Consider the following 55,174-nt stretch of genomic DNA (forward strand, 5'->3'; position numbering starts at 1 on the left):
CTTCGCCATCCAGTTTGAAGACCGGGTGCCGCAGGCTTAAACGAAAACCCGTTTACACAGAATACAGTACACCCCCTTATTTCCGACAGAAGAAAGGCCTTTTTCTTCCACGGTACGCTTCCATAGCTGAGAACCACGCCGTCCTCAATTTTTATGAGCGGAGTTCTTCCTTGATAGATTCCAACAACTATGCCGAAAATTCCGACAACACAGAGCAGTGCTACCGCAAAATAATAAAAAAGATCAGGAATTTCTTTCTGGTGGCGCAGCCAAATGCTGAAGAACTGCGGGATAAATATCAAGAGGAAAATAAATCTAACAGAAGCCTGATTGACATTTTTCCAGCGGCGCAGAACTGAGTCCTGGGCGACGTTGGGATCTCGAGCTTTGTATAGCAATTGATCGCCTATCACGTCAACCTGTTCTTTTGATAGCATTCTTGATTCCGATTATATTCAAAGGGGGATAGCTAAACGAGATCGCCATCACGGTCCCATCGATACATATGATTCGCATTGGGTGCCACCTCAATGTCCGTTACTGGCCGAACTCGGCCGGCACGGTTCGGCTGAACAATTGTGCAGCCAATTACTCAAAAGGCCCTTGAGAAAAAACTACCTCACCGGCGCGGTACTCCCTAACCCAAACATCTCGCAGTTCCTCTCCACGGCCTTGCAGGCCAAAAGCAGCGTCAGGTTGCAATCTCGAAGTAAAAAGAAAGATGTCATCAACCATAGATGTGCATAAACGAAACGTTGCCTCACGGTCAATAAATAGTTTTTCCACATCTTTAAGTACATCATGATGAATACCATTTTCATCCAATTCCATTGTCAGTGGCACTCTTATTGATTCAAAGTCCAGCTCAACATCATCTATATACTGTAAATTAACCCAGTTGTAAAAGCTCATAAATTTTCCTTGCAGTACTTTTATAATTAAAATTCAGAGGTCTGATTTTAGCTGTGGATTCACGCGCGCTCACGCATGTAACTGCTGATTGCCTTGCCGTTCAGTTCAGTCTCCATTTCGTAGCTCATTCCCAGGCGCTCGGCAACGCGTCGCGATGCATCATTGCCAGAACTGATAAGAGCCCTGACTTTCAATTCGCGGCGAACCTCGAACACATAATTCAAAACTGCCGCGGCCGCCTCGTTCGCAAATCCTTTTCCCCAGAATGCGCGGTAGGTATTCCATCCCATTTCCATCATGGTTGATTGTTCGCGAAAGAAGGCTCCCACACTGCCGACGAGTTGGCCGGTCTGCTTGTCCTCCATAGCCCACCACCCAGCGCCGTCCACGAGCCACAATCCTGAATGTGACGTGAAGATTCTCCAAGCCGTTTGGCGGTCAGCTGAGCCCAAATGAGCGGAGCTTTCCGGATTCGCCAAATGGTCTGCAAATAAGTCGAAATCGGCGCGCCGATATTCACGGAGCGTCAGTCGTTCCGTCTGAAGGTGTGGTACCGAAATGGTAAACGCGTGATTCATCAGCGGTGTCCCTTTGTGTGTGAATGTTGATTACCAGTCCGGTACTGGCCGAATGCTGGCCTCCCTCAGGAGCTATCGCGCCACCCGGCGTCGCGACCATTCATCAGCCACATCGCCCATGTTCTTCGCAGCTCCGTTGCGCACCCAGGCCATCAGTTCACGGTCGAACTTGAACTCCGGCCCGCACTGACGAATAAGAAAGCGCCGCACGTTTTGCGTGTTCCTGTAGTCGGAATCAACTTCGGTTGCACGCGAAATTTCTCCACCATGCCAATCAAATGTCATATTCCAGAACTCCCTTGACTACTTCTGATCGCGCAGGAACTTCCAGCCGGCGAGTCCGCCGAACACGGCGGCAAAGCCCAGTTGCACCGCGATCGGCGCCAGTACGCCGCCCAGCCCCAGGCCGCGCCAGGTGACGGCGTCGAAACCGTCGACCGCCCAACGCGTCGGCACCACCAGCGTGAGCTGCTGCATCCATTCCGGGAAGATGAAGGACGGCACCCAGGCGCCACCCAGCATCACCATGATCAGCGTGGCGAAGGTGGCGATGCCGCGCGCCGCTTCCGGCGTCTTGCCGAAGGCGGCGATCAGCAGGCCGAAGGCCGCCGTCATCAGCGCAAAGCTGGCCGCCATGCCGAGGAAGCCAGCCACGCTGCTGATCTGCACCTTGAAGATCAGCATGGCGCACACAAACATCGCGCACATCAGTCCCAGGGCGATGATGGCGCCGGAAATGGCGCGCGCCATCAGCACCGTGGCCAGCGACACCGGCGCCGCCAGCAGGCGGTTCCAGATGCCCATGCGGCGCGCCAACAAGATGCCGATGCCCATGTCGATGCCCATGAACAGGATGAACTGCACGCCCATGCCGGCAAACGAGTGCGCATAGCCGTTGTACTTGGGACCGCTGCTAAGCGCCTGGTCCTGCGTGGTGTAAGGCATGCTCATGCCGGCCGGCGCCTCGGCCGGCGCCGGCTTGCCGCTGGCCTTGGCGGCGGCTTCCTTCTCGGCGTCGGCAGCCACGCGCTGGTCCTGGTATTTCTTCAGGCTGGTGAGGAACTCGCTCAGCTGCGCCCTCTCGGGATCCTTGGCGGCCGTGTCGCGCAGCTCGGCCAGCTGCCGTTCCGTGGTCTTGTTGCCCTTGGGGCTCATGGCGGCGGCGCTGGTCACTTGCATCACCTGCTGCGTCAGCAAGCCCTTCACCATGGCCAGCATGGTCGATTGCGAGGGGTCGTAGTAGACCGGCAGTTGCGGCTTGTTGTGGCCGCTGAACAGCGCGTCGGCGGCCTGCTCGCCGAAGCCGGCGGGGATCACCACCGCCACCGACAGCTTGCCGTGGCGCACCCGGTCCTGGGCCTCGGCGTCACTCAGTTCGATGATCTTGAGCGCGCTGTCGGCTTGCAGGCCGGCGGCGATTTTCTTGCCGCTGTCGGACTGGTCCAGCTGTACCAGGCCGACTTCGATCTTGCTGGTCTTGGCTTCCGAGCCGCCGCCAAACAGCGAACCGAAGAAGGCCGCCAGCACCACCGGCATCAGCAGGTGCAGCATCAGCGCGCGCTTGTCGTTGAGATAGAGGATCAGGTCCTTGCGAACCAGGGCGATCAAAGCAATCATGGTGTTCCTATCAGTCGCGCAGGTTGCGGCCGGTCAGGTTGAGGAAGATGTTTTCCAGCGAAGTCTTGGCGGTGGCGAAGTGCAGCAGCGTCACGTCCTGCGCGGCCAGCCAGGCCAGCGTGGCCGCCGCGTGCGCGGCGTCGGCCAGGCCGATGTCGAGCGCGTTGGCCTCCCTGTGCACGCCGGTCACGCCGGGCAGCGCCTGCACGCCGGACAGCAGCGCGGCCGACGGCGCGGCGGCCAGCTCGGCGCGCAAGGCGGCCTGCGCCGGCAGGCGCCGGTACAGCGCGGCCGGGGTTTCGTCGGCCAGCACCTTGCCGTGGTCGATGACGACGATGTGGTCGGCCAGGCGCTCGACTTCCTCCATGTAGTGGCTGGTGTAGATCAGCGAGCGGCCTTGCGCCTTCAGCGCTTCCAGCGTGTCGAAGATGGCGTTGCGGCTTTGCGGATCGACGCCGACGGTGGGCTCGTCGAGGATCAGCAGCTGCGGATCGTGCAGCAGCGCGGCGGCGATGTTGAGGCGGCGCTTCATGCCGCCCGAATAGGTCGATGGCCGGTCGTTGGCGCGGTCGGCCAGGTTGACCAGCGCCAGCGCCTGCTCGCAGCGCTGCTTCAACAGCGCGCCCTTGAGGCCGTACAGCGCGCCGAACAGCTTGAGATTTTCCAGCGACGACAAGTCGTCATACAGCGCCAGGTCCTGCGGCACGAAGCCGATCTTGCGCTTGGCCTCGCTGGAGCCCTGGCCGATGGGCGCGCCGTCCATGACGATGCTGCCGCTGTCGGCGCTGAGCAGGCCGCAGATCATGCCGACGGTGGTGGACTTGCCGGCGCCGTTGGGGCCGATCAAGCCGACCGTCTGGCCCTGCTGCACCTGGAACGACACGCCATCGACCGCCTTGCGCGCGCCGTAGGATTTGGAAACCTGATTCACGCTGAGTAAAACCGATGCCATAAGCCATACCACCATATGTTTTCGATAAGGGGCAAGCATAGCGGCGAGATGCCTGAATGGCAAGGCCGGAGCGGCTGGCGTGAACTTTTGCGTTGTTGCGCGGCCTAAGAATGAACGCCGCCATCCGGCGGCAGGTGTTGACTAGTAACCAGGGAGGCAGATATGGCAAACAATCTGGCAAACAATCCATCACTCAAACGCTGGCAGGATCAGCTGATCCTGCTGCTGGGGCTGTGGTTCTTCATCTCACCGTGGGTGTTCGCTTATCCGATACCGTCGATCCAGGCATGGACCGCGTTCATTTCCGGCGCGGTGGTGGCGCTGCTGGCGGCGTTCGATCTGTACAAGACCTACTTCTGGGCCGTGGTGCTCAATCTGCTGGTGGGGATCTGGGTGGCGGCGTCGCCGTGGGTGCTGAAAATCGCCGACAACCGCGAGCTGATGTGGAACTCGGTGGTGGTCGGCATCGCCGTGGCGGTGCTGGCGCTGTGGGAAATGCGCACCGATCCCGAGCTGCACAAGCACTGGCCGGGCGCCGGCCACGCGACGTGACCTGACGCAAGCCACGTCCGGCGTGGTGCGTTACAGCGCGTAGCGCACCACGTTGTCGCTCCATTCGAAGGCGGCCATTTCCAGCTCCACCAGTTCGTCGGTGGACATGGCGAGGTCGCGCAAGGTCGGCACGATGTGGTCGTCCATTTCTTCGATGCGTTCGATGCATTCGGCCAGCTTGAGCAGGTCGCCGAAGAAGCCGCCCCGGTACAGCAAGGCTTCCGACACGTCCTCGTTGACCGGGATCTGCGACAGGATCTCGGCCATCGGGATGCCGAACAAGGTGTCCATCAGCGACATGATGCCGACCGTGAAGGCGACATCGGCCGCCTGCCGCTGGCTGGGACGCAGCTTGCCGGCCAACAGCTCCAGCAGGCGGCCGCGGGTGGTCGCCAGCATCAGCAGCGGCGTCATGCTGTGGCCGCGCTTGCTCGGCTCGGCGTACAGCATGATTTGCAGCCAGCGTTGCAGCTGGCGGCGGCCCAGGATCGTCACGGCCTGGCTCAGCGAATCGATGCGCTGGCGGGCGCCGACGGCCGGCGTGTTCACCAGGCGCAGCAGGTTCAAGGCCAGCGACACGTCGCGCTTGATGGCGCGCTCGATCTCCAGGTTGTCCGCATCCGAGGTGACCAGCGTCATCAGCTCCATCACCGCCAGTTGCGACGGCGACAGCTTCTTGCCGCTCATGATGACCGGCTTGGCGAAATAATAGCCCTGGAAGAAATCGAAGCCCAGGTCCAGGCAATTCTTGAATTCTTCGCGGGTCTCGACCTTTTCCGCCACCAGCTTTTTCTTGTCCTGACGGAAGCGCGGGGCCAGCTTCATCAGCGTGGACAGCGGAATATTGCGCATGTCCATCTTGACGTATTCGGTCAGCGGCAGCAGCGCGGCCACGTTGGGGCTGTCGCCGGTGACGTCGTCCAGCGCGAAGCTGAAGCCGTGGCCGGCCAGTTCCGTCATGCGCGCCAGCACCTGCGGCGTCAGCGGCATCGACGCGGCCACTTCCAGCACCACTTTTTCGCGCGGCAGGAAGGAGAAGATGTCGGTCATCAGGACGTCGGCATCCACATTGACGAAGCCCAGGGCGTCGCCGATGGTTTTTTCCATGCCCAATTGCGAGGCGTGGGCGATCACGGCCGCCGTGGCCGACAATTCGGTGGTGATGTGTGCCGGGCCGACCGGAGCGTTGCGAAAAAGCAACTCGTAGCCGAACAAGGTCTGGTTGCGGTCCAGGATAGGCTGGCGGCCCAGATAGAATTCGCGCACGCGCAGGCTACGCGGGCCGGTATCGTGTAGGGAGAGGTCGATCATCGCTTCTATCAGTACAAAACATGGGGCTAATATTTCGCCGTACTAATATTTTGACAGCAATACTTGCCCCTGTCTTGGATAATTTGGCTAGGCCTGCGGCACGCCGTCGATGAACAGTTTCAACTCGCCGGCGGCGAACGCCGTCCATTGTTCGTTGGTCGTCAACGGCTGGGTGACGATGATGGCGACGCGATCGTTGGGCGTGGTCACCTGCGAGAAATCCACGGTGACGTCCTCGTCCGACAGCTTGGCGGTGTCGAACGGATGCTGGCGCACCAGGTAGTACAGATGGGTCGAGCAATGGGCAAACAGCTCGCCGCCGGACGACAGCAGCATATTGAAGGTGCCGTAGCCGGCGATCTCGCGCGCCATCTCGGCCAGCGCCGCGCGCAGCTCGGCCAGCGGCGGGCGCTGCTCGCCGAAGCGGGCGCGCAGGTGCTGCAGGATGTAGCAGAACGCCTGTTCGCTGTCGGTCGTGCCGACCGGGCGGTAGGCGCCGTTGAGCACCGGCGCGAACTCCTTCAGGTCGCCGTTGTGGGCGAAGACCCAATACTGGCCCCACAGTTCGCGCACGAAGGGATGGCAATTCTCCAGCGCCACCTGGCCCTGCGTGGCCTTGCGGATGTGGGCGATGACGTTGGTGGACTTGATCGGGTAGCGCTTGATCAGCTCGGCGATCGGCGAGGCGATCGCGGCCTGGTGGTCGACGAAGTGGCGCACGCCGGCGCCTTCGAAAAAGGCGATGCCCCAGCCGTCATGGTGGGTGTCGGTCTGGCCGCCGCGCATGGCGAAGCCGGTAAAGCTGAACACAATGTCGGTCGGGACATTGCAGTTCATTCCTAGAAGTTGGCACATGGTCTGGTTCTCTGTTGTTACAGCAGAACCATACCATGCGCCGCCCGCTTTTTTCAGTGCAGCAGCACCGGATGGCTCATCAGCTCATCATAACTGCCCAAAAATTCATCGATTTCCGCCATCGTCGGTTCGCCGGCGATCAGTTCATTGACGTCGCGGCGAAAATTCTGCGCCAGGATGCCGTTGATAAAGATCTCCCGCTTGCCGCCTTTGTCGACGATTTCGTAGCCGCCGAAGCGCAGCGCGTCGAGGGTACGGTCCGCGCCAAATTCGACAACACTGTATTGCTCGCTGTTATAGATGAGGTTCATGTTGCTTCCTTTCACAAGGGGCGTAACACTTATCGGTTGCGCCTTCAGTACCGAAATGGGGCTGAAAGCGGACGATTCAAGGCCAAATCAAGGCCGATCAGCGGGCGGGGGAAGTGAACCGTTCCGCATAAACCGGGGGCGCCTGCCGCGCAGGCAACGCACATGGCTGCGTTACAAATGCTCGCGATAGCTCGCTATCGCTGCGCTTTGCGCCTTGCCCTGCGCGCCGCCCGCACGTCCTTCGCCCCCAATTTATGCGGCCCGGTCCACTACGCCGCGAGGTCGGATTGCAAATCCAGCAACTCACCGTAGGGCGCCTCGGACAGCCAGGAACGCAGCGGTTCGAGGTGCTCGGCGGATGCCAGGCTGATGTAGAGCCGCGCGGGAGGACGGCGCAACACACGATTCAATGTTACTCGCAAAATGAGATTGCCGCTGCAATGAAGACAGCCTGGGGCAATACGCAACACTTGCGGTACGGAATCTTGTTGTAGGGAATCTACTGCGGGGGGACGGTCGGCGGGGTCGAAGGCCAGTGCCGAACTTCCGTCCGACAGGCCTTCCAGGATAACGACGCTGGGCACACCGGTTGCCAGGTGTGCGGCGATGGCAGCTTCGCGCTCGCGGGCGCGGGAGCCAATGACCAGCCAGGTCGGCACCGGCGCCCGCTGGGGGGCTGCACCGGTGGACATGGGTCCGGTCACGGGCTCAGGCGCCCTTTTTTGCGAGTTTGCCCGGCTCCACACCCAATTGCTTGAGTTTGCGGTACAAGTGCGTGCGTTCCAGGCCGGTCTTCTCGGCCACACGGGTCATGCTGCCGCCTTCGCGGCCCAGGTGGTGTTCGAAGTACATGCGCTCGAAGGCGTCGCGCGCCTCGCGCAGCGGCAGGTCGAACGACAGGTTGAACATGTGGTTGTCGGCGCCGGCCACGGTGGCGCCGCCGCGCACGGAGATCGCCGCCGCCGGGTTGGGCTGGTTGAAGCCGGCGTTTTGCGCCTCCTCGACCTGGGCCGCCGCGATCGGACGCGGCGCCAGCGCCGGCGCGCGCACCGTTTCCTGGGCGCGGGTCAGGCCTTGCTGGACCGCCTTGAGCAGTTTTTGCAGGGCGATCGGCTTTTCCAGGAAGTTCAGCGCGCCGATGCGGGTCGCCTCGACCGCCGTATCGATGGTCGCGTGACCGGACATCATAATCACCGGCATGGTCAGCAAACCGTCGCGCTGCCACTCCTTGAGCAGGGTGACGCCATCGGTATCCGGCATCCAGATATCGAGCAGCACCAGGTCGGGCGCGCCTGCGGCCCGCGCCTCACGCGCCTGCTGGGCGTTTTCCGCCAATTGTATTGCGTGTCCCTCGTCGCTCAAGATTTCCGAGAGCAACTCGCGGATACCCATTTCATCGTCCACTACCAGAATGTTTGCCATCTTCCCTTGCCTTCCTCATTTCGCCAGCTCATGGCCGACAATGATTTTTTTAATCAGTGATACTTAGGTATTTTGCGACGTCGGTGCTAACTTTAACAGCAAAATCAATACCGACGCGCCACTTCTATCGACATGGTTCTGGATATCGATCCGCCCCCCATGTTCATCGATAATTTTTTTCACCATCGCCAGGCCCAGGCCGGTGCCTTTGGCCTTCGAGGTGACATACGGTTCGAACGCCCGCGCCAGGATTTTCGGCGCGAATCCCGGCCCGTTGTCGGCGATCGCCAACCGCACCGCGGTGCGCGTGCTGCCGTCCGCGCCCTGATAATGAATGGCTTCGCTGATCACGTCAATGTGCGCTTGCGGCGCGCCCTCCGGCCGCTCGGCCATCGCGTCCTGGGAATTCTGCAGCAGGTTGTGGATGACCTGGCGCAGTTGGGTCTGGTCGCCCATCACCATCGGCAGGCCGGGCGCCAGTTGCGGGTGGATGATGTCGTCGCCCTCGCCGCGCAGGTACAGGTGCAGGATCTCCTCCACCAGCGCGTTCAGGTCGAGCGGCTCGAGCACCGCCGGCGGCGTGCGCGCGTAATCGCGGAAATCGTCGACCATGCGCTTCATCGCCGCCACCTGGTTGACGATGGTGGCGGTGCCCTTGTTGAGCAGCTCCATGTCGGCCGGCGACAGCTTGCCTTCCAGTTTCATTTGCAGGCGCTCGGCCGACAGCTGGATCGGCGTCAGCGGATTCTTGATCTCGTGCGCCAAACGGCGCGCCACCTCGCCCCAGGCGATCGAGCGCTGCGCCGAGATGACGTCGGAAATATCGTCGAACACCACCAGGTAGCCGCTGCCGCCGCTTTCGACCGGCAGCCGCGAACCGCGCGTGAGCAGGGTCTGGTCGTTGTCGTCCAGGCTGGCGGAACGGCGCGGCACCTCGATCTGGCGCTGCCAGTGCATGCGCTGCAGGTTGCGCCCGGCCGCCGACTGCGCGCTCTGCGCCGCGAACGCCGCCACGATGGCGCCGCCGAATTCCTGCAAGCCTTCGATCTCGTCGAGCTTCTGGCCTATCATCGTCACGCCGGCCTGCTGCAGGATGCGCTCGACCGAGTCGTTGCAGCTGATCAGGTGGAATTCATGGTCCAGCACCATCACCCCGGCCGACATATTGGCCAGCACCGATTCCAGGTGGGCCTTGGCGTTCTGCAGCGCCGAGCGGTTGCGCTCGACGGCGCTGCGGGCGTCCGACAGCTGGCGCGTCATGGTGTTGAACGATTGCGTCAGCGTGCCCAGCTCGTCCGAGGTGGCGACGATCGGTCGCGGCGACAGGTCGCCCTCGGCCACCGCGCGCGTGCCTTCGGCCAGCAGCAGCAGCGGCTGGGCCAGGTCGCTGGCGATCAGGAAGGCGCTGGCGATGGCGCCGAACACCGCCAGCAGCAAGGTCAGCGTCAGGGTGACGATGTACATCTTGCGCAGGCCGACGCGCGCCACGAAGCGTTCCTTGTAGTCCGAATAGGCGCTGCGGATGGTCTCGCCGTCGGCCGCCAGCTGGGCCGGCGCCAGCTGGATCAGCTGCAGGTAGCGCGGCGCCAGGTGGGTGCCGTTGGCCTGCACCCGGTCCGGGATCGCCATCACCACCCGCAGCCGCAGCTGGCTGGTGCTGTCGACGGTGCTGACGGGGGCGTTGATCAGGTTGCTGCGCAGTTCGCTGCCGCCCTCGGGCGCGCCGTAGTTGTCGCTGTCCTTGGCCTTGGCCATCATTTCGCGGGTCGGCAGGTCGGCGCTGAGATTGCCGCTGCGGTTGGCGCGGGCGCTGATGATCAGGCCGCCCTCGGCGTCGACCACGATGGCGTTCTGCATGCCGGCCTGTTCCTTGACCAGCCCGGCCAGCGCGGCGCGCTCGGTGCCGTAGGGCTGCTCGGCCAGCTGCTGCACGGTCTTGCTGGCGGTGGCGGTCAGTTCCTTGAGCGCCGCGTCCAGGCCGGCGCGGCTGAGGTTGATGCCGGACTCCAGCGCCTCCTCGACCGGCACGTTGAACCACGATTCAATCGAATGGGAGACGAACTGCACCGACACCAGGAAGATCACCAGCCCCGGCAGCACGCCGATGGCGGCGAACAGCAGCACCAGCCGCGTCATCAGCTTGGAGCCGAACTTGCCGCTCTTGTAGCGGCCGTACAGGCGGAACAGCGAGACCGCCACCAGCAGCAGCAGCGCGCCGGCCACCGCCGCGTTCAGGCCCAGCAGCCAGGCGTAGTAGCGGTCGAAGAAGCCGGAATTGTCGGACGCGGAAGCGAGCAGGAACAGCAGGATACTGATGATGGCGCCGCCGACGACGGAAAAATACCGCAGGGCAGTGCTCACTTACTCCGCCTTGTACTGGAAGATTTTCTTGTCGGACGCCAGGCGCCATTCCGCGCTGTTGAGGGCCGTGACCTTGAGCGGCTTGGAGACATAGTTCGGGTCCAGCCCCATGCTCAGCTTGACGTTGTAGGTCTTGCCGACCTCCAGCGCGCCGCGCGGCGCCACCACCCAGCGGTTGGGGCTGCGGATCAGGAACAGCGCGTCGTCCAGGGTCGAGAAGGTCTGGCGCACATTGCCGTCGATGGTCACATGGTATTGGCGCGTCAGCACGTTGTAGTACAGGCTGATGGTCTGGCGCTTGACGATGGCTTTCTCGTCGAACCAGTACCAGCGCGGGCGGGTGAATTCGATTTCGGTGGTGAAGTACAGGGTCACGCCGTATTGCAGCGTGTCTTCCATGTCGTGGGTCAGCTCGAAGCTGTACTTGGCGTTGAGGCGGTAGCCCTCGTCGCTGGCCTCGATCTGCCAGCGGCGGATGTCCACGCCGTCGGCGGCGCCGGCCGTCTGCGGCAGCAGGCAGGCCATTATCAGCAGCAGTGGTCCGATCAGGAGGCGAAAAAATCGTGATGTCACGTGGGGGCCGGTGTTCAAAAGGTCCGTCGTTAGCGTATTGGCAAATATGCGGGTAACTAAGCGGGCAAAACGGTTACGCATTTTTCTGGAACAGCGCGTAGAACAAACCATCGTGATCCTGTCCTGCGCCACCGGCGGGGAGCAACTGGCCGGGCGCATCCAGCCGCACAGCCTGGTTGCGCACGGCAAAAGCGGCTGCCTGGGCTTCGGATTCCTGCGGCCACAAGGAACATGTCACGAATAGCAATTTACCACCCGGTGCGAGCATCTGCCAAAGGTTGTCGAGGATTTTGGACGAAAGTGTTGCAAGTTGGAGCGTGTCGCCCTTGCGGCGCAACCAGCGGATATCCGGGTGGCGGCGCACGATGCCGGAGGCCGTGCACGGCACGTCGGCCAGGATGCGGTCGAACGGCGTGCCGTCCCACCACTCGGCGCTCTGGGCGTCGGCGGCGCGCAGCGTGGCCTGCTGGCCGAGCCGCTCCAGGTTCTCGCCGACCCGGGTCAGGCGCTTGGCGTCGGCGTCCAGCGCCGTCACGCTGGCGGCGGCCAGTTCCAGGATGTGGCAAGTCTTGCCGCCGGGGGCGGCGCAGGCGTCCAGCACGCGCATGCCGTCCCGCACGTCGAGCAGCGGCGCGGCCAGCTGGGCGCCGGCGTCCTGCACCGACACCAGGCCGTCGGCAAAGCCGGGGATCAGGGTCACGCCGACCGGCTTGGCCAGGCGCACCGCGTACGGGCCGATCTGGGTGGCCGCCATGCCGGCCGCGTCCAGCGTGGCCAGGTAGTCGGCCATGCTGGTCTTGCGGACATTGACGCGCAAGGTGAGCGGCGGCGCGGTGTTGCCGGTCGCCAGCACGCCCTGCCAGTCCTGCGGCCAGGCGGCCTTGGCGGCGTCGATCCACCACTGCGGGTAGTTCCACTTGGCCACCGGCTGCAGCAGCGCGGTCTCCAGCAGCGTCTTGCGCTCGCGCAGGAAGCGGCGCAGCACGGCGTTGACCATGCCCTTGGCGCGCGCGGTGTCCGGATGGGCGTCGGCCGCCGTCACGGTCTGGTCGACCACGGTGAATTCTTCGTAGGGCTGGACTTCGTCCGGCGCCGTCATCAACGCCAGCGCGCAGGCCAGCAGGGCCGCCACCAGCGGCTCCGGCGCCTTGGGCGCCATCAGGCCGATCAGAATCTCGCTCTGGCCCAGCTGGCGCATGCAGCGGTAGGCGATGTCCTGCATCGCGCCGCGCGCCTGCGGGCTGGCGTCACCCTTGGACCAGACCTGGGCCAGCGCCTGCGGCAGATTGGTGCCGGTGCGGACCTGGGCCACCGCCTGGGCGGCGCCGATCAGGCTGTACGCCAGCGAATCAGGCTTGAGGCCGGTCTGGAAGCTGGTTTGCAGCGCCGGCTTGAGCTCGCGCGCATGGCTGGCGCGCAGCTTGGGCGCTGCCGCCTTGACGGGGGACTTCAGGGAGAGCGTCGGGCGCTTGTTCATATGCTAATTCCAGGTATTGCCGGCGGGCGTGATCGCGCAGTATACAGCAGTGCATATGACAAGGCGATGAAGCAAAGTGTAACGCTACATATTTGCCCCCTCCGCCGCCCCGCTGCCGTCCGCCAACGCCGCCCCGGCCGCGTCGCCGCGGCGGCGGTCCGACACCACGACGCCGCGCTCGAGCGTGATCACGCGGTCGGCGGCGGCGATGGTTTCGCGCCGGTGCGCCACGATCACGCGGGTGATGGTCAGCGCGCGCAGCGCGGCGTTGATTGCCGACTCGCGCTGCATGTCCAGGTGGGAGGTGGCCTCGTCCAGCACCAGCAGGCGCGGCTGCCGGTACAGCGCCCGCGCCAGCAGCACGCGCTGCTTCTGGCCGCCCGACAGCGTGGCGCCCATCTCACCGATGAAGGTTTCCACCCGCATCGGCATGCGCAGGATGTCCTGCTCGATGGCGGCCTGCTCCAGGCAGGTCCAGACCCGCTGGATGTCGATGTGTTCATCGAAGAAGGCGACATTCTCGGCGATCGTTCCGGCCAGCAGCTCGTCGTCCTGCATCACCACGCCCAGCGCCCGCCGCGACGCCTTCGGCCCCCACGACTCCAGCGAACGGCCGTCGAGCAGCACCTGGCCGGCGCTGGCCGGGTACAGGCCGCACAGCACCTTGAGCAGGGTCGACTTGCCGGCGCCCGAGGCGCCGACGATGGCGACGAACTCGCCCGGCTCGATGGCGAACGAGACGTCGCGCAGGATGGGCGGCTCCTGCGGCGCATAGGCAAAGCCGACGTGAACGAATTCCAGCGCGCCGGCGATATGCGGCTGCGCCACGCTGGCCTCGTCGATGCGCGCTTCCTTGGGCGTAAGCACGATGTCGGCCAGCCGGTAGGAATACATATCGGTCAGGCGCCAGTGGATGATCTGGTCGAACAGGGCGCTGGCGCGCGCCGAAAACTGCGCCTGGTAGGACATGAAGGCGTACAGCAGGCCGACCGACATGCTGCCGTCCATCACCGCGCGCGCGCCCAGGTAGATCAGGATCACGGTGACGCCGGTCTCCAGCAGGTTGTGGATGCCGCTGAAGCACAGGTTGGCCACGTTCTGCGCCTGCTCGCGCCGGATGGTGGCGGCGAACTTGTTGGCCCAGTCGCTCTCGCGCGTGCTTTCCGCGCCCATCACCTTCAATGTCTGGATCGCGCGGATGGTTTCGATGCGCTTGCCGTTTTCGGCGATGCGCGCGCCCAGCGCCTCCATGCCGAGGCGGATCGTCACCGGCAGCGCGGCCAGCCGCACCACCAGGTACAGCAGCACCGCCGCCAGCACCACGCCGGCCAGCTGCGGCGCGAACAGATACATCATGACCAGCGTGGCCACGGTCAGCAGGCCGTCCACGGCGGTGGTCACCAGGCTGCCGGAAATGAGGTCGCGCACCGGCGCGATCGAATCAAAGCGCGACAGCACGTCGGCCAGCTTGCGGCGCTGGAACCACGGCAGCGGCAGCCGCACCATGTGGCGGAACAGGCGCAGCGTCATGTCCCAGTTCAGCAGCGCCGACAGGCGCAGCGTGACGATGGCGCGCAGCGCGTCGGCGCCGGCGTTGAACAGGCCGAACAGGCCGAAACCCAGCGCCAGCGACATCAGCAGCCCATGGTCGCCCTTCAGCGCGGCCTGGTCGATCGCCAGCTGCATGTAGAACGGGCTGGCCACCACATACACCTGCAACAGCAGCGACAGCAGCAGGATCTGCAGCAGGCTGGCGTGCATGCCGGGCGCCAGCCGGAACCACGACCACAGGCTCAACGGGCTTTTCTGCTTGCGCCGCTTGAACTCCGGCGCCGGCGCCAGCTCCAGCGCGACGCCGGTGAAGAAGCGCGACACTTCGTCGATGCCCAGCTCGCTGCGGCCGCTGGCCGGATCGCTGATGCGCACGCTCGAGCCGCGCACCCGCTCCAGCACCACGTAATGCTGCAGCCCCCAGTGCAGGATGGCCGGGCAGCGCAGTTCGCCCAGTTCCTTCAGTTCGCAGCGCACCGCGCGCGTCACCAGCGCGTTGGCGGCGGCGATGTCGGCCACCTCCTTGAGCGTCAGCCCGCGCGAGGACACATGGTGCTTGCGCCGCAATTCGGCGATGTCGACCGGCGCGCCATGCGACGCCAGCACCAGCGCGACACAGGCCAGGCCGCATTCGGCCGCTTCGGATTGAAATGCTTGATACATAGTCGTCTGGCTCTCTGGTGGCAGGCGACGCCGCCCCGCCCTGCGGCGGCGTCGCACAGGTCGCTTAGCCTTTACCGGTCAATACCTTGCAATCGAAGCTGGGGCTCTGCTTCCACTCGCCGCCCAGCGAGCCGCCGCGGATCGATTTGAACAGCTCCAGCGAGACCGACACGCTGTAGCCGGGATTCAGGCCGCAGCTATAGGCGGTGGTGCCGTTCTTGTCGGTGGTGGTGACGATGAAATGCTCGGCATTGCCGGACACGCAGACTTTGCTGCCGTTCTCGGTATTGCAGGTGAGCTTGATGTCGCCTTTCGGATTGGCTTCCGCCTTGGCCAGTTCGATATCGTTCTGGGCATTGTCGACCGGCGCATCCGGGTCGCCGATTTCATTGCCGTGGCCGTCGTCGCCGCCGACATCGCCGGAGTCGTCGCCGCCGCTGGCGCCGGTATCGCCGCCACCGCCATCGCCGCCGCCGTCGCCGCCGCCACCATCGCCGCCGCCGCCATCGCCACCACCGCCGTCACCCGGCTCTTCCGGCTCTTCCTCTTCCAGCGTATGCAAACCGCCAAATGGCTGGTGTTTGGTTTTGGCTTTAGGCGCTACGGCGCGCGCCGCCACCGTGTGTCCTTGGCCGCCAGCGACAGCATCCATTTCATCGTCGTTCAGATTTCGCATTTTCACTCCAATTAGTTGGTAAAAAAACAGACGTGGTGCAACAGTCCGCTGAGCGCTCAACGGACAAGGAACCGGCGCCGGCGCGAGAAAACCCGGCCGTCACCAGAAAAAGAACCGGGGGAGGCGTCAGGGGTCGGGCGGTCTCGGCGGCAAACCGGCGGCGCCGGCCAGGTCGGCGGCGCGCTCGGCGCCGACCTGGCGCAACGACGAGACGCAATGCTGTTCAGGGCCCAGCATGCCCTCGCGTTCGAAGCAGACGGACCAGACTTCCTGCGCCTGCGACGGCGCCATGCTGAGCACCCGGTAGCTGGTCGAGTCATCGCTCCAGCCGCAGCCATAACCGTCGCCGTCGCGCTGGCAGCCGCCGGCGAGCCGGCGCGCGGCCGGCGCCGGCGTCGCCTGGACCGCCGCTGCCGGCAGCCGGGCCAGCACCGCGCCCAGCTCGCGCCGGTCGCGCAGCAGCGCGACGCTGTAGCCGGCGGCGCGCAACAGCGTGACCAGGCCCGGCCCGGCCGGACCGTCGGCGAAATGGGCCGCGCCCAGCGCGTAGAACGGCAGCCGCTCGCGCGCCAGCACCGCCGGCAAGCCGGCCACCCATGCCTGGCTGCGCGCGACGATCAGGTAGCGGGTCATCGTCAGTTCGGCCGGCGTCCACGCCCGCGCATAGTTCGCATTGCCCGCCGACGGCGGCGGCGCCGCGACCCGGCCGGCCGGGAACGGTGCGTTCAGGGTGGCGCGCAGGTCGGCCAGCGCGCGCTGATAGCTGCGGTCGGTGTCGCGGTCGGTGGCGGCGCGCAGCTGGTCCGGGGACTGCTCCGCGTCCGCCGGATCGGCCGCCGCCGCGCTCTGCGCGAGGGTGTCGGCGATCAGCGACGCCCGTTGCGCCGGCGCCATCGCGCAGTAGGCCTGCAGCCAGGTCCCGCCATCCTCGACCGAGGCGGCGCGGCGCGGCGCCCCGGCCAGCAGCACGCCGGATTGCGCGTTGCGGATCCGGAAGCTGCGCGCGGGCGCCGCCGCGTCCGGCAATTGGCCATAGGCGCGCTTGTGGGCGTTGACGAACAGCCAGTGGAAGCGGATGAAGCGGCCCAGCGTGTCGAGCCGGTCGAGCGGCGAGACCGCCTGCAAGGCCGGCGGCACGGCCGGCGCGTGCCGGCGCAGCGCCGCGTTGAGCGCCGGGTCGAGCGCCGCCTCGGCCGCTCCCTCGTCCGCGCAGCTGGACTGGTAGTAGCTGCTGTCGAACCACGACACCGTCGAGCGTTCCGCCAACAGCGCGCTGCTGGCGGCAAATGCCGGCCGGATCACGCCGCGGAAGTAGGCGTCGTCCTGCGCCGGCGAACCGACATGGCTCTCCGGCAGGAACAGGGCGGCGCGGCTGTCCTTCTGCACCAGCAGCAGGCGGGGGCCGAGGCCGGTGTCGGCGCCGGCCGCGCCGGCCAGCGCCAGCAGCCCGGCCAGCAGCCAGCCGGCGCGGCGCGCGGCGACGCCTGGGATCAGGTGCTCGCCCATGCTCATAGCCCCTGCCGCTTGGCGCGCAGCGGATCGAGCAGCCATTCGAGCAGCGTGCGCTCCTCCAGCACCAGGTCGGCGCTCAGGCGCATGCCGGGCGTCAGCGGCCAATCGCGGCCATACGCCGTCAGCGCGGTGCGCTCGAGCGCGACGCGGATGCGGAACAGCTGCTCCTTGGTCTCGATCGGCACCGGCAGCTCGTTCGGCATCACCGGCGCGCTGGCGATCTCGCGCACCACGCCGCGCGCGACGCCGAAGGTCTGGTAGGGGAAGGCGTCGTACATCAGGTGCACGCGGGCGCCGGGACGTATCATGCCGATCGCCCGCGACGGCGCCCACAGCTCCACCTCCAGCGCGGGCAGGCGCGGATCGTGGCCCTTGGGGATGATGATGGCCAGCGTCTCGTTGGCGGTGACCGGCGCGCCGGGATGGGCCTGCAGCGCGCTGACCACGCCATCGGCCGGCGCCGTCAGATGGTCGGCGTAGGTCGCCTCCGACACCATTTGCCGCTCGGCCGTCTGCGCCTCGGTGTTGTCGGTTTCCGAACGCACCATGCGCGATTCGGCGTTCAGGCGCGCGGCCTGCGCCGCCAGCTGCACCAGCAGGCTTTGCTGCTGGGCTTTTTCGCGCTCCAGCCCGGCCAGCGTCTGGCGCGCCGCGATCAGCTCGTCGTCGCGGCTGCGGGTCGCCAGCGGCGACAGCATGCCCTGCTCGTTCAACGCGTGCGCCGCCGCCACCGCCTGCTGCTGGATCTCGAGGCGCGACTGCTGCAGGCGCCAGGCGTCCTGCAGCCTGATCACGTCCTCGGCGACGCTGCGGCGGCGTTCGGCCACCTCGTCGAGCTGGCGCAGCAACTGGTCCAGCCGCGCCCGCGCCTGCAGGCGCTGCGCCTGCAGCTGGCTGTCCTGGTTGTGCCGCAGTTGCTCGCTCAGCGTGCCGCCCAGCTGCAGGCGCGGCGCCGACGAGATGCCGATCAGCTCCTGGCCGGCCAGCACGGCCTGCCCCTCTTGCACCAGCACCTGCTGGGCGATGCCGCTGCGTCCGGCGATGATGCGCAGGCTGCCGGCCACCGGGGTCACCTGGCCGAACACGTTTTCCTTGTGCGCATAGCGGGTGGTGCAGGCGAACACCGCGGCCGCCAGCAACAGGGCGACGAAAAACAGCGTCATCGCCCAGCCGGCCACGCCCAGCAGCTTGACCGGCGCGCCCAGCCGCGAGCGGGCCTCGTCGAGCGCCTCCGGCCGGAACAGCGGCGGCGCGGCGTGCTGGGCGCTGTGGGCGGGCAAGGCCAGGTCGGGCTTCATGCGGCGGGGTTCGGCGGGCTCAGGCGGCCAGCGCGCGGCCGGCAAGGGCGACGGCGGCGGCGTGCCGTTCGGCGTGGTAGTCGTCCAGCTCCAGCGCGAAATCATCCAGCGTAAACAGGCTCTGCACCCTGACCCGGCCGATCGACGTCGCGATATACGGCGGCACATGGCTCTCCTGCTTGCGCACCAGCACATAGGCATCGTCGGCCAGCGTCATGCCGTGCAGCGAGATCGCATGGACCGCATGCCAGAAGGCGTTATGCTGGGGCGACGTCAGGTCGTCGATGAACAGCACCGGCAAGTCGCTGGGCTGGCCTTCGATCAGGTTGCGGCGGCCATAGGCCTTGCGGTCCTTGCGGATGGTGAAGGCGTTCAGGGTGATGCCGCGCTCCGCGGCCGAACACACCAGCGCCGTGATGATGGGCACCGCCGCCGACTCCACGCCGGCGATCTGGAACGGCTCGGCCTCGTAGGCGGCGGCGTAACGGCTCCAGAAGTCGGCGCAGATGGTGCGCAGGCTGCGCGCATCGAGCAGCGCGGCGCGCAGGTAGAACTGCCAGGTGTAGTAGCCGGCCCCGTTCATGGCGGGCAACTCCTTCGACTTGGGCGGCAGCCGGTAGATGCAGTGGTCGTTGATCTTGTCGCGCAATACGGCTATCTCGTTCCGGTCCAAATCCGCCATGGTCATTCCCTTCTTCATCAAGTCATTGAAAAGTGTCTTTTTGGAATGTTTTATATTTTTAGATTCTTTTTTTATAACATCGATCCATCTTATTTTTAAAGCGGAGCGGTCGCAACCAGTACGACATTACTGTTTTGTAATGGCACGATTGAATGCGGCGATTGACTCGATGGGGTATTGTTGCTATCGGACGCGCGCGCGCGTGGTCCGTGTTCAGCGATGACCCCGCTGCGGCAAACCAGTATAATTACCGCTGTTTGGCCGGTGCCAGAGTGCCGGCCGTTTTCGCTTTTGGATGTTTTTACACACGCGGTTCGGCCGCCACTTTGCTCATGCTCGCCCAACAAAAACAAGATATCACCGCCCTGTTCCAGGCCGCCCTCGCACCTATCCTGGCCGGTATCGACGGCGCCGCCACGCTTGTTCCTCATGTGGTGCTGGAGCGACCGCGCGACCCGTCGCACGGTGACGTGGCCTGCAACATCGCCATGCAACTGGCCAAGCAGCTGAAAATGAACCCGCGCGAACTGGCCACCAAAGTAGTCGATGCGCTGCTGGCCAACCCGGCCGGCAAAGGCCTGGTCGAATCGGCGGACATCGCCGGCCCCGGCTTCATCAACCTGCGCGTGAGCGACGCCGCCAAGCAGGCCGTGGTCAAGGCCGTGCTGGCCCAGGGCGCGGCCTTCGGCAGCGCCGCCGCCGGCGCCGGCAAGAAAGTCATCATCGAATTCGTCTCCGCCAACCCGACCGGCCCGCTGCACGTGGGCCACGGCCGCCAGGCGGCGCTGGGCGACGCGCTGTCGTCGCTGTTCGGCTCCCAGGGCTACGACGTCACCCGCGAGTTCTACTACAACGACGCCGGCGTGCAGATCCAGACCCTGGCCAACTCGGTGCAGGCGCGCCTGCGCGGCCACAAGCCGGGCGACGCCCACTGGCCTGAATCGGCCTACAACGGCGACTACATCGCCGACATCGCCGCCGACTTCCTGCTCAAGAAAACCGTGTCGGCCTCGGACGGCACGCCGGCCACCGCCTCGGGCGATATCGAAGACATCGAATCGATCCGCCACTTCGCCGTGACCTACCTGCGCAACGAGCAGGACATCGACCTGCAAGCCTTCGGCGTCAAGTTCGACAACTACTACCTCGAATCGTCGCTGTACGCCGACGGCAAGGTCGACGCCGCCGTCGACATGCTCAACAAGTCCGGCAAGACCTTCGAAGAAGAAGGCGCGCTGTGGCTGCGCACCGAGGACTACGGCGACGACAAGAACCGCGTGATGCGCAAGAAGGACGGCACCTACACCTACTTCGTGCCGGACGTGGCCTACCACATCGTCAAGTTCCAGCGCGGCTTTACCCAGGCGATCAACGTCCAGGGTTCGGACCACCACGGCACCATCGCCCGCGTGCGCGCCGGCCTGCAGGCGGTCAACGTCGGCGTGCCGCAAGGCTTCCCGGACTACGTGCTGCACAAGATGGTCACCGTGATGAAGGGCGGCGAAGAGGTCAAGATCTCCAAGCGCGCCGGCTCCTACGTGACCGTGCGCGACCTGATCGAATGGTCGGGCGGCGGCGACATCGAAAAAGGCCGCGACGCGGTGCGCTTCTTCCTCATCTCGCGCAAGGCCGACACCGAATTCGTGTTCGACGTCGACGTCGCGCTGAAAACCTCGGACGAGAATCCGGTGTATTACGTGCAGTACGCCCACGCGCGCATCTGCCGCATGCTGGAACAATGGACCGGCAACGAAGCCGACCTGGCCAACGTCGACCTGTCGCCATTGACCGCGCCGACCGAAGCGACGCTGCTGGCAACCCTGGCCGCCTACCCGGAAACGCTGGCGCGCGCGCAAGCGGAACTGGGTCCGCACCAGATCGCGTTCTACCTGCGCGACCTGGCCGCCAACCTGCACAGCTTCTACTTCGCCGAGCGCGTGCTGGTCGACGACGAGGCACTGAAGGCGGCCCGTATCGCGCTGATGGTGGCCACCCGCCAGGTGCTGCGCAACGGCCTGGCGCTGATCGGCGTCTCCGCTCCCAACAAAATGTAATTGCGAAGGACATCCCGCACAATGAATTTCCGCACCAGCCCTCGCTCCACTCCACGTTCGCGCCAGCACGGCAACACCATCATCGGCATCGTCATCGGCCTGGTCATCGGCCTGGCGATCGCCGTCGTCGTCGCCCTGGTGATCAACAAGGGCTCGACGCCGTTCACCGACAAGGGGCGTACCAGCAAGGTTGCGGAACCGACCGCGGGACAAGCCGCCGATCCGAACAAGCCTATGTACGGCAACAAGGAAGCGGTACGCGAAGCGGCCAAGGACTTTGCCAAGGAACCGCCGAAGGCGCCGCCTCCGGCCGATCCGCTGCAAGCGGTGGTCGACAAGATCCAGGCCGCGCCAACACCGGCGCCGGCCCCGGCTCCGGTTGAAAAGCCCAAAGCCGCGCCGCCAGCCGTTCCCGCCGCCGCCAATGTGGCGCCGACGCCGGCCAAGCCTGCCGCTGCCGCCGACGCCGGCGACGACAAGTTCATCTACTACCTGCAGGCCGGCGCCTTCCGCGAAGTCGCCGACGCCGAAAGCGCCCGCGCCAAGCTGGCCCTGTTGGGCTTCGAAGCCAACCTGTCCGACCGCGCCACCGACACCGGCGTGCTGCATCGGGTGCGCCTTGGCCCGTACAACCAGGTCGAAACGATGAACAAGGTTCGTAGCAAGCTGTCCGAAAACGGCATCGACGTCGCCGTCGTGCGTAATCAAAAATAAGCAAAAACAAGCAAAAACAAGCCAGGAGTATTCAGATGCGATTCATGAAATATGTAGTCGGTGCATTGATGTTGAGCGTTGCAGCCCTGTCGTCGGCCTCCCCGGCCGATCCGAAGAACGGCGTCGAATACAAGACGCTGCCGACGCCGCAAGCTGTCGATAGCGGCAAGAAGGTCGAAGTCATCGAATTCTTCGACTACGCCTGCCCGCATTGCTTCGCTTTCGATCCGACGCTGACGGCCTGGGTCAAGAAACAGGGCGACGCCATCGTCTTCAAGCGCATGCACATCTCGCGCAGCGGCACCGACCTGCCGCAGCAAAAGCTGTTCTTCACGCTCAGCGCCATGGGCCTGCTGAACGACACCATGCACACCAAGATCTTCACCGAGATGCACGTCAACCACAACCGCATGAACCGCGATGAAATGGCTTTCGACTTCGCCGCCAAGCAGGGCGTGGACCGCCAGAAGTTCATCGAGACCTATCGCGGCCTGGGCGTCGGCGGCAGCGTGCGCCGCGCGACCTCGATGATGGATGCCTACGGCGTCGATTCGTGGCCGATGATCGCCATCGACGGCAAGTACGTCACCTCGCCGACCATGGCCAACGAAGGCACCAAGGCCGCCACCACCGAAGCCGAGCTGCACGCCGAAGCCGTGCAAGTGATGGACTTCCTGGTCGCCAAGGCGAAAGCGGAAAAGAAATAAAGATGAGCAAACAGGGCGCCGGGCCGGAGCGGGTCTTCATCACCGGCGCCTCAAGCGGCCTGGGTGCGGCCCTCGCCGCCGAATACGCGGCGCAAGGCGCCACACTGGGCCTGCTGGCCCGCCGCAGCGCGATGCTCGACCAGCTGATCGCCACCCTCCCCAATCCTGAACGCCACCGCGCCTACGCGGTCGATGTGCGCGACCACGCCGCCATCGCCGCCGCCGCGCAGGCCTTCATGGCGCACGCCGGCGGCATCGACGTGGTGATCGCCAACGCCGGCATCTCGGTCGGCACGCTGACCGAGTTCGCCGAGGACCTCCCCGTATTCGAAGCCGTCATCGCCACCAACGTGGTGGCCACCGCCGCCACGTTCGCGCCGTTCATCCCGGCGATGAAAGCACAGCGCACACCGGCGCGGCTGGTCGGCATCGGCAGCGTGGCCGGCATCCGCGGCCTGCCCGGCGCCGAGGCGTACAGCGCCTCCAAGGCGGCCGTGATCAGCTACTGCGAATCGCTGCGGCTGGAGATGAAGCCCTACGGCATCCGCGTCGTCACTCTGTGCCCCGGCTACATCGACACGCCGATGACGCAGGTGAATCCCTACCCGATGCCGTTCCTGATGGCGCCCGCCACATTCGCCGCCAAGGCCGCGCGCACCATCGCCGCCGGCAGCAGCTACAAGGTGATCCCGTGGCAGATGGGCGTCGTCGCCAAGCTGCTGCGCATGCTGCCCAATCCAGTCTACGACCTGGCGTTCGCCAAGGCACCGCACAAGCCACGCAAGGCCGCGTCATGAGCACGCTCACTGCGGACGCCATCCGCCTGCACTGCGCCACCAGCGCCTCGCACGTGGCGATAGAAACCGTCGCCGAAACCGGCTCCACCAACGCCGACCTGCTGGCGCGCATCGACACGCTCGAAGGTCCGGTGCTGCGCATCGCCGGCAACCAGACGGCGGGACGCGGCCGCGCCGGCCGCAGCTGGCTGTCCGCGCCCGGCGCCGCGCTGATGTTCTCGCTGGCCTGGCGCTTCAAGGGCCCGCTGCACCGCATGTCCGGCCTGCCGATGGCGGTCGGCGTGGCGCTGGCCGAGACCATCGCCTCGCTCGGCGTGCCGGTGCAGATCAAGTGGCCCAACGACCTGCTGCGCGACGGAAAAAAACTGGCCGGCATCCTGGTCGAAACCCAGGCCGCCCGCAAGGACGGCGACGGCGCCATCTGGGCCGTGATCGGCGTCGGCATCAACCTGCTGATGCCGGACGAACTGGAAGCGCAGATCGGCCGCGAAGTGGCCGCCGCGCCGTGGCTGGCCAAGATGGACCGCAACCAGCTGATGGCCGCGCTGCTCAGCCGCCTGGCCGCCGTGCTGGCCGAATTCGACGACACCGGCTTCGCCCCCTTCGCCGAGCGCTGGAACCTGCTGCATGCGTGGCAGGGTCAGGACGTCGTCATCCTCGACCAGGGCAAAGTGCTGCAACAAGGGCGCGCCGCCGGCGTCGACGCCATCGGCCGCCTGATGCTCGACACGCCACAGGGCCGCGCCGAAGTGCTGTCCGGCGACGTCTCGCTGCGCCTCTCTTCTTTTATCGGACTATCATGATTCTACTGATCGACGCCGGCAATACCCGCGTCAAATGGGCCTTGGCCGAACCGGGCACGGAACTGGGCGCATGGATCGCCCACGGCGCCGTCATGCACGCCGACCTGCAGCAGCTGGAGCTGCACCTGAGCGAAGCGGTGGCCAACCGCGGCGTCGACCGCATCCTGATCGCCAACGTGGCCGGCGGCGCGCTGCGCGTGCAGCTGGAGTACGTGCTGCAACGGACCTTCCCGGCCATGCTCCCGCCGGAGCAGTCGATCGAATGGTTTGCCTCGCTGCCGGCATTGGCCGGCGTGACTAACGGCTACCGCAATCCGGCGCAGCTGGGCTGCGACCGTTTCGCCGCCGCCATCGCCGGCCACGCGCTAGCGGCCGGACGCGAAGTCATCGTCGCCAACTGCGGCACCGCCACCACCATCGACGCCATCACGGCCGACGGCATGTTCCTGGGCGGGATGATCCTGCCGGGGCTGGGCCTGATGGCCAGTTCGCTGGCGCGCAACACGGCGCAGTTGCCGCAAATTGCGCAAGACGGTAAGCTGCCGGACGGATTCGCCGACAATACCGACGACGCCATCCTGAGCGGCTGCCTGGCCGCGCAGAGCGGCGCCATCGAGCACGCGTTTGCGCGGCATGGCGCGGCGGAGTGCATCATCTCCGGCGGCGCCGCGCCGTATATCGCGCCGATGCTGAAGGTGCCGTACCGTATCGTCGACAATATCGTGTTAATCGGTTTGCATGCTGCCGCCGGCAGCGCCGACTAAGGTTGCAAGGGAAGCTCCGTGCTGAAATTTATTTTCTGGTCGCTGGTCGCCATCAATGCCGCGCTGTTCGCGTATGGCAAAGGTTATCTCGGCCATTTCAGCGGCAACGAGCGCGAGCCGGAGCGCCTGCTCAATCAACTCAACGCCGACAAGCTGGCCATCATCTCCCCCGAGAAGGCCAACGACGCATCGGCCGCCGCGGCCAGCGCCGCCGCCAGCGCCAAGCCGGCGCCGGAAGTGCTGGCCTGCGTGGAGATCGGCAGCTTCGTGCTGGCCGACGCGCGCCGCTTCGAAGCCCAGCTGGCGCCGCTGAACCTGGGCGACCGCCAGTCGCGCCACAACCTGCCGGGCAACGAGGTATCGAGCTATATCGTTTATATGCCGCCGCAGGGCAGCAAGGAAGGCGCCGACAAGAAGGCCGGCGAACTGCGCGCGCTGGGCGTGACCAACTACTTCATCATGAACGACAACTCGCCGCTGCGCTGGGGGATTTCGCTGGGCGTGTTCAAGACCGAAGGCGCGGCGCAGAACCAGCTGGCCATCCTGATGAAGCAAGGCGTGCGCACCGCGCGCGTGGCCCCGCGCATGAGCGGCAGCAAGCTGCTGGCCTTCCAGTTCCGCGATGTGGACACAGAGCTCAAGGCCAAGCTGGAACAATTCCGCGCCGGCTACCCGAGCGCGGAAAACCACGCCTGCAAATAAACGCCCCCTAACGCAACAGCTTGGCGGACGCCGAAGACGGTCCACTGGTGCGACCACTTATGCCCACGCTGGCGACCACGCTGTCCGCCTCCACGAGCGGATCGTTGAAGGTCCAAAGGGGAACGGTGCGGATATTGCCGAGATCAGCGAAAGCGTCTGGCGGGTCAACCTCATTCGGTCGATCGACCCGCAATGCCGCCGCAAATTCCTTGCCAAAACCGTCAAAGCCATCGGGGTCCAATTCGCACAGATGAATCTGATTCCAGTCCATCGTCATCTCCGGGACACGGTGGAGGATTACCGCAGTCTCCATTGCCCTGAACGTCCCAAACCTGTCTTGCTGGACAAGCTTCATCGCGGCAACGCCGCAATAATCTCGCATGACCTCCCTGTACCTGCGAAGGTGTTTCGGCTGCACTTCGATATATTCCAGTGATACCTGTCGCTCAGGTCGATCGACTGATCCCCGCCAGTCTCGAGGCAAAATAAAAGACGAGGGTGTGGTCAGTAGTATCTCTGCGCGCAACAGATAAACGCCTCTCGACTGCTGGTCAAGCACGAGTTCCGAGATGACTTCAGCGGGAACTATGTCGTGAAAGTAGCTGAGTTCGACGTGGCTCCACACTGGCGCCGCTGCGGCATTGTGAAAGACGGCGCGGTGCCTATACAGCGACTGGCCGAGACATTGATCCCCGAAGCGCGCCCAGTTGACGGCGCCTTCCATGAGTGTGGTCTCTGCTTGCGAGTCGCTTACCTTTATCATTCGGGCAAGCACGACCAGCCGGTCATCGGGTTCGATTCCAACCGGATGTGGATCTGGTGGACGATGGGTTTCTTCAGACATACAAGTCCCTCGATGGAAGGGTTAGGCGGTTTGCTCCCCAAGCGCCAATTTTGCCAGGAATCGCTTCATCTGCGGGTCTGCGCGCCCCAACGGAACTTGGTCGAACGGGAACCAACGAACGTCTTCAAACTCACGCTCGTCAAACTTGATGCTTTGCTGTCGGCTCGCTCGGACCACGTACCACAAGGAGACATCTGTGTGGCCGGCGGTCAGGCCAACGGTCGCGGTCACGGTCACCAACAGAGGCGGCCCGATGGGATGGGGCGCCGCAAAACCAAGCTCCTCTTCCAATTCACGCGCCACCGTCACGCGGGGATGCTCGCCCGGTTCGACATGGCCGCCAGGCGGCAGCCACAACTTGGCGTTCCGATGGTCAACCAGCAGCACATGCCCGTCATCGACGACGGCAAAATAGGACACCAGATGCATAGGCGGCGTTGCCGGCTTCGCGACACGGCACAACTCCACGCCCGAGTCCACCCATGCAAGGCAGTTGGAAACGTCACGACGCTCCAGATCGTCGAAAGGGGAAATGGATAAAATTTCGTCTCGAATTTTCTGGCGCATGCTCTCAGGTAGTCCTTCTTAAAATTAGGCCGGAACAGCTAAACATTATGCAACAAATCTGGCAAACTATCGGTTGATCGCTCACACGCCTTTTTATATGGAACAATTCATCGTCCTGATTTTCCCGGTGTTTTTCCTGCTGATCGTCGCGGAATTTGCCTACGGGTGGCTCAAGCAGCGCAACACCTACCGCCTCAACGATGCCTTGAGCAGTCTTAGCCAGGGCTTGATCAGCCAACTGGTGGCGGTGCTCACGCAGCTGTTCCAGATCGGCCTGTACACCTGGGTGTTCGACCAGGTGCGCATGGTGTCGCTGGCGGACTTCTGGTCTTCCTGGTACGGCTGGATCGCCGCCGTCGTTTTGTTCGATTTCTGCGATTACTGGCTGCACCGCATGGGCCACGAATGCGCGCTGATGTGGGCCGCCCACCAGGTGCATCACCAGAGCCAGGACTTCAATTTCTCCACCGCGCTGCGACAGGAGAGTTCCGTGGTCTTTATCGGCTGGGTGTTTTACCTGCCGATGGCGCTGCTCGGCGTGCAGCCGGAGCAGTTCGCGGTGGCCGGCTTGATCGTGCTGCTGTACCAGTTCTGGATACACACCGAACATATCGGAAAGCTGGGCTGGTTCGACCGGGTATTCTCTTCGCCGTCCAACCACCGCGTGCACCACGCCGTCAACGATCAGTACCTGGATAAAAACTATGGCGGCATGCTGGTCGTCTGGGACCGCCTGTTCGGCACCTTCGCCGAGGAACAGGAGCCGTGTGTGTATGGCACGCGCAGCCCGTTGAACAGCTGGGATCCTGTGTGGGCCATCGTGTCGGAATACTCGGTCTTGCTCAACTTGTCGCGGCAAGCGGAGCGCTGGTCCGACAAGCTGAAGATCTGGCTGAAGCCTCCGGGCTGGCGTCCCGCCGAGCTCGCCCTGCCAGGCAAGCCGTTCGACCTGGAAGCCGCCCGATTGCGCTACGATCCGCCGCTGTCCGGTCGCAAGCGATACCTGGCGCTGGCGCAGTTCGGCCTATGCGCGATGGCCGCCGCGGCGTGCCTGTGGCATTCGGCCGCGCTCTCCCACGCCCGCTGCGCGCTGGCGATGACGACGGCGTTGGGCGGCTTCTGGGCGCTGGGCGCCTACATGCAGGGACGCCTGTCGGCGGCCTACCTGTTTGCCATCGACCTGGTCGAGGTGGTGACAACCGCCGCGGTGTTGTGGCCCGTCTTTTGACCGGGTCAGCGCTGGACGACGATAGGCTTCAGGTTCAACGATGAAGGCAAGCCTTGCGCCGCCTGGATCGCTTCCTGGCGCGTGGCGAACGGGCCGGTGAACAAGCGGTGCACGGAACCGCCCTGCACCACTTCCAATCCGTTCAGGCCTTTGCCGGACAGCTTGTTGCGCACGACTTCCGCATTCTCGGCGCGCGAGTAGGCGCCCAGTTGCAGGTAGAAGCCTCCTTTGGCGGTGCTGGCCGCCAGCGCTTCGGCGTTGGCCGGCGCGCGGTCGGTCAGCATCAACGCTTCCGCGTCGGACGAGGGCGCGCCAGGCATGGCCTTGGGCGCCAGCACCAGCGGCTCGCTCAGCGTCGCCGATGGCGTCAGCAGCAGCGGACCGCCGCCGTTGTTGCCACCCAGGCCGCCGCTCGACGCCTTCCGCTGCGACGACTGCGACTGCAGGCGCGGCGACACCGTGCCCGAAACGCCGGCGCGCGTGGCCAGCATGCGGTCCACTTCATCCGGCAGGATGCGTTCGATCTGCAGTTCGTGGCTGCCCTTGCCCAGCAAGCCCAGTTTCAGCGCCGCCGTGTACGACACGTCGATGGCGCGGTTGGCATGGAACGGCCCTCGGTCGTTGATGCGCACGATGACCACCGCGCCGCTCACCAGGTTGGTCAGGCGCGCGTAGGAGGGAATCGGCAGCGTCGGATGCGCGGCCGTCATCTTGTACATGTCGTAGATCTCGCCGGACGAGGTGCGCTGGCCGTGGAACTTCTTGCCGTACCAGCTGCCGACACCGATCTGCGTGAACGGCTGGTTGCCGCTGATCGGCGTGTAGGTCTTGCCAAAGACGACGTAGGGACGGTTGGAATACGGCAGCAGCGGATCGTTGCGCACATCGGCGTCCGGCACGTCGGCCAGGTTGGCCGGCGGCGCGTCGCCGGGACCGTCGTCCTGGTAGTAGCCGCCGCGTCCCGAATTCGCCGGCGGCAGCACCGGCAGGCTGGTGTCCGGCTTGCCGCTGGACGGCGCCTTGAGGACCGGGCCGGAGCTACGCGGCGCCTTGGGCGTGGTGGTGGTATCGGTCACTGTCGGCGCAGTGCCGCAGCCGACCAGCGCCAGCAAGGCCAGCCCGGTACAGACATTCAAAATACGGCTACGGTTCATACGCATCACTTCTTCCTTACGGTTTTTTCCGCGCCGGCGGCACTGGCTGCGTGGCCGGTGCCGCGACTACCGGCGCGGGTGCGGTCGGCGCCGATGGCACCGGGGCGGCAGGTACGGCCGCCACAGCGCCAGCGGGCTGCGTCGGCGCGCGCCGTTCGAATTCGGCCGCCGCTGCTTGTTCTTCCAGCGTCTGCCCTTCGACCGGCAGCACCGTTTCCGCATCTTCCTTCGGCACCTTGGTGGTGTCTTTTCCGGCCGGGCGTTTGCCCAGCAGGTAGTAATCCAGCGCCTTGCGCGCGATAGGCGCCGCTTCGGCGCCACCTTTACCGGCGTTTTCCACCACCAGCGCCAGCACGATGCGCGGCTTGTCGGCCGGCGCAAAGGCCGTGAACAGCGCGTTGTCGCGCAGGCGTTCGGCCAGGCGCGCGGCGTTGTACTTCTCGCCGGAGCGGATGGTGATCACCTGCGCGGTGCCGGTCTTGCCGCCCACCGTGTAGCCGGCGCCGGCGAAGGCGCGCACGCCGGTGCCGCCCGCCTCGGTGGTCACGCCGACCATTGCGCTCTTGATAACGTCGATATTCTCCTGTTTGAGCGGTATCCTGTAGCTCTCCTTGGGCACTGTCAGCGTCCGGGCGCGCGTTTTGCTGTCCTCGACGATCTTGACCAGGTGCGGCTTCATCACCACGCCGTTGTTGGCCAGATTGGCCACCGCGTGCGCGATCTGCAAAGGGGTGTAGGCGTTGTAGCCCGAACCATTGCTGACCGAGATGGTATCACCACCCATCCACTTGCCCGCCGCACCCTTGAAACGCTTGCGCTTCCACTCCTGCGACGGCAGCACGCCGGTCTTCTCGTTTTCCAGGTCGATGCCGGTCTGCTGGCCGAAGCCGAACGGCTTCATAAACCCGCTGATGGCGTCGATGCCCATGTCGTGGCCGAGCACATAGTAGTAGGTATTGCAGGAGACGACGATGGACTTGTGCATGTCCACCGAGCCGTGTCCGCCCGCCAAATCGTCATTGAATCTGTGGCCGAGGTAGTAGAAGCCCGGATCGTAGGTCACCTGGCCGGGCGTGCGCTTGCCCAGCTCCAGCGCAGCCAGCGCCATGAAGGGCTTGAAGGTGGAACCCGGCGCATAGGTGCCGGATAGCGGACGGTTCACCATCGGCCGGTCCAGCGAGGTATTGAGCTCGTTCCAGCTTTGCGCATCAATGCCGTCGACGAACAGGTTGGGGTCATAGCCGGGCCGCGACACAAAGGCCAGGATGTCGCCGGTCGACGGCTCGATCGCCACCAGCGCGCCGCGCCGCTCGCCGAAGGCTTCCTCGACCACCTTTTGCAGCTCGATGTCGATCGACAGGATCAGGTTACTGCCCGCCACCGCCGGCGTGCGCGACAGCGTGCGGACGGCGCGGCCACCGGCCGACACTTCCACTTCCTCGTAGCCGGTGGCGCCGTGCAGCTGCTTCTCGTAGCTTTTTTCCAGGCCTTCCTTGCCGATATGGTCGGTGCCCTTGTAGTTGGCGGCATCGTCGGTGTCTTCGATGGCCTTGGCCTCGGCACGGCTGACGCGGCCGATGAAGCCGATCACGTGCGACGCCGTCTCGCCCAGCGGATACTGGCGGAACAAGCGGGCCTGCACCTCCACGCCGGGGAAGCGGAAGCGCTGCGCCGAAAAGCGCGCCACTTCCTCGTCGGTCAGGCGGGTGCGTAGCGGCACGCTCTCGAAGCCCCGCGATTCCTCCAGCAGCTTCTTGAAGCGCTTGCGGTCCTTGATCTCGATCTCGATCAGCTTGGACAGCTCGTCGATGGTTTCATCCAGCGTCATGACCAGCTTGGACGGCGTGATCTCCAGCGTGAAAGCCGAGTAGTTGCGCGCCAGGACCACACCGTTGCGGTCCAAAATCAGGCCGCGATTGGGGACGATGGGCACGATGGCGATGCGGTTCTCCTCCGCCTTGACGGCGAAGTCGTTGTACTTGACCACTTGCAGCCAGATGAAACGCGCCAGCAGCAGGCCGAAACAGATGAACACCATCGCCCCCAGCACCGTGACGCGGGCGCGGAACTGCTGGAGCTCGCGCTCCGTATCCTTAATCTCCATCATGCGGCGGCTCCCCACGCGCGCGCGGAGGCGCCGCCGCGCACGCCGCGGCTATGGTGCTGGATGCTCATCAGGATGCCGGCGCCCAGGCCCAGTGTCATCAAGGCGGTGCCGCCATAGCTCATGAACGGCAGCGGCACGCCGACCACCGGCACGATGCCGCTGACCATGCCCATGTTGACGAAAGCGTAGGTGAAGTAAATCATGGTGATGGAGCCTGCCAGCAGGCGCGTAAAGAAGGTGGAAGCATTGACGGCGATATTCAAACCACGCACGATCAGCAGCAGGTACAGCACCAGCAGCACCAGGTTGCCGGCCAGGCCGAACTCCTCGGAGAACACGGCGAAGATAAAGTCGGTGGTGCGCTCGGGGATGAATTCCAGGTGGGCCTGGGTGCCGTGGGTCCAGCCCTTGCCGCCCATGCCACCCGAGCCGATGGCGATCATCGACTGGATGATGTGGAAGCCCTTGCCCAGCGGGTCATGATACGGATCGATCAAGGTCAGGACGCGGTCGCGCTGGTAGTCGTGCATCACGGTCCACAGCACCGGCAGGCTGGCGCACGCGGTCGCGCCCAGCGCCGCCATCGCCTTCCACGACAGGCCGCCGAGGAAGATCACGCAAGCGCCGGCCGCCACCACCAGCATCGCCGTGCCCAGGTCGGGCTGGCGCGCGATCAGGCCGACGGGTATCGCCAGCAGCAGCGCCGCGATCAGATAGGAATGCCAGCGCAGCTGCCCCTGCTGCCGCTGGAAGAACCAGGCCATCATCAGCGGCATGGCGATCTTCATGAATTCGGACGGCTGCACCTGCACGCCGAAGGTGAGCCAGCGGCGCGAGCCGCCCTTGATGGTGCCAACCAGCGCCACCGCCACCAGCAGCGCCACGCCCAGCGCATAGGCCGGCACGGCGACGCGCATCATCATCTGCGGCGACGTGTTCGCCGCCATCCACATCACCAGGAAGGCCATGCAGATATTGCGCAGCTGGTCGGTCACCTTGCCGGGAATGGCGATGCCGGCCGAGTACAGCGTGACCAGCCCCACCGACAGCAGCATCAGCATGACGATGGCCAGCTGCGCGTCGAACACAGTGAAATAAGGCCGCACGCGCTGCCACAGCGTGCGCCCGTCCTGCAGGCGCATCAGGTCTGCACCAGCTTGCGGTGGCGCTGTATGCTCATCAGGATGCCGGCGCCCAGGCCCAGCGTCAGCAACGCGGTGCCGCCGTAGCTCATGAACGGCAGCGGCACGCCGACCACCGGCAGGATGCCGCTGACCATGCCCATGTTGACGAAGGCGTAGGTGAAGTAAATCATCGTGACCGCGCCGGCCAGCAAACGGGTGAAGAAGTTGGGCGCGTTCCCGGCGATCATCAGGCCGCGGCCGATCAACAGCAGGTACAGGAACATCAGCACCAGGTTGCCGGTCAGGCCGAACTCCTCGGAGAACACGGCGAAAATAAAGTCGGTGGTGCGTTCCGGGATGAACTCCAGGTGGGCCTGGGTGCCGTGGGTCCAGCCCTTGCCGGTCATGCCGCCCGAACCCACCGCGATGGTGGACTGGATGATGTGGAAGCCCTTGCCCAGCGGGTCGGAGGTCGGATCGATCAGCGTCATCACGCGCTCGCGCTGGTAGTCGTGCATCACCGACCAGATCACCGGCAGGCTGGCGGCGGCGGCGACGAACAGTGCGATCAGCGCCTTCCACGCCAGGCCGGCCAGGAAGATCACGCAGAAGCCGGCGGCCACCACCAGCAAGGCGGTGCCCAGGTCCGGCTGCTTGACGATCAGCCCCACCGGGATCGCCAGCAGCACGGCGGCGATGCCGTAGTCGTGCCAGCGCAGATGGCCGGCGCGCTGCTGGAAGAACCACGCCAGCATCAGCGGCATGGCGATCTTCATGAACTCGGACGGCTGGATGTCGATGCCCACATGCAGCCAGCGCCGCGCGCCCAGCTTGATGGTGCCGAACAGCGCCACGCCGATCAGCAGTGTCACCGCGATCACATACGCCGGCACGGCGATCCGCATCATCATCTGCGGCGACACATTGGCCACGAACCACATCACGATGAAGGCCAGGCAGATGTTGCGCAGCTGGTCCTCGACCTTGCCGGGGATGCCGATGCCGGCCGAATACAGCGTGACCAGGCCAACCGACAGCAGCGCGCAGATGATCAGCATCAGCGGAAGGTCGAACACGGTGAAATAGGGGCGAAGGCGGCGCCACAGGGAACGCCTTTCGTTGATGCGCATGCGGGTCCTTTATTCCTTGTTGCCTGGCGTTTCAGCGCCCGGCTTCTTGTCGTCGCTGACGCCCTGTTCCGCCTGGACGTCCTGCACCGAGCGCAGCTCGGCGTCTTCCTTCGGCACGCGGGTGGTTTCTTTTTCGTTCGGGCGTTTGCCCAGCAGGTAGTAGTCCAGCGCCTTGCGCACGATGGGCGCGGCCACGCCGGCGCCGAAGCCGCCGTTCTCCACCACCACCGCGATGGCGATGCGCGGCTTGTCGGCCGGCGCGAAGGCGGTGTAGAGCGCGTTGTCGCGCAGGCGCTCGGCGATCAGGTTGGCGTTGTACTTCTCGTTCTTCTTGATCGCCACCAGCTGCGCGGTGCCGGTCTTGCCGCCCGAGGTGTAGCCGGCGCCGGCAAAGGCGCGCGCCGCCGTGCCGCCGGTGGTCACACCCACCATGGCGTTCTTGATGATGTCGATATGCTCCTGCTTGAGCGGGATGCGGTAGCTTTCCTTGGGCACCGTCAGCTTGCGGGCGCGCGTGACGCTGTCCTCGATGATCTTCACCAGGTGCGGCTTCATGACGATGCCGTTGTTGGCCAGGTTCGATACCGCGTGCGCCATCTGCAAAGGCGTGTAGGTGTTGAAGCCGTTGCCGATGGCGATGGAAATGGTGTCGCCGCCGACCCACTTCTGCGCCGCCGGATTCTTCTTGAAGCGGTTGCGCTTCCATTCCTTGGACGGCAGCACGCCCTGCTTCTCGTGTTCCAGGTCGATGCCGGTCAGCTGGCCGAAGCCGAACGGCTTCATGAAATCGCTGATGGCGTCGATGCCCAACTCGTTGCCGAGCATGTAGTAGTAGGTGTCGCAGGATTCGACGATGGACTTGTACATGTCGACCGTGCCGTGGCCGCCCGGCTTATCGTCGCGGAACTTGTGGCCGCCCAGCGTGAACGAACCCGGATCGAAGATGGTCTGGCCCGGCGTGCGCTTGCCCAGCTCCAGCGCGGCCAGCGCCATGAAGGGCTTGAAGGTGGAACCGGGCGGATAGGTGCCCGACAGCGGACGGTTCACCATCGGCTTGTCCAGCGAGGTATTGAGGTCGTTCCAGCTTTGCGAGTCGATGCCGTCGACGAACAGGTTGGGGTCGTAGCCGGGCCGCGACACATAGGCCAGGATGTCGCCGGTCTCCGGTTCGATGGCGACCAGCGCGCCGCGCCATTCGCCGAAGGCTTCCTCGATCACCTTTTGCAGTTCGATGTCGATCGACAGGATCAAATTGCTGCCCGGCGTGGCGGCCGTGCGCGACAAGGTGCGGATGGCGCGGCCGCCGGCCGACTTCTCCACTTCCTCGTAGCCGGTGATGCCGTGCAGCTGCTTCTCGTAGCTTTTCTCCAGGCCTTCCTTGCCGATATGGTCGGTGCCGTTGTAGTTGGCGGCGTCCTCGGTGTCGGCGATGGCCTTGGCCTCGGTGGTGTTGATGCGGCCGATGTAGCCGATCACGTGCGAGGCGATCTCGCCCAGCGGATACTGGCGGAACAGGCGCGCCTGCACCTCCACGCCGGGGAAGCGGAAGCGCTGCGCCGAAAAGCGCGCCACTTCCTCGTCCGTCAAACGGGTGCGCAGCGGCACGCTCTCGAAACCCTTGGATTCCTCCAGCAGCTTCCTGAAGCGCTTGCGGTCCTTGGTTTCCACCGTGATCAGCTTGGACAGCTCGTCGATGGTTTCGTCCAGCGTGGCGCTCAGCTTGGACGGCGTGATCTCCAGCGTGAAGGCCGAGTAGTTGCGCGCCAGGACCACGCCGTTGCGGTCCAAAATCAGGCCGCGATTGGGCTCGATCGGGACGATGGCGATGCGGTTCTCTTCGGCCTGGGCGACGTAGTCGCTATGCTTGTAGACCTGCAGCCAGATGAAGCGCGCCAGCAGCGAGGCGAAACAGAAGAACACCAGCGCGCCCAGCACCGTCAGGCGCAGGCGGAACTGGTGCAGCTCTCGTTGGTTGTCCTTGAGTTCAGTCATGGTGCTCAGTCACTGCCCGACCGGGGCGTCAGATCGGGCGCGTGTGGTCGCGGTCGACCGCGCGGCGCTGCGGCGCCAGCAGCAGCCAGGTCGCCAGCGGCCACAGAGCCACGGCGATCACGCTTTCGACGAAGTAGAACCAGCCGGGGAATTTGCCGGACACGAAGAAGCGCACCACCAGCTGCACCGACTGCGCCATCAGCAGCAGCGGGAACACGTGCATGGCCTGCGTCAGCAGCGGGAACCACAGCACCCGGCGATGCAGCATGATCGCGAAGTAGGACAACAGCGTGTAGGCCAGCGCGTTCTCGCCCAGCAGCGTCGAGTCATGCACGTCCATCAGCAGGCCAAGGAAGAAGGCGGTGCCGATGCCGACCTTGCGCGGCTGGTGCACGCCCCAGAACACCAGCACCAGCGCGACGAAATCCGGCACGCCGACGAAGTTCCCCCAGGGGAGCAGGTTCAGTAGAAACGCGCAGAACAGGCTGAAGGCGATGAACAGCGGGCTGACCGGCAGCAGGATATAGTGGGGACGGTTCATCGTGCCGGTTCCTTCGGTGGGGTGGCAGCTGGCGCGGGCGAGGTGGCCGCGGCGGCCGTTGCAGCCACTGGCGCGGTTGCCGGCGTGGTGGCGGCGGCCGGCGCTGGCTTGGGCGCGGGCGGCGGCATCACCGGCATCAGGCCGGGCGGACCGGCCGGCACAGGCGCCGGTGCGGCGGCGGGCGCCGGGTCGACGCCTTCTTTCGGCGCCTCCTTGATCGGCGCCATCTTGTTGTTATGCTTCTTGAGCGCGCGCAGCTCTTCCTCCGGCGGACGCGGAGGCATCTCCGGCGCCGACATCAGGATCAGCAGCTGCGTATTGTTGGAGATGCCGGCCAGCGGCTGGCACACCACGCCGCCGAAGGAACCGGCCGCGCTGTTTTCCACCTGGCTCACGCGGGCCACCGCCAGGCCGGCCGGGTAGACCCCGTCCAGGCCCGAGGTGACGACGATGTCACCGACCTGGATGTCCGCGTTGGGCGCCGTGAAGCGCAACTCCAGCGCGCCGGACTTGCCGCGTCCATAGGCCACGCTGCGCAAGCCGTTGCGCAGCAGCTGCACCGGTATGGCCTGCTCCTTGTCGGTCAGCAGCGTCACTTCGGAAGTAAAGGGGAACACGCGCGTGACCTGGCCGACCACGCCCTGGTTGTCGATCACCGGCAGGCCGAGCGCCACGCCTTGCTGGGTGCCGCGGTCGAGGATCACCTTGCGGCTGTTGACGTCGCGCGCGTCGTACAGGATCTCGGCCAGCATCGACTTCACCGGCAGGTGCTGGCGGGCGTCCATCAGGCGGCGCAGCTGGCCGTTTTCCGCCGTCTGGAGCTGGGCTTGTTGCAGCACCAGCGCGCCGGCGATCTGCTGGCGTTTGAGCTCGCGCACCTGCTTTTCCAGCGCCGACAAGGTAGAGAAATAATCGCCGACGCCGTAGATGGCGTCGCGCGGCAGCAAGGCTGCCATTTGCAGCGGATACAGCACGGTGGCTGCCGCTTTGCGCACCGTGGTCAAGGTGTGCATGCGTGAATCGACCAGCAGCAGTGCGATCGATATGCACGCGAATACCGTCATCTTGACGCGGGCGGAGGCGCCTTGCTTGAAAAGTGGCGGAGGACTGTATTCCATGACTTCCAATAATCCGGCGCTCGCGCGCCAACGAGACTGTCAACTCATCCCAATGCATCGGGGCCGCTGTTTCGCGGCCCCGTCTTGTCAGATCATTCGTAGGAGAAGATCGAGCCCAGCTGGTCCATCCGCTCCAGCGCCATGCCCGAGCCGCGCACCACGCAGGTGAGCGGATCTTCCGCCACCAGCACCGGCAGGCCGGTTTCTTCCATCAGCAGGCGATCGAGGTCGCGCAGCAGCGCGCCGCCGCCGGTCAGCATCATGCCTTTTTCCGCGATGTCGGCGCCCAGTTCCGGCGGCGTTTGTTCCAGCGCGTTCTTGACGGCCGAGACGATGTTGTTCAGCGGGTCGGTCAGCGCTTCCAGGATCTCGTTGGACGAAATCGTGAACGAGCGCGGGATGCCTTCGGACAGGTTGCGGCCCTTGACTTCCATTTCCTTCACTTCCGAACCAGGGAAGGCCGAACCGATGGCCTTCTTGATCGCTTCCGCGGTCTGTTCGCCGATCAGCATGCCGTAGTTGCGGCGGATGTAGTTGACGATGGCTTCGTCGAACTTGTCGCCGCCCACGCGCACCGAACCTTTGTAGACCATGCCGCCCAGCGAGATGATGCCCACCTCGGTGGTGCCGCCGCCGATGTCGACCACCATCGAGCCGGTAGCATCGGACACCGGCAGGCCGGCGCCGATCGCCGCCGCCATCGGCTCTTCGATCAGGTAGACCTGCGAAGCGCCGGCGCCCAGCGCCGATTCGCGGATCGCGCGGCGTTCAACCTGGGTCGAACCGCACGGCACGCAGATGATGATGCGCGGCGAAGGACGGAAGAATTTGGAATCGTGCACCATGCGGATGAACTGCTTGAGCATCTGTTCGGTGACGGTGAAGTCGGCGATCACGCCGTCTTTCATCGGGCGGATCGCCTCGATGTTGCCAGGGACCTTGCCCAGCATCTGCTTTGCTTCTTTGCCGACTGCCTGGATCGTCTTCTTGCCGTTAGGGCCGCCTTCCTGGCGGATCGCGACGACCGACGGCTCGTCCAGGACGATGCCCTGGCCGCGAACGTAGATCAGAGTGTTGGCCGTGCCCAAGTCGATGGCCAGATCGGTGGAAATATACCTGCGTAAAAAACCAAACATGTGTGTCCTGTGGCGCTACTGATGTGCGCGTAAGCCGTTAGAAAGAAATCCTGTGGTGACGCGGCGGCAGCAATGATTCAGCGCCGGCAACGCATCAACCCGCCATTCTACCTTATAATTTGAATGCGATTTGCCGAAAATCCCGCCAAAAGTGTATCGGTTGAGTCCGCGAGTTAAGCGGTAATCCTTTGCTTTTGCCAGCGAAAAGGCAGAATTTCCAGTTTTTTATCAATATAACAATTAAACCTTGCGCGGCCCGTCCGCGCCATTCGCCATGTCCCTGACCCTATCCGACGTAACACGCATTGCCAAACTGGCACAACTTGAGATGAGCGAGCAGCAGAGCGCCACCGCGCTGGACCAGTTGAACGGCATTTTTGCGCTGGCCGAACAGATGCAGGCGGTCGACACCGACGGCGTCGCCCCGCTGAGCCACCCGCTGGCGGCGCACATGAACAACATCGCCCTGCGCCTGCGCGAAGACGTGGCCACCGAAGCCAATCGCCGCGAAGACTACCAGGCCGTCGCGCCCAAGACCCAGGACGGGCTGTACCTGGTGCCGAAGGTGATCGAGTAAGGGCCGTTGTGTCCTTCTCCCTTCCCGATCACCGAATCTGAATTGAAACGCCATGCACACCAAAACCATTAAAGAGCTGTCCGCGCTGCTGCAAAGCAAAGCCATCACCGCCACCGAACTGGCGACGCACTTCCTCGACCGCATCGAAAAGAGCGACCTGAACGCCTTCCTGCACGTGGACCGCGCGCTGACGCTGGCGCAGGCGGCCGAAGCGGACGCCCGCATCGCCGCCGGCACCGCCACCGCGCTGACCGGCGTGCCGATCGCCCACAAGGACATCTTCGTCACCCGCGACTGGCGCTCGACCGCCGGCTCGAAAATGCTGGCCAACTACGTCAGCCCGTTCGACGCCACCGTGGTGGAGAAGTTCCGCGCGGCCGGCATGGTCACGCTGGGCAAGCTCAATTGCGACGAATTCGCCATGGGCTCGGCCAATGAAAACTCGGCCTTCGGCGCCGTGAAAAACCCGTGGGACAAGAACGCCGTGCCTGGCGGCTCCTCGGGCGGTTCCGCCGCCGCCGTGGCCGCGCGCCTGGCGCCGGCCGTCACCGGCACCGACACCGGCGGCTCGATCCGCCAGCCGGCCGCCTTCTGCGGCATCACCGGCATCAAGCCGACCTACGGCCGCGTATCGCGCTTCGGCATGATCGCCTTCGCCTCGTCGCTGGACCAGGGCGGCCCGATGGCGCAAACCGCCGAAGACTGCGCGCTGCTGCTCAACGCCATGGCCGGTTTCGACGAACGCGACTCGACCTCGCTGACGCCTGAGATGGGCGGCATCGACGAAGACTACACCCGCGAACTGGGCCAGCCGCTGGCGGGCCTGCGCATCGGCGTGCCGAAGGAATACTTCGGCGAGGGCCTGGCCAAGGACGTGGAAGACGCCGTGCGCGCCGCGCTGGCGCAATACGTGACCCTGGGCGCGACTTTGGTCGATATTTCGCTGCCGAACACCGCGCTGTCGATTCCCGCCTATTACATGATCGCACCGGCCGAAGCCTCGTCCAACCTGTCGCGCTTTGACGGCGTGCGCTACGGCCACCGCACCGCGCAGTACAAGGACCTGTCGGACATGTACTGCAAGACCCGCGCCGAAGGCTTTGGCGCGGAGGTCAAGCGCCGCATCATGGTCGGCACCTATGTGCTGTGCCACGGCTACTACGACGCCTACTACCTGAAGGCGCAAAAGATCCGCCGCCTGATCGCGCAGGATTTCGAAGCGGTGCTCAACGGCCCGAACGCTGTCTGCGACGTCATCATGGGACCGGTCGCGCCGACCGTGGCCTGGGACCTGGGCGACAAGTCCGACGACCCGGTGGCCGCCTACCTGGCCGACATCTACACGCTGTCCACCAGCCTGGCCGGCTTGCCTGGCATGTCGATCCCGGTCGGCTTCGGCGCCAAGAACCGCCCGGTGGGATTGCAGATCATCGGCAAGCATTTCGGCGAAGCGAAACTGCTGAACGTCGCCCACCAGTACCAGCTGGCGACCGACTGGCACACCCGCGCACCTGCCGGCATCTAATACACCAAATACAGCGAGAACAATATGGAATGGGAAGTCGTCATCGGTCTTGAGAACCACGTGCAGCTCACGACCGAATCTAAAATTTTCAGCGGATCGCCGATCAAGTTCGGCGCTGAAGCCAACACCCAGGCCAGCCCGGTGGACCTGGCGCTGCCTGGCGTGCTGCCGGTGATGAACAAGCAGGCGGTGGACCGCGCGATCCGCTTCGGCCTGGCGGTCGGCGCGAAGATCGCACCGGCATCCATCTTCGCCCGCAAGAACTACTTCTATCCCGACCTGCCGAAGGGCTACCAGATCAGCCAGTTCGAAGACCCTGTGGTCATCGGCGGCTCGCTGACGTTCGGCTACGAGAAGGACGGCGAATTCGTCACCAAGACCGTCAACCTGACGCGCGCCCACCTGGAAGAAGACGCCGGCAAATCGCTGCACGAAGACTACGCCGGCATGAGCGGCATCGACTTGAACCGCGCCGGCACGCCGCTGCTGGAAATCGTCTCCGAGCCGGAAATCCGCAGCGCCGCCGAAGCGGTGGCCTACGCCAAGGCCCTGCACTCGCTGGTGATGTGGCTGGGCGTCTGCGACGGCAATATGCAGGAAGGCTCGTTCCGCTGCGACGTCAACGTCTCGGTGCGTCGTAAAGGCGATGAGAAACTCGGCACCCGCTGCGAGATCAAGAACCTGAACTCGTTCCGCTTCATCGAGGAAGCCGTGCACGTCGAAGTGCGCCGCCAGATCGAGTTGATCGAAGACGGCGGCAAGGTGGTGCAAGCGACCCGCCTGTACGATCCGGACCGCAAAGAGACGCGCGAAATGCGCAGCAAGGAAGATGCGCAGGACTACCGCTACTTCCCGGACCCGGACCTGCCGCCGCTGGTCATCTCCGACGAGTGGATCGCCAAGGTCAAGGCTTCGATGCCGGAGCTGCCGGCTGCCATGCGCGAGCGCTTCGTCAGCGAATACGCGCTGCCGGAATATGACTCGCTGGTGCTGACCGCGTCGAAGGCGATGGCGACCTACTTCGTCGCCGTGGTGGACAAGGCCGGCAAGGAAAACGCCAAGGCCGCCGCCAACTGGCTGATGGGCGACGTCGCGTCGACCCTGAACCGTGAAGGCGTGGACATCGCCGACGCACCGGTCTCGCCGGCGCAACTGGCGCTGATGCTCAAGCGTATCGCCGACGGCACCATCAACAACAAGACCGCGAAAGAACTGTTCGGCGACATGTGGGCGGCCAAGTCGGCCGACGACAAGCTGGTGGACGTGCTGATCGACACCAAGGGCCTGAAGCAGATCTCCGACACCGGCGCGCTGGAAGCGATCGTCAACGAGGTCATCGCCGCCAACGAGAAATCGGTGGAGCAGTACCGTGCGGGCAAGGAAGCGGCGATCAACTCGCTGATCGGCCAGGCGATGAAAGCCTCGCGCGGCAAAGCCAACCCGGCGCAACTGACCGAGCTGCTGAAGGCCAAGCTGGCAGGGTAGTGCCTTTGGCGATGTGTTTGCGGACGCCTCACAGTTAGCCAACTTGTGAGGCGTTTTTATTAGCATCCGAATATGCTAGACTTTGCATACAGGAGTCGGCAATGGATACCCGGTACATCAAGAGCGATCCAGAAATCATGAGCGGCGTTCCTTGCTTTCAAGGGACACGAGTTCCCGCGCAGAACCTTTTCGATTACTTGGTTGGACCTTCCTCGCTTAATGAATTCCTGGCAGATTTCCCTACCGTCTCCCGAGAAATGGCCGTGGCAGTCATAGAGGCAGCAAAAGGCCAGCTGCCGCTCCCTCGGCCTCACGCAGGCGCTAGCTAGCCTGCCACCTCTCGCGATCACTCGAATCTCTTGATCTCAGAACAGTAGCCTTAGCGATGAAACGCGAGCACTGTGAGAATGCGCGAGTATTCGCGGATCGCAAACTGCTATCCTATTTAACCTTACGACTAAAGAATCAACGCAATGACCGATACGAGAATACGCTTGGCCGTTCCTGAAGACGCACCCGCCATCGCCGCGATGGCCGTGGCGCTGACCGAAGAAATCTCCCTGCGCCTGGGCGTGAAGACCTTCAACTTGGACCCGCAGAAGACCGCCAGCTTGTGCCACGCCCTGCTGCGCGAAGAGAAATACCTCGCGCTGATCGCGATTGCGGAAGGTGAAGCGATCGGCTTCGTCGGCATCTCCGAAGGCCGCGCGCTGTACGCGGAAGGCGCGCTGGCGACCATGCAGGAATTCTTCGTCGCCCCGCCGTTCCGCGCCAACGGCGTCGGCGGCCTGTTGCTGAACGCCGCCGCCGAACTGGCGCGCAAGCGTCGCTGGAACCGGCTGGAAGTATGCACGCCGCCGCTGCCGGAATTCGACCGCAGCCTGGCGTTCTATGAGCGTCATGGCTTTGAAATCACCGGCGGCCGCAAACTCAAGCGCCTGTTTGCGGAAGCTCCATGAAAAACCTGATTGCCCTGCTGGCCCTGACGCTGTCGATGCTGGCCCACGCCACCACGATCGACTGGCCGTTGAGCTACGAGGGCAAATCGAGCAATGCCTTCATCTGGGACAAGCGCGCCAAGCCGCTGATCGAGACTCGCCTTCCCGGCAAATTTTCCAGGGAAGTGCTGACGGGACTGGGCGGCCCGCCGGAGCCGGTGTTTGTGGTCGATAAACGCTATGTCAGCATATCGGCCTGCGAGGCGCACGCCTGTCCGTTCAAAGGCTTCTTCTGGATCGACACCCAGACCGGCCAGGGCCTGGGCGCGAATATCATCGACGGCGAACTGCGCCTAGGCTCCAACAGTCTGTCCGCACAACAGATTCCAGCACCGGCACGCCGCGCGCTGATCGACTGGATGAGCGCAAACGACGTGACGCCCGTCAGCGTAGAATTCATCGACCGCGCCGGCGCCAGCGCCAGCATGGACGCCGCACAATTCAAGCCGACGGCACGCTTCGAGCCGGCGGCCGACGGTCCGTCCTACGATTGCAGGGCCGCCGCCACCAAGGTTGAAAAAACCATCTGCGCCGATGCGGCATTGGCCAAACAGGATCTGGCGCTGGCCAAGCTGGTCAAGGAACTGCGCCAAGGCCACGACACCATCGACGCCCGCAACCAGCTGCGCGACTTCCAGCGCAAATGGCTGAAAGAGCGCGACGCCACCTGCGCCACCGCCGCCGACATCAACGCCTGCCTGGGCAAGCAGTACCAAACCCAGAACGACCGGCTGATGAACTGGATACCGGCGCATTAAACGACGGGGTCAGCGATAGGCCAGCAGATCCAGCACGGCGCTGCCGTTCTCGCCGACCAGTTGCAATGCGGCGGGCGCGGTGTCGGCCGATGCCAGCGCCAGGCCTTTGTAGCTTCCTTCGACGGCACTGCCGCAACCGCTGGCGGTCAAGGTCAGCGCCGCTGCGCCGCCGTAGGTGGCGGTGAAGTCGACTTTGCCGGTCAGTTTGCAATCACTGGCGCCCGCGCTGATCGCGCCGTCGGCGGCCATCGTGAACAGCACTGGCTTGCCGCCAATGAGCACCTGGTAGCTGCCGGCCGCATTGGCGGCAGATAGCGCGTTCAGCGCCACCGCCTGCGTGCGGTCGTAGGCCAGCGTGACCATGCCGCCAGCAGCCACCGGGACGCGCCGGCCCTTGCTGCCATCGACCACGTGAATCACCATGGCGGCGCCGTCGCCGTCGGCCGACAGCAGCACGTAACCTTTGCCGTCCTTGTTGGTGTAGATGCTGGCGCCGGACACCGTGTCGCCATTGGCATAGCCTTGCAACGCGCCCTCGCCCAGCACCGGCACGCTGCTGGTCGGCGGCGGCTCGCTACTGGTCGAGCCATTGCATCCCGCCAGCCCGGCAACCACGGCCAGCAAGGCCGCCTTCATCGAGTTGTTCATTGCGCGATCCCGTTCAATTTGATCTTCATCGCGTCCTCAAAGGCGCGGCGCGCTTGCGGCACGCCTTCGACCGGAGAAATCGTCACCGCCGTTTTCGTGGCGATCACATTGTCTTCGGACGTCGCTGCGGTATCCTTGGGCAGCGTCACGCCGCTCGGCAGCACCGTGCCGCCAGTAGCCAGGCTGATACCCGGCACCGGGAAGTTGACGCCGGAGGCCACGGCCAGCGGGCTGTCAGACAGCTTCTCGTAGAACGCCGGCAGGTAGCTACTGGCCTTGCCGATGCGGGTGAAACGGTACGGCAGTGCCGCGCCGGCGCCGGCGCTGAAGTCCGGCACGTTGACGTTCAGGCCCACGCCTTCCGGCATCAGCAGTCCGCCGGCCTTGGCCTTGTTGGCGATCAGCGTGTCGACCAACTTGACGACGATGCCGGCAACTTCGTACGCGCGATGCGACGCGGGCAATGCGCCGCTCCAGGTCACCTGGGTGGTGGTGGCGTCGCTGACGGCCATTGCCGGCAAACCGCGATTGATCATGTAGACCAGGTTATTGAACGTGCCGCTGCTGGCGTTGATGGCGCCGGTGTTGTTGCCTTCGTTGGGGCCGGAGATTACCAGGTCCGGCGCACCGCCCCACTTCTTCTTGGCCAGTACATCGACGCCGTACAGGCAGGCCGCAACCGGCGTGCCGTTGACGTAGGAGACATCGGCATCGCCGGCATCGACACCGACGCCAGGAGCGCCAGCGGCCAGGCCCAGCGCCACCGCGCCGCGTTCCTTGCCGGTCAACGCGCCGATCGGGGTCAGGAAGGCGATGTAGCCACCGCGTCCCGATTGATTGTCGATCGGCGCGGCCACCGCTACGCTGTGCCCCGCGGCGACCAGCTTCGATTTCAGCGCGCGCAGGTTGGCGGCGGTGATGCCGTCGTCATTGCACAGCAGGATGTTCAGCGCGGAGGCCGGCGCGGCAGGCAAGGCAAAGACGCAGCACAAGGCGATGGCGCGCGCGGCGCTGTTGAAGCGGGAGGATGGCATGGCACTTCCTGTCGAATGAATAAGAACGCGGAAGTGTATTGACGCCGTGTGACGACAGCGTGACACGAGCGCCAGCCATGCTTATACCCGCTATCACTCGAGTAGCGCGGCTATCGCCAACGGGGTGCTGCTGGTGACGATCTGTCCCGCTTCCGGCAGCGCCGCAAAACGATAGACGAATACCCTGAAGGTTGCGATGACGTCGCCCGTGAACGCCGGTCCCTCTTTCGCGGCCAGCATGCTGACGGCGCCGCCGGCGGCATGGAACTGCACCTGCGAACTGTCATTCTTCGGATATGAGAACTGCACGCCGGCGCAGCTTTTTCCCGCGGCCTCGCCGGAGTAGCGCAGGTAGGCCAGCAACTGATCGCAGGCGGTGCGCAGATCGGCGGCAGCGTAGACGCCGTCCGGCCGCGTGACGATCGATACCCAGGGGCCGGACTTGAGCTGTCCCGCCTTGCGGTTCACTGTCAATTCCGCGTTGTCGTCATACGCCGCTTTGGAGAATGGGAACACGGCCCGTCCCAACGCATCGAGCGGCAGCGCCAGGTGCGAGGCTTTGCTGTTGAGCGTCAGCCGCAGGCCGTCCGTGGATACGCTCTTGTCGCGCGGCCGGATCCGGAAGTGATTTTGCAGGAACTGTTTGGGTTTGCCGTATTTTTCGAACCAGATCATCTCGCGATAGGCGTCCCGATACTCGATCCAGTCGGAGTCCTCCTGCGCGCTGGCGAACGCCGGCAGCAAGGCAAGACTGAGCAGGAGGAGTTTGAACATGCCGTTTAAAACCGGTAAGCCAGTCCGCTGGACCAGGTAATGAAATTGCGGCGACCAACAAAGGGAGCGTTGGCCGGTCCGCTACCCAGCAGCGTGCCGGTCAACGAGCTGTTGACCAGCCATTTGCTACTCATGGCCCAGTTCCAGTTGACGCCCGCGTTTACGGCCGTCACGCCGGCGGACGGCCGGTAGTCGCGCACGCCACCGGCGGCGGCGCTCACTTCATACTGTTCGCGCATCACCTGATCGCTGGCCAGCGAAACACCGGCCGACAACGTCACCGTGTGGTGTGGCGCCGGCGAAGGCAAGGTCTTTTGCAGGCCAAGCTGGGCACGGAAGCCGCGCGCGCTGGTGTCGTATATCAGGTTCGAGGTGATGCGGGCCTCGTCGCCGAGATAGTAGTTATAAAAACCGCCGACATCGGCCGAGCCCCGGATCGGATGCGTGCCGCGCAGCCGCCAGCTGTCGCCGGGAGCGCGCGTATTGCTGCCAACGATCAGCGGCCCATATTCCACGCCCGTCGTTTGGGACAGATGCATGCCCAGCACCCCGCTGGCCGACGCAAAAATCCCGTTACTCCACTGGACCTGGAACAGCGGTCGCAGCATCACCTGCCGCACCTCGCCCTCCTCCACCGAGGTCTTGGTGCTGAAGGCCACCCCCGCATACATATCCTTGCTCCCATCGGGCATCATCAACTCGGTGGTGTTTTCGGCCAGCGCCGGACCGCACGCGGCCAGCAGCAACAATAACGGGGATAGCTTGTTCATGTATTCCTTAAAATCCTAAGCGCACGCCCAGAGCGATACGATTCGGGTTGGCGGTGAAGCCTTCGTGTTTGAGTTTAGCGGTGCGTTCAAATTCCAGTTGCAACGCCAAGTCTTTGCTGATCAGGTAAGAAGCGCCCACGCTAAGGTACAAGCCGGTCTTGTGCTCCGACACGCCCGACGGCGCGTCCTTGCCGCTGACATCGAGCTTCAGGCGCCCCTGCGCCAGACCCGCCTTGCCGAACAAGGACCAGTCCTCGCTCAGCTTCCACGTGCCACGCGCCGCCAGATAGGCCGTGCTGACGCGCGTCTTGAGCTGGTAGCCGGGCGAGAGGTCGAAGCTGGTCGAGTTGCTGTCGATGCGATAACCGGCTTCCAGCGCCCACAACGGCGACAGCTCATATCCCGCAAACAGCCCCAATGGCGTCGCCTTCTTGACCTCACTGCGATCGGTCGTCACGCCGTTCTCGGTAAATTTGACATTGCCATTGGTCTGCGGGCTGATATTGGCACCGACATACAAGCCTTCGGCATGCGCCACCGAGCTTGCGGCAAGAACGATCAGGGCACTGCATACAATCTTTTTCATGTTCGGATTCCAGGTTGAAGTAAGAGCCTCAAATGGTAGGCACCCTTCGCCGCGCAATCCGCCTCGGTCTGTCGTTCAATTGTCCTCAATTTGTAGGCGACATTTGTATAGAAAGTGTACGAATGTGTACCCGATTGTCGAAAATGCCACTTCGGCGCCGCGCTCCACTACAATACCTGCGAAATGGAGGCGCGATGCAGCGTGTAATGCTGGTGGAAGACGATGCGCGGCTCGCCGCGCTGGTCAAGGAATACCTGGACGAATACGATTACGCAGTCGACGTGGTGACACGCGGCGACCGCGCGCTCGACCACTTCCGCGCTACCCAGCCGAACCTGGTGATACTCGACCTGACCCTGCCGGGCGTCGACGGCCTGGTGGTGTGCCGCCAGCTGCGCCAGCTGAGCGCCGTGCCGATCCTGATACTGACCGCGCGCGAAGACAGCTTCGACGAAGTCTCCGGCCTCGAACAGGGCGCCGACGACTACGTCAACAAGCCGGTGCAGCCGCGCGTGCTGCTGGCCCGCCTGCGCGCGCTGCAACGGCGCGGCAGCGGCGCCGCCAACAGCGACATCATCATCGGCCAGCTGCGCATCTCGCGCGAGAACCGCGCCGTCTACTGGCGCGGCGAGGAAGTGGCGATGAACAGCGCGGAGTTCAAGCTGTTCGTGATCCTGGCCGACGCCTCGGGCAAGGTCATGTCGCGCAACGACATCCTGGTCAAGATGCGCGGCATCGAATTCGACGGCCTCGATCGCAGCATCGACAACTGCATCTCGCGCCTGCGCCGCAAGTTCGGCGACGGCGGCGCGGAACGCATCAAGACCGTCTGGGGCGAAGGCTATCTGTTCAGCCCCTCGGCTTGGGAATGAATCGTCTCTTCTGGCGCTTCGCCCTGCTGGTGATGCTGGCCATCACGCTGGCGACCTGCGCGATCTACTTCACCTTCAGCCGCCTGTTCGGCGATCCGCTGGAGGAGATCGCGCGCCGCCAGGCGGCCGGCCAGATCTTCCTGCTGGAGCAGTACATCGACCAGGCGCCCAGCGACGAATGGCTGCCACGCCTGAACAAGGTACGCGAAGTATCCGAAGCCACGCTGGAACTGCAACCGCTGCCGGCGGCGCTGGCGGCGCTGCCCTCCTCCAAACGCGAGCAGCTGCTGCAAGGCGCGGTGGTCATCGACGTCGGCGGCAAGGCGTTCTATCGCCGCGTCGACACCACCGGCGCGCGCTACATCGGCAGCGACGACGACGTGATCCACGCCCAGCGCCTGCCGATCGACATCGGCCTGGCGCTGGGCATGGAGGCCATCCGCTTCGGCGTGATCGCGCTGTTCCTGCTGGTGCCGATAAGCTGGTGGACGCGCCGGCACTGGCGCGGTTTGCTGGCGCTGTCGAAGGTGGCCGACGATTTCGGCCGCGGCAACCTGGCGGCGCGGGCCGAGGTGCGGCCGGCGTCGAGCATCGCGCCGCTGGCCGGCCGCATCAACGACATGGCCGAGCGTATCGGCCTGTTGATGGAAGCGCACAAGAACCTGCTGCGCTCCGTGTCGCACGAGCTGCGCACGCCGATCGCGCGGCTGGAGTTCGGCCTGGAGCTGCTGCGCGAGCGCCATGCGGCCGATGACCCGGCGCTGCAAAAGCGCGTCGTGGCGATGGAGACCGATGTCGACGAATTGAAAACCCTGGTCAACGAACTGCTAGGCCTGACGCAGCTCGACCAGGCGCAATCGATGCCGCGCCAGCTGTTCGCGCTGGCGCCGCTGCTGCAAGGCTGCGCGCCGCCGCCCGGGTCGGCCACAACACCGGCGCAGCAGTTCAGCGCCAGCATCGCCGACGACCTGGGCGAGCTGCAAGGCGACGCCCGCCTGCTGGCGCGCGCCGTCAACAACCTGCTGGGTAACGCCGCCAAGTACGCGGCCTCGCGCATCGTGCTGTCGGCCGTACGCGATGGCGCCGCCGTGCGCATCACGGTGGAAGACGACGGTCCCGGCATCCCGCCCGAAGCGCGCGAGCGCGTGTTCGAACCTTTCTACCGGCTGGCCCGCGAACAGGACTACGCCGCCAGCGGCTACGGCCTCGGTCTCGCCATCACCGCCAAAGCCGTCCAGCTGCACGGCGGCGCCATCGCCATCGACGGTTCGCCGCTGGGCGGCGCCCGCATCACCATCACCTTATAGCTCAGTGCTTGGCGTCGAGCCCCATCCAGCCCAGGATGTCGGCGAAGATCTGCTCGCGATTGAGCTCATTGAAATTCTCGTGGTAGTTCTGCGGATGCCGCTGGTAGGTCAACAGCGCCGGCGGCACCGATTTCAGCATCTTCTCCGCCGCATCGGCGTCGGCCAGCTTGTCGTCGCCGGCGACGACGGCAAACAGCGGATGCGTCCAGCCAGCCATGCGCGGCGCCAGTCCTTGCTGCGCATGGGTCAACGCGTTGCCGAAACGGACCGTGATTTCGGTGGCGCGGATGCCGTCGCGCTCATCGTCGTGATGGCGGGCGGTGATGGCGCTGTCGTGGGTCAGCATGTCGGTCAGCGGCGCCAGCGGCACTTTCATGCGCGGCGCCAGCGCGCCCAGCACGCCGGCCAGCGCCAGCAGCACCGGCGACACCTTGATCGCGTTCACATAGTACGGCGACGACAGGATGAAGCCCTTGATGGCGGCATCGCCGGCGAAGTGGCCCAGGCCCAGATGGGTGGCGATCAGCGCGCCCATCGAATGGCCCATCACATAGATCGGCAGGCCCGGATACTGCTGCTTGACCCACTGCAGGAAGGCCACGCTATCGTCCAGGAAGACGCCAAAGCCGGGAATGTCGACCCGGCGCGCATCCTGGTGGCCGCACAAGTCGTAGGCCACGGTGGCGATGCCGTGCTGGCGGAAGTACAGCGCCGGCGTGACGTAGTCGCCGGCGTGCGCCATGCCGCCGTGGATGGCCAGGATCACCGCGCGCGGCGCGGCCGGTTCCCAGATGTGGACGCGGCGCTCGGCCTGCGGACCGGCGCGGAAGCTGGCCAGGCGGTCTTCGGAAAACCGCATCAGGCCGTGATGCTCAGGTTGATGCCCATGTCGACCAGCAGCTTCAGGTCGGCCAGCGTGAAGTCCAGGCTGGGGGTCGCTTCGCCGCGCTCGGTGGTGAAGGAGATGCGCAGCTCGGCCGCCACATCGGACCGCTCGAAATGGATGCCGCGCGCCTGGCACTCGGCCAAGTAGTGGCGGATCTGCTTGAGCAGCTGGTCCGGGTTCATGTCGGTGCCGACGGCCACGTAGAAACCCGAATCGAGGCGTACCCGGCCGTCGGGCTTGACGTCGCCCTTTTCCCAGTCGCTGTCCGGCTCGGTCGGCAATCCGTCGCGGATGTCGTACAGGCCGTCGTCGTCGCCGTGCACCTTCAGTGTTGCGATGTTCATGGGTTTGCCCCTTGTCTCCGGTATACCGAATGAGGTTACATCAAAGAAATTTCAAAGTCTAGCAATATGGCTAGTTAGGCAATGCCGTAGCGGCTGCGGTAGGCTGCCACGGCGTCCTTGTATTGCAACAGTTGCGGGTCCGCGCCGGCGCCGTTCAGGTAGCTGAACAGGTCGTCCAGGTTGCCGATCGAAATGACCGGGATGTTGTAGGCCTTGGCCACTTCCTGCACCGCCGAGCTGGGCGACAGCTGGTCGTCCTTGCCCGAGCGCTCCATGCGGTCCAGCGCGATCAGCACGGCGCACGGTTCGGCGCCGGCGGCACGTATCATGTCCACCGATTCGCGCACCGAGGTGCCGGCCGAGATCACGTCGTCGATGATGACGACCTTGCCTTGCAGCTTGGCGCCGACGATGGTGCCGCCTTCGCCGTGGTCCTTGGCTTCCTTGCGGTTGAAGGCGAACGAGGTGTTGCGGCCCTTGCCGGCCAGCGCCACCGCCGTGGCCGAGGCCAGGGTGATGCCCTTGTAGGCCGGGCCGAACAGCATGTCGAACTCGACGCCGGAGTCCAGCAGCGTTTGCGCGTAGAACTGGGCCAGCTGGGCCAGGGTCGCGCCGTCATGGAACAGGCCGGCATTGAAGAAGTACGGCGACTGGCGCCCGGCCTTGGTGGTGAAGTCGCCGAAGCGCAACACGCCGGTCTGGACCGAAAATTCGATAAATTGCTGGCGCAGGGGGTTCAGTGGGTTCGTCATACTGCCTCATTTCTGTAAAGTGCCTGTATTTTAACGCTACACTAGCGCATTCCAAAATTTACGCATCGAATCGACCATGCCAAAAATCATCTCTGCCAATCTGAACGGCATCCGTTCCGCCAACACCAAGGGCTTTTTCAAATGGATGGCCCTGCAGGACGCCGATTTCGTCTGTGTCCAGGAATTGAAGGCGCAGGCGCCGGACATGACGCCGGAATTCCTCAATCCGGGCGGCTACCACGGCCACTTCCACTATGCCGAGAAAAAAGGCTATTCCGGCACCGGCGTCTACAGCAAGATCGAGCCGGACCGCGTGGTGATCGGCTTCGGCTCGCCGGAGTTCGACGCCGAGGGCCGCTACGTGCGTTGCGATTTCGGCAACCTGACGGTGATTTCGGTGTATTGCCCGTCCGGTTCGTCCGGTCCGGAGCGCCAGGAAGCCAAGTTCCGCTTCATGGACCTGTTCCTGCCGCACCTGCAAGCCTTGCACGCCGAGGGGCGCGAAGTGGTCATCTGCGGCGACTGGAACATCGCCCACAAGGAAATCGACCTGAAGAACTGGAAGGGCAACAAGAAGAATTCCGGCTTCCTGCCGGAGGAGCGCGAATGGATGACGCGCATCTTCGACGAAGTCGGTTATGTTGATGTGCACCGCGGCCTCGATCCGCGCGAAGAGCAATACACGTGGTGGAGCAACCGCGGCCAGGCCTACGCCAAGAACGTCGGCTGGCGCATCGACTACCACGTCGCCACCCCGGGCATCGCCGCCAAGGCCACCACGGTAGCGATCTACAAGGAAGAGAAGTTCTCCGACCACGCGCCGTTGACGATCGAATACGCGGGCATTTAAGCCCTCGCCTCCTTCGCATTAATCATTGATCAAGAACCGGCGATCTGGTAACTTGGAATGAGGGAGACGCCACAAAATGGACCTCATCGGAACAGGTTTTTATCCACTGAGCCAAGCCGCAAGGCTGGTTGGCGTGGAGCCACGCGCGCTGCGCCGATGGCTGCTCGGCTACTCGCGAAAATACCACGGCGAACACGTTCGTTCGGAACCGCTCTGGACCACACAACTTAAGGATGAGGGGCTGCCCGGAGACATCATTGGCTTCCGGGATTTGCTTGAAGCACGCATGGTGACCGCATTTGTCCGCCATGGTGTTGACCTCAAAGTTATCCGCGCAACGATTGAGTCGGCGACGCAGCATTTCGGCATTGCCTATCCGTTGACGCAACAACAGTTCCTCACGGATGGGAAACGCATATTTTTGGAAGCCATCGAGCAGGCCACCGGCGAACCAAAAATGATTGACGTGGTTCGAAAACAGTTCGTTTTTTCCGACATCATCAAACCTTCCCTATACGCAGGCATTGAGTACGGCGACAAGGGCGCGGTACGCTGGTTCCCATTCGGCAAACGGAGAACAATAGTCCTGGACCCTGCCTTGCAGTTCGGTACGCCGGTCGTTACCCAAACCGGCATCCCTACAGACACCATTTATGCGTCCTACCTTGCAGAAGGTCGCGACAAGGGGATGGTAGCCCGCGTATTCGACATTACGTCCAAGATGGTCAGCGACGCAGTGGAATTCGAAGAGAGACTTGCGGCTTGAAGTTCTTCTTTGATAGGGGCGGCGCGTACCGAGACCCTTGGCAGCACTTCCCTGCAACCAAACTACAGGCGATCGCATTCTAGCGACTACAAACTGCGGCGGCTGCTGAATTCGCGGCGCTCGCCGCTCAGCGGGTCGGTGAAGGCGATGCGGCGCGCCAGCAGCTTCAGCGGCTGCGAGACGTCGTCCTGCTTGCACGGCAAGGCCACCGGGTAGAAGGCGTCGTTGATGATGGGGATGCCCAGCGACGACAGGTGCACGCGCAGCTGGTGCTTGCGGCCGGTGTGCGGATGCAGCCGGTACAAGGTGCAGTCGGCGCGGTGCTCGATGACGTCGATCAGCGTTTCCGAATTCGGCTCGCCCGCCTCCTCCTTCATGATGAAGAATTTGTCGCCGTCGACCATGCGGCTGCGGTAGGTAAAGGGGAACTCGCGTCCGTGCAGGCGCGGCGCCAGCGCCTCGTACTCCTTCTCGATCACCCGCTTCTGGAACATCGACTGGTAGGCGCCCCGGCTATCCTGGCGGCGCGAGAAGATCACCACGCCGGCCGTCTCGCGGTCGAGCCGGTGGATCGGCGTCAAATCCTGCTCGCCCAGCTTTTTCTTCAGCCGCACCAGCAGCGTCTCGTGCAGGAAGCGCCCGGTCGGTATCATCGGCAGGAAGTGCGGCTTGTCGACCACCACCAGATGCTCGTCCATGAACAGCACTTCCTCCTCGAATGGAATCGGCGTCTCGGCGTCCAGCTCGCGGTAGTAGAAGATGCGCATGCCGCGCCGGTAGGCGCTGTGCGGCGCCAACTGGTTGCCGTCGCCGTCCACCACTTCACGACGTGCCATGCGGTCGCGCCACGACGCTTCCGTCACGTCGGGATAGCGCGCGATCAAAAAGGTCAGCAGATCCGGCCACCGCCCTTCCGGCAGCCACAGATAGCTGGGCGCGACACCATCGCGCATCGGCAGCGGTGCGCGCGACATTATGACCGCGGCAGCGCCAGCGAGTGATACGGCGGCAGCGCGTCAGGATTCAGTCCCTTGGCGCGCGCGTACACCGGCAGCACCAGGTACATATTCTTGTTCATGTCCTCGATGCGCTTGCTGCCGCTCGGGTGGGTCGACAGGAAGGGCAAGGGCTGGCTCTTGTTCACCGCGCTCATCTTCTGCCACAGCGCGATGCCGGCGCGCGGATCGTAGCCGGCGCGCGCCGCCAGGTCCAGGCCGACCAGGTCGGCCTCGCTCTCGTCGCCGCGCGAGAAACTCAGCGCGGCGCCCTGCGCCACCATGCCGGCCGCAGCATCGCCCAGGCGCGGGTCGACGCCGAAGTAGGCCGAGCCCACCGCGCCAAGTATGCGCGTACCGACCGAGGTGATGGTGTTCTTGCCGGCCTGCTCGCGCGCGTGCTCGCGCAGCGCGTGGGCGATCTCGTGGCCCATGACCATCGCCACCTCGTCGTCGGTCAGG

General features: G+C 64.5%; 58 protein-coding genes (1 of these 58 cut by a window edge). 19 read left to right on the plus strand and 39 right to left on the minus strand.

Features of this window, described 5'->3' with window-relative positions; genetic code table 11:
- From AC07OK_RS28040 to AC07OK_RS28065, 6 genes are all read right to left on the minus strand, one after another.
- On the minus strand, positions 1–437 hold a 437-nt coding region (locus AC07OK_RS28040; protein WP_494693349.1), incomplete at its 3' end, for a hypothetical protein.
- A 151-nt stretch (positions 438–588) separates the two neighbouring features.
- A complete protein-coding gene (locus AC07OK_RS28045; RefSeq protein ID WP_494693350.1) occupies positions 589–912 on the minus strand; it encodes a hypothetical protein in 324 nt (107 codons plus the stop codon).
- Positions 913–971: 59 nt separating this feature from the next.
- Positions 972–1,490, minus strand: a complete 519-nt coding sequence (locus AC07OK_RS28050) for a GNAT family N-acetyltransferase (RefSeq protein WP_494693351.1) — start codon at positions 1,488–1,490, stop codon at positions 972–974.
- A gap of 72 nt (positions 1,491–1,562) precedes the next feature.
- The gene (locus AC07OK_RS28055) at positions 1,563–1,775 is read right to left on the minus strand and encodes a DUF6434 domain-containing protein (protein ID WP_494693352.1); all 213 of its coding nucleotides are present in this window, start codon (positions 1,773–1,775) and stop codon (positions 1,563–1,565) included.
- An 18-nt stretch (positions 1,776–1,793) separates the two neighbouring features.
- The gene (locus AC07OK_RS28060) at positions 1,794–3,107 is read right to left on the minus strand and encodes an ABC transporter permease (RefSeq protein WP_494693353.1); all 1,314 of its coding nucleotides are present in this window, start codon (positions 3,105–3,107) and stop codon (positions 1,794–1,796) included.
- Between the two features lie 10 nt (positions 3,108–3,117).
- On the minus strand, positions 3,118–4,059 hold the full coding sequence (locus AC07OK_RS28065; RefSeq protein ID WP_494693354.1) for an ABC transporter ATP-binding protein: 942 nt from the start codon (positions 4,057–4,059) through the stop codon (positions 3,118–3,120).
- A 162-nt stretch (positions 4,060–4,221) separates the two neighbouring features.
- Between AC07OK_RS28065 and AC07OK_RS28070 the strand changes: the two genes are divergently transcribed.
- Complete coding sequence (locus AC07OK_RS28070; RefSeq protein WP_494693355.1) at positions 4,222–4,611, plus strand: SPW repeat protein; 390 nt, start codon at positions 4,222–4,224, stop codon at positions 4,609–4,611.
- A gap of 30 nt (positions 4,612–4,641) precedes the next feature.
- Here AC07OK_RS28070 and AC07OK_RS28075 read toward each other — a convergent pair whose 3' ends face one another.
- The 13 genes from AC07OK_RS28075 to AC07OK_RS28135 all read right to left on the minus strand — a co-directional run bounded on the left by AC07OK_RS28075 (position 4,642) and on the right by AC07OK_RS28135 (position 19,303).
- Entirely contained in the window at positions 4,642–5,922 is a 1,281-nt protein-coding gene (locus tag AC07OK_RS28075) for an EAL and HDOD domain-containing protein (RefSeq protein WP_494693356.1), read from the minus strand.
- An 87-nt stretch (positions 5,923–6,009) separates the two neighbouring features.
- The gene (locus tag AC07OK_RS28080; RefSeq protein WP_217945119.1) at positions 6,010–6,777 is read right to left on the minus strand and encodes a class II glutamine amidotransferase; all 768 of its coding nucleotides are present in this window, start codon (positions 6,775–6,777) and stop codon (positions 6,010–6,012) included.
- A 53-nt stretch (positions 6,778–6,830) separates the two neighbouring features.
- Positions 6,831–7,088, minus strand: a complete 258-nt coding sequence (locus AC07OK_RS28085; RefSeq protein ID WP_020704859.1) for a BTH_I0359 family protein — start codon at positions 7,086–7,088, stop codon at positions 6,831–6,833.
- A gap of 269 nt (positions 7,089–7,357) precedes the next feature.
- Complete coding sequence (locus AC07OK_RS28090) at positions 7,358–7,780, minus strand: GTPase (protein WP_494693357.1); 423 nt, start codon at positions 7,778–7,780, stop codon at positions 7,358–7,360.
- A gap of 16 nt (positions 7,781–7,796) precedes the next feature.
- Positions 7,797–8,510 (minus strand): response regulator, encoded by a 714-nt coding sequence (locus tag AC07OK_RS28095; protein WP_217945121.1) that lies wholly within the window; start codon positions 8,508–8,510, stop codon positions 7,797–7,799.
- A 63-nt stretch (positions 8,511–8,573) separates the two neighbouring features.
- Positions 8,574–10,871 (minus strand): sensor histidine kinase, encoded by a 2,298-nt coding sequence (locus AC07OK_RS28100; protein ID WP_494693358.1) that lies wholly within the window; start codon positions 10,869–10,871, stop codon positions 8,574–8,576.
- Positions 10,872–11,396 carry a DUF4390 domain-containing protein gene (locus tag AC07OK_RS28105; RefSeq protein WP_229211637.1) on the minus strand — a complete coding sequence of 175 codons (525 nt, stop codon included), beginning with the start codon at positions 11,394–11,396 and terminating at the stop codon, positions 10,872–10,874. It abuts the gene before it with no gap.
- A 121-nt stretch (positions 11,397–11,517) separates the two neighbouring features.
- The gene (gene rsmB, locus AC07OK_RS28110) at positions 11,518–12,921 is read right to left on the minus strand and encodes a 16S rRNA (cytosine(967)-C(5))-methyltransferase RsmB (protein ID WP_494693359.1); all 1,404 of its coding nucleotides are present in this window, start codon (positions 12,919–12,921) and stop codon (positions 11,518–11,520) included.
- An 84-nt stretch (positions 12,922–13,005) separates the two neighbouring features.
- Positions 13,006–15,135: a peptidase domain-containing ABC transporter gene (locus tag AC07OK_RS28115; protein ID WP_494693360.1), complete on the minus strand. Its 2,130-nt coding sequence runs from the start codon at positions 15,133–15,135 to the stop codon at positions 13,006–13,008.
- Positions 15,136–15,199: 64 nt separating this feature from the next.
- Positions 15,200–15,811 carry a hypothetical protein gene (locus AC07OK_RS28120; protein ID WP_494693361.1) on the minus strand — a complete coding sequence of 204 codons (612 nt, stop codon included), beginning with the start codon at positions 15,809–15,811 and terminating at the stop codon, positions 15,200–15,202.
- A gap of 126 nt (positions 15,812–15,937) precedes the next feature.
- A complete protein-coding gene (locus tag AC07OK_RS28125; protein ID WP_494693362.1) occupies positions 15,938–17,317 on the minus strand; it encodes a hypothetical protein in 1,380 nt (459 codons plus the stop codon).
- Positions 17,318–17,319: 2 nt separating this feature from the next.
- Positions 17,320–18,726 carry an HlyD family secretion protein gene (locus AC07OK_RS28130; RefSeq protein WP_494693363.1) on the minus strand — a complete coding sequence of 469 codons (1,407 nt, stop codon included), beginning with the start codon at positions 18,724–18,726 and terminating at the stop codon, positions 17,320–17,322.
- On the minus strand, positions 18,641–19,303 hold the full coding sequence (locus tag AC07OK_RS28135; protein ID WP_494693364.1) for a type I phosphoribosyltransferase: 663 nt from the start codon (positions 19,301–19,303) through the stop codon (positions 18,641–18,643). The genes AC07OK_RS28130 and AC07OK_RS28135 overlap by 86 nt, the downstream gene beginning before the upstream one ends.
- A gap of 332 nt (positions 19,304–19,635) precedes the next feature.
- Between AC07OK_RS28135 and argS the strand changes: the two genes are divergently transcribed.
- The 7 genes from argS to AC07OK_RS28170 are packed head-to-tail and all read left to right on the plus strand — an operon-like array spanning position 19,636 to position 25,844.
- Positions 19,636–21,357 carry an arginine--tRNA ligase gene (gene argS, locus AC07OK_RS28140; protein WP_494693365.1) on the plus strand — a complete coding sequence of 574 codons (1,722 nt, stop codon included), beginning with the start codon at positions 19,636–19,638 and terminating at the stop codon, positions 21,355–21,357.
- A gap of 21 nt (positions 21,358–21,378) precedes the next feature.
- On the plus strand, positions 21,379–22,071 hold the full coding sequence (locus AC07OK_RS28145) for an SPOR domain-containing protein (protein ID WP_494693366.1): 693 nt from the start codon (positions 21,379–21,381) through the stop codon (positions 22,069–22,071).
- A gap of 35 nt (positions 22,072–22,106) precedes the next feature.
- Positions 22,107–22,778, plus strand: a complete 672-nt coding sequence (locus AC07OK_RS28150) for a thiol:disulfide interchange protein DsbA/DsbL (RefSeq protein WP_494693367.1) — start codon at positions 22,107–22,109, stop codon at positions 22,776–22,778.
- Positions 22,779–22,780: 2 nt separating this feature from the next.
- Complete coding sequence (locus tag AC07OK_RS28155; RefSeq protein ID WP_494693368.1) at positions 22,781–23,575, plus strand: SDR family oxidoreductase; 795 nt, start codon at positions 22,781–22,783, stop codon at positions 23,573–23,575.
- The gene (locus tag AC07OK_RS28160) at positions 23,572–24,378 is read left to right on the plus strand and encodes a biotin--[acetyl-CoA-carboxylase] ligase (protein WP_494693369.1); all 807 of its coding nucleotides are present in this window, start codon (positions 23,572–23,574) and stop codon (positions 24,376–24,378) included. Before AC07OK_RS28155 ends, AC07OK_RS28160 begins: the two co-directional genes overlap by 4 nt.
- Positions 24,375–25,142: a type III pantothenate kinase gene (locus tag AC07OK_RS28165; protein WP_494693370.1), complete on the plus strand. Its 768-nt coding sequence runs from the start codon at positions 24,375–24,377 to the stop codon at positions 25,140–25,142. Before AC07OK_RS28160 ends, AC07OK_RS28165 begins: the two co-directional genes overlap by 4 nt.
- An 18-nt stretch (positions 25,143–25,160) precedes the next feature.
- Positions 25,161–25,844 carry an SPOR domain-containing protein gene (locus tag AC07OK_RS28170; RefSeq protein ID WP_494693371.1) on the plus strand — a complete coding sequence of 228 codons (684 nt, stop codon included), beginning with the start codon at positions 25,161–25,163 and terminating at the stop codon, positions 25,842–25,844.
- Between the two features lie 7 nt (positions 25,845–25,851).
- Here the strand turns inward: AC07OK_RS28170 and AC07OK_RS28175 are convergent, their stop codons facing one another.
- Together AC07OK_RS28175 and AC07OK_RS28180 are read right to left on the minus strand one after the other, a co-directional pair.
- Positions 25,852–26,688: a hypothetical protein gene (locus tag AC07OK_RS28175; protein ID WP_494693372.1), complete on the minus strand. Its 837-nt coding sequence runs from the start codon at positions 26,686–26,688 to the stop codon at positions 25,852–25,854.
- A gap of 21 nt (positions 26,689–26,709) precedes the next feature.
- On the minus strand, positions 26,710–27,255 hold the full coding sequence (locus AC07OK_RS28180; protein WP_494693373.1) for an NUDIX hydrolase: 546 nt from the start codon (positions 27,253–27,255) through the stop codon (positions 26,710–26,712).
- A 97-nt stretch (positions 27,256–27,352) separates the two neighbouring features.
- Between AC07OK_RS28180 and AC07OK_RS28185 the strand changes: the two genes are divergently transcribed.
- Entirely contained in the window at positions 27,353–28,483 is a 1,131-nt protein-coding gene (locus tag AC07OK_RS28185) for a sterol desaturase family protein (protein WP_494693374.1), read from the plus strand.
- Positions 28,484–28,488: 5 nt separating this feature from the next.
- On the opposite strand, the gene AC07OK_RS28190 is transcribed toward AC07OK_RS28185, so the two are convergent.
- From AC07OK_RS28190 to AC07OK_RS28225, 8 genes are all read right to left on the minus strand, one after another.
- Complete coding sequence (locus AC07OK_RS28190; protein WP_494693375.1) at positions 28,489–29,643, minus strand: septal ring lytic transglycosylase RlpA family protein; 1,155 nt, start codon at positions 29,641–29,643, stop codon at positions 28,489–28,491.
- Positions 29,644–29,653: 10 nt separating this feature from the next.
- On the minus strand, positions 29,654–31,744 hold the full coding sequence (gene mrdA / locus AC07OK_RS28195; protein ID WP_494693376.1) for a penicillin-binding protein 2: 2,091 nt from the start codon (positions 31,742–31,744) through the stop codon (positions 29,654–29,656).
- The gene (gene rodA, locus AC07OK_RS28200; protein WP_494693377.1) at positions 31,741–32,886 is read right to left on the minus strand and encodes a rod shape-determining protein RodA; all 1,146 of its coding nucleotides are present in this window, start codon (positions 32,884–32,886) and stop codon (positions 31,741–31,743) included. The genes mrdA (AC07OK_RS28195) and rodA (AC07OK_RS28200) overlap by 4 nt, the downstream gene beginning before the upstream one ends.
- The gene (gene rodA / locus AC07OK_RS28205) at positions 32,886–33,998 is read right to left on the minus strand and encodes a rod shape-determining protein RodA (RefSeq protein WP_494693378.1); all 1,113 of its coding nucleotides are present in this window, start codon (positions 33,996–33,998) and stop codon (positions 32,886–32,888) included. The genes rodA (AC07OK_RS28200) and rodA (AC07OK_RS28205) overlap by 1 nt, the downstream gene beginning before the upstream one ends.
- A gap of 9 nt (positions 33,999–34,007) precedes the next feature.
- The gene (gene mrdA / locus AC07OK_RS28210) at positions 34,008–35,990 is read right to left on the minus strand and encodes a penicillin-binding protein 2 (protein ID WP_494693379.1); all 1,983 of its coding nucleotides are present in this window, start codon (positions 35,988–35,990) and stop codon (positions 34,008–34,010) included.
- A 28-nt stretch (positions 35,991–36,018) separates the two neighbouring features.
- Positions 36,019–36,531: a rod shape-determining protein MreD gene (gene mreD / locus AC07OK_RS28215; RefSeq protein ID WP_020704839.1), complete on the minus strand. Its 513-nt coding sequence runs from the start codon at positions 36,529–36,531 to the stop codon at positions 36,019–36,021.
- Positions 36,528–37,649 carry a rod shape-determining protein MreC gene (gene mreC / locus AC07OK_RS28220; protein ID WP_494693380.1) on the minus strand — a complete coding sequence of 374 codons (1,122 nt, stop codon included), beginning with the start codon at positions 37,647–37,649 and terminating at the stop codon, positions 36,528–36,530. The genes mreD and mreC overlap by 4 nt, the downstream gene beginning before the upstream one ends.
- A gap of 92 nt (positions 37,650–37,741) precedes the next feature.
- Positions 37,742–38,785, minus strand: a complete 1,044-nt coding sequence (locus AC07OK_RS28225) for a rod shape-determining protein (protein WP_008445008.1) — start codon at positions 38,783–38,785, stop codon at positions 37,742–37,744.
- Positions 38,786–39,059: 274 nt separating this feature from the next.
- On the opposite strand from AC07OK_RS28225, the gene gatC reads away from it, so the two are divergent.
- The 6 genes from gatC (at position 39,060) to AC07OK_RS28255 (ending at position 44,128) form a co-directional block, all read left to right on the plus strand.
- Positions 39,060–39,362: an Asp-tRNA(Asn)/Glu-tRNA(Gln) amidotransferase subunit GatC gene (gene gatC / locus AC07OK_RS28230; protein ID WP_492932086.1), complete on the plus strand. Its 303-nt coding sequence runs from the start codon at positions 39,060–39,062 to the stop codon at positions 39,360–39,362.
- 52 nt (positions 39,363–39,414) lie between these two features.
- Positions 39,415–40,887, plus strand: a complete 1,473-nt coding sequence (gene gatA, locus AC07OK_RS28235) for an Asp-tRNA(Asn)/Glu-tRNA(Gln) amidotransferase subunit GatA (protein ID WP_494693381.1) — start codon at positions 39,415–39,417, stop codon at positions 40,885–40,887.
- 24 nt (positions 40,888–40,911) lie between these two features.
- Positions 40,912–42,372, plus strand: coding sequence for an Asp-tRNA(Asn)/Glu-tRNA(Gln) amidotransferase subunit GatB (gene gatB, locus AC07OK_RS28240; protein ID WP_494693382.1), 1,461 nt, complete (start codon positions 40,912–40,914; stop codon positions 42,370–42,372).
- 101 nt (positions 42,373–42,473) lie between these two features.
- Positions 42,474–42,701: a DUF433 domain-containing protein gene (locus AC07OK_RS28245; protein WP_494693383.1), complete on the plus strand. Its 228-nt coding sequence runs from the start codon at positions 42,474–42,476 to the stop codon at positions 42,699–42,701.
- A 165-nt stretch (positions 42,702–42,866) separates the two neighbouring features.
- Positions 42,867–43,331 carry a GNAT family N-acetyltransferase gene (locus AC07OK_RS28250; protein WP_494693384.1) on the plus strand — a complete coding sequence of 155 codons (465 nt, stop codon included), beginning with the start codon at positions 42,867–42,869 and terminating at the stop codon, positions 43,329–43,331.
- Positions 43,328–44,128, plus strand: coding sequence for a lysozyme inhibitor LprI family protein (locus tag AC07OK_RS28255; protein WP_494693385.1), 801 nt, complete (start codon positions 43,328–43,330; stop codon positions 44,126–44,128). The genes AC07OK_RS28250 and AC07OK_RS28255 overlap by 4 nt, the downstream gene beginning before the upstream one ends.
- A gap of 9 nt (positions 44,129–44,137) precedes the next feature.
- Here the strand turns inward: AC07OK_RS28255 and AC07OK_RS28260 are convergent, their stop codons facing one another.
- From AC07OK_RS28260 to AC07OK_RS28280, 5 genes are all read right to left on the minus strand, one after another.
- Complete coding sequence (locus tag AC07OK_RS28260; protein ID WP_494693386.1) at positions 44,138–44,776, minus strand: hypothetical protein; 639 nt, start codon at positions 44,774–44,776, stop codon at positions 44,138–44,140.
- Positions 44,773–45,810: a 5'/3'-nucleotidase SurE gene (locus AC07OK_RS28265; RefSeq protein WP_494693387.1), complete on the minus strand. Its 1,038-nt coding sequence runs from the start codon at positions 45,808–45,810 to the stop codon at positions 44,773–44,775. The genes AC07OK_RS28260 and AC07OK_RS28265 overlap by 4 nt, the downstream gene beginning before the upstream one ends.
- A gap of 93 nt (positions 45,811–45,903) precedes the next feature.
- Positions 45,904–46,584, minus strand: a complete 681-nt coding sequence (locus AC07OK_RS28270) for a hypothetical protein (RefSeq protein WP_494693388.1) — start codon at positions 46,582–46,584, stop codon at positions 45,904–45,906.
- 5 nt (positions 46,585–46,589) lie between these two features.
- The gene (locus tag AC07OK_RS28275) at positions 46,590–47,354 is read right to left on the minus strand and encodes a MipA/OmpV family protein (RefSeq protein WP_494693389.1); all 765 of its coding nucleotides are present in this window, start codon (positions 47,352–47,354) and stop codon (positions 46,590–46,592) included.
- A 7-nt stretch (positions 47,355–47,361) separates the two neighbouring features.
- A complete protein-coding gene (locus AC07OK_RS28280; protein WP_494693390.1) occupies positions 47,362–47,940 on the minus strand; it encodes a porin family protein in 579 nt (192 codons plus the stop codon).
- A 194-nt stretch (positions 47,941–48,134) separates the two neighbouring features.
- On the opposite strand from AC07OK_RS28280, the gene AC07OK_RS28285 reads away from it, so the two are divergent.
- Together AC07OK_RS28285 and AC07OK_RS28290 are read left to right on the plus strand one after the other, a co-directional pair.
- Positions 48,135–48,812 carry a response regulator gene (locus AC07OK_RS28285; protein WP_494693391.1) on the plus strand — a complete coding sequence of 226 codons (678 nt, stop codon included), beginning with the start codon at positions 48,135–48,137 and terminating at the stop codon, positions 48,810–48,812.
- Positions 48,809–50,119 carry an ATP-binding protein gene (locus tag AC07OK_RS28290; protein ID WP_494693392.1) on the plus strand — a complete coding sequence of 437 codons (1,311 nt, stop codon included), beginning with the start codon at positions 48,809–48,811 and terminating at the stop codon, positions 50,117–50,119. The genes AC07OK_RS28285 and AC07OK_RS28290 overlap by 4 nt, the downstream gene beginning before the upstream one ends.
- Before the next feature lies 1 nt (position 50,120).
- Here the strand turns inward: AC07OK_RS28290 and AC07OK_RS28295 are convergent, their stop codons facing one another.
- The 3 genes from AC07OK_RS28295 to pyrE form a co-directional block, all read right to left on the minus strand.
- Complete coding sequence (locus AC07OK_RS28295; RefSeq protein ID WP_494693393.1) at positions 50,121–50,978, minus strand: alpha/beta fold hydrolase; 858 nt, start codon at positions 50,976–50,978, stop codon at positions 50,121–50,123.
- A complete protein-coding gene (locus tag AC07OK_RS28300; RefSeq protein WP_494693394.1) occupies positions 50,978–51,349 on the minus strand; it encodes a DUF4279 domain-containing protein in 372 nt (123 codons plus the stop codon). The genes AC07OK_RS28295 and AC07OK_RS28300 overlap by 1 nt, the downstream gene beginning before the upstream one ends.
- Before the next feature lie 74 nt (positions 51,350–51,423).
- Positions 51,424–52,101: an orotate phosphoribosyltransferase gene (gene pyrE, locus AC07OK_RS28305; RefSeq protein WP_494693395.1), complete on the minus strand. Its 678-nt coding sequence runs from the start codon at positions 52,099–52,101 to the stop codon at positions 51,424–51,426.
- Positions 52,102–52,177: 76 nt separating this feature from the next.
- Between pyrE and AC07OK_RS28310 the strand changes: the two genes are divergently transcribed.
- The gene (locus AC07OK_RS28310; protein WP_494693396.1) at positions 52,178–52,951 is read left to right on the plus strand and encodes an exodeoxyribonuclease III; all 774 of its coding nucleotides are present in this window, start codon (positions 52,178–52,180) and stop codon (positions 52,949–52,951) included.
- Positions 52,952–53,027: 76 nt separating this feature from the next.
- Positions 53,028–53,717, plus strand: coding sequence for a DUF433 domain-containing protein (locus AC07OK_RS28315; protein ID WP_494693397.1), 690 nt, complete (start codon positions 53,028–53,030; stop codon positions 53,715–53,717).
- An 86-nt stretch (positions 53,718–53,803) separates the two neighbouring features.
- Here AC07OK_RS28315 and AC07OK_RS28320 read toward each other — a convergent pair whose 3' ends face one another.
- Entirely contained in the window at positions 53,804–54,691 is an 888-nt protein-coding gene (locus AC07OK_RS28320; RefSeq protein WP_494693398.1) for a pseudouridine synthase, read from the minus strand.
- Positions 54,691–55,174, minus strand: the 3' portion of a protein-coding gene (locus tag AC07OK_RS28325) for a M48 family metallopeptidase (protein WP_494693399.1). It continues 407 nt past the right edge of the window; the window shows 484 of its 891 coding nt (coding positions 408–891); its start codon lies beyond the right edge, outside the window — the gene reads right to left on this strand; it ends in the stop codon at positions 54,691–54,693. The genes AC07OK_RS28320 and AC07OK_RS28325 overlap by 1 nt, the downstream gene beginning before the upstream one ends.

Source organism: Duganella sp. GW821-FHT07G03, from assembly GCF_059418605.1.

Coding starts and splice junctions, on each gene's coding strand:
- AC07OK_RS28045 (WP_494693350.1), bottom strand. CDS start 912: ATGAGCTTTTACAACTGGGTTAATTTACAGTATATAGATGATGTTGAG.
- AC07OK_RS28050 (WP_494693351.1), bottom strand. CDS start 1,490: ATGAATCACGCGTTTACCATTTCGGTACCACACCTTCAGACGGAACGA.
- AC07OK_RS28055 (WP_494693352.1), bottom strand. CDS start 1,775: ATGACATTTGATTGGCATGGTGGAGAAATTTCGCGTGCAACCGAAGTT.
- AC07OK_RS28060 (WP_494693353.1), bottom strand. CDS start 3,107: ATGATTGCTTTGATCGCCCTGGTTCGCAAGGACCTGATCCTCTATCTC.
- AC07OK_RS28065 (WP_494693354.1), bottom strand. CDS start 4,059: ATGGCATCGGTTTTACTCAGCGTGAATCAGGTTTCCAAATCCTACGGC.
- AC07OK_RS28070 (WP_494693355.1), top strand. CDS start 4,222: ATGGCAAACAATCTGGCAAACAATCCATCACTCAAACGCTGGCAGGAT.
- AC07OK_RS28075 (WP_494693356.1), bottom strand. CDS start 5,922: ATGATCGACCTCTCCCTACACGATACCGGCCCGCGTAGCCTGCGCGTG.
- AC07OK_RS28080 (WP_217945119.1), bottom strand. CDS start 6,777: ATGTGCCAACTTCTAGGAATGAACTGCAATGTCCCGACCGACATTGTG.
- AC07OK_RS28085 (WP_020704859.1), bottom strand. CDS start 7,088: ATGAACCTCATCTATAACAGCGAGCAATACAGTGTTGTCGAATTTGGC.
- AC07OK_RS28090 (WP_494693357.1), bottom strand. CDS start 7,780: ATGTCCACCGGTGCAGCCCCCCAGCGGGCGCCGGTGCCGACCTGGCTG.
- AC07OK_RS28095 (WP_217945121.1), bottom strand. CDS start 8,510: ATGGCAAACATTCTGGTAGTGGACGATGAAATGGGTATCCGCGAGTTG.
- AC07OK_RS28105 (WP_229211637.1), bottom strand. CDS start 11,396: ATGGCCTGCCTGCTGCCGCAGACGGCCGGCGCCGCCGACGGCGTGGAC.
- rsmB (WP_494693359.1), bottom strand. CDS start 12,921: ATGAACAAGCGCCCGACGCTCTCCCTGAAGTCCCCCGTCAAGGCGGCA.
- AC07OK_RS28115 (WP_494693360.1), bottom strand. CDS start 15,135: ATGTATCAAGCATTTCAATCCGAAGCGGCCGAATGCGGCCTGGCCTGT.
- AC07OK_RS28120 (WP_494693361.1), bottom strand. CDS start 15,811: ATGCGAAATCTGAACGACGATGAAATGGATGCTGTCGCTGGCGGCCAA.
- AC07OK_RS28125 (WP_494693362.1), bottom strand. CDS start 17,317: ATGGGCGAGCACCTGATCCCAGGCGTCGCCGCGCGCCGCGCCGGCTGG.
- AC07OK_RS28130 (WP_494693363.1), bottom strand. CDS start 18,726: ATGATTTCGCGCTGGAGCTGGACGACTACCACGCCGAACGGCACGCCG.
- AC07OK_RS28135 (WP_494693364.1), bottom strand. CDS start 19,303: ATGGCGGATTTGGACCGGAACGAGATAGCCGTATTGCGCGACAAGATC.
- argS (WP_494693365.1), top strand. CDS start 19,636: ATGCTCGCCCAACAAAAACAAGATATCACCGCCCTGTTCCAGGCCGCC.
- AC07OK_RS28145 (WP_494693366.1), top strand. CDS start 21,379: ATGAATTTCCGCACCAGCCCTCGCTCCACTCCACGTTCGCGCCAGCAC.
- AC07OK_RS28150 (WP_494693367.1), top strand. CDS start 22,107: ATGCGATTCATGAAATATGTAGTCGGTGCATTGATGTTGAGCGTTGCA.
- AC07OK_RS28155 (WP_494693368.1), top strand. CDS start 22,781: ATGAGCAAACAGGGCGCCGGGCCGGAGCGGGTCTTCATCACCGGCGCC.
- AC07OK_RS28160 (WP_494693369.1), top strand. CDS start 23,572: ATGAGCACGCTCACTGCGGACGCCATCCGCCTGCACTGCGCCACCAGC.
- AC07OK_RS28165 (WP_494693370.1), top strand. CDS start 24,375: ATGATTCTACTGATCGACGCCGGCAATACCCGCGTCAAATGGGCCTTG.
- AC07OK_RS28175 (WP_494693372.1), bottom strand. CDS start 26,688: ATGTCTGAAGAAACCCATCGTCCACCAGATCCACATCCGGTTGGAATC.
- AC07OK_RS28180 (WP_494693373.1), bottom strand. CDS start 27,255: ATGCGCCAGAAAATTCGAGACGAAATTTTATCCATTTCCCCTTTCGAC.
- AC07OK_RS28185 (WP_494693374.1), top strand. CDS start 27,353: ATGGAACAATTCATCGTCCTGATTTTCCCGGTGTTTTTCCTGCTGATC.
- AC07OK_RS28190 (WP_494693375.1), bottom strand. CDS start 29,643: ATGCGTATGAACCGTAGCCGTATTTTGAATGTCTGTACCGGGCTGGCC.
- mrdA (WP_494693376.1), bottom strand. CDS start 31,744: ATGATGGAGATTAAGGATACGGAGCGCGAGCTCCAGCAGTTCCGCGCC.
- rodA (WP_494693377.1), bottom strand. CDS start 32,886: ATGCGCCTGCAGGACGGGCGCACGCTGTGGCAGCGCGTGCGGCCTTAT.
- rodA (WP_494693378.1), bottom strand. CDS start 33,998: ATGCGCATCAACGAAAGGCGTTCCCTGTGGCGCCGCCTTCGCCCCTAT.
- mrdA (WP_494693379.1), bottom strand. CDS start 35,990: ATGACTGAACTCAAGGACAACCAACGAGAGCTGCACCAGTTCCGCCTG.
- mreD (WP_020704839.1), bottom strand. CDS start 36,531: ATGAACCGTCCCCACTATATCCTGCTGCCGGTCAGCCCGCTGTTCATC.
- mreC (WP_494693380.1), bottom strand. CDS start 37,649: ATGGAATACAGTCCTCCGCCACTTTTCAAGCAAGGCGCCTCCGCCCGC.
- AC07OK_RS28225 (WP_008445008.1), bottom strand. CDS start 38,785: ATGTTTGGTTTTTTACGCAGGTATATTTCCACCGATCTGGCCATCGAC.
- gatC (WP_492932086.1), top strand. CDS start 39,060: ATGTCCCTGACCCTATCCGACGTAACACGCATTGCCAAACTGGCACAA.
- gatA (WP_494693381.1), top strand. CDS start 39,415: ATGCACACCAAAACCATTAAAGAGCTGTCCGCGCTGCTGCAAAGCAAA.
- gatB (WP_494693382.1), top strand. CDS start 40,912: ATGGAATGGGAAGTCGTCATCGGTCTTGAGAACCACGTGCAGCTCACG.
- AC07OK_RS28245 (WP_494693383.1), top strand. CDS start 42,474: ATGGATACCCGGTACATCAAGAGCGATCCAGAAATCATGAGCGGCGTT.
- AC07OK_RS28255 (WP_494693385.1), top strand. CDS start 43,328: ATGAAAAACCTGATTGCCCTGCTGGCCCTGACGCTGTCGATGCTGGCC.
- AC07OK_RS28260 (WP_494693386.1), bottom strand. CDS start 44,776: ATGAACAACTCGATGAAGGCGGCCTTGCTGGCCGTGGTTGCCGGGCTG.
- AC07OK_RS28265 (WP_494693387.1), bottom strand. CDS start 45,810: ATGCCATCCTCCCGCTTCAACAGCGCCGCGCGCGCCATCGCCTTGTGC.
- AC07OK_RS28270 (WP_494693388.1), bottom strand. CDS start 46,584: ATGTTCAAACTCCTCCTGCTCAGTCTTGCCTTGCTGCCGGCGTTCGCC.
- AC07OK_RS28275 (WP_494693389.1), bottom strand. CDS start 47,354: ATGAACAAGCTATCCCCGTTATTGTTGCTGCTGGCCGCGTGCGGTCCG.
- AC07OK_RS28280 (WP_494693390.1), bottom strand. CDS start 47,940: ATGAAAAAGATTGTATGCAGTGCCCTGATCGTTCTTGCCGCAAGCTCG.
- AC07OK_RS28285 (WP_494693391.1), top strand. CDS start 48,135: ATGCAGCGTGTAATGCTGGTGGAAGACGATGCGCGGCTCGCCGCGCTG.
- AC07OK_RS28290 (WP_494693392.1), top strand. CDS start 48,809: ATGAATCGTCTCTTCTGGCGCTTCGCCCTGCTGGTGATGCTGGCCATC.
- AC07OK_RS28295 (WP_494693393.1), bottom strand. CDS start 50,978: ATGCGGTTTTCCGAAGACCGCCTGGCCAGCTTCCGCGCCGGTCCGCAG.
- AC07OK_RS28300 (WP_494693394.1), bottom strand. CDS start 51,349: ATGAACATCGCAACACTGAAGGTGCACGGCGACGACGACGGCCTGTAC.
- pyrE (WP_494693395.1), bottom strand. CDS start 52,101: ATGACGAACCCACTGAACCCCCTGCGCCAGCAATTTATCGAATTTTCG.
- AC07OK_RS28310 (WP_494693396.1), top strand. CDS start 52,178: ATGCCAAAAATCATCTCTGCCAATCTGAACGGCATCCGTTCCGCCAAC.
- AC07OK_RS28315 (WP_494693397.1), top strand. CDS start 53,028: ATGGACCTCATCGGAACAGGTTTTTATCCACTGAGCCAAGCCGCAAGG.
- AC07OK_RS28320 (WP_494693398.1), bottom strand. CDS start 54,691: ATGTCGCGCGCACCGCTGCCGATGCGCGATGGTGTCGCGCCCAGCTAT.